This window comes from Deinococcus hopiensis KR-140 (genome assembly GCF_900176165.1).
Lineage (GTDB): Bacteria > Deinococcota > Deinococci > Deinococcales > Deinococcaceae > Deinococcus > Deinococcus hopiensis.
Window position 1 is genome coordinate 2,251,299 of the sequence record NZ_FWWU01000009.1, and the last position, 57,671, is coordinate 2,308,969.

Below are 57,671 nucleotides of genomic sequence, written 5' to 3' on the forward strand. Positions count from 1 at the left end.
TTTTCCCCGTTTGTACTGGCGCGGCTGTGGCCCCGTCTGCTGGGTTCCAGATCGGAACAAACCCGCCACCCCGGGGGTACACCGGCCGCTGCGCTGCTGCGAGCGCCACGCGGGTCAGTCTGATGTGCGCGGCCCTGGCCCTGAGTGAGGCGCATCCCCGCCCCCAGCTTGGCCGTCTCCCTTACCGCCGTACTGCCGTGTCTGCTGCACACCGAATACACGCTGCGCTACTACGCTGACGGCCGCGGCGTTCTGTTGCTGGAGGGGGACGCGGCCCTGACAGGCCCCGACTCTCTGTACCTGGGCCTGACCAACGGCATGACGCATCAGGTCAGCGGCGCGAACACCAACTCGCGCTCCGTGCGCCGCCTCATCCTCACCGGTCCGCCGCCATCAAATAGACCCCCGCGAGCAGCACCACCGCGCCCAACCAGCCGCGCCATCCATGCGGCTCGCGCAGAGCGAGGGCGCTGAACAGAAAGATAAAGGCCAGGCTCAGGCGGTCCAGCGCGGCCACTCCCGCCGTCGGTCCCACCCGCAGCGCCGCGAAATAGGCCAGCCAAGACGTTGCGCCGCTGAGGCCCGCCAGCGTGATAAACAGCCATGCCCGGCCCGTCAGGTGCGCCTTGCCGAACAGGAGCGGCCCCAGTTGCCCAGTGCCCAGCGCCACGCCGAGCATCACGAGCGCCATGATGACCGCGCGCAGGGCCGTGGCGAGGGTGGGGTTCACGCCCTCCAGGCCCAGTTTTCCAAACACGGTGACGCCCGCACCGCCCAGCGCCGCCAGCAGGCCCAGCGCGATCCATCCGAGGGAAGGCATGGCGGCCAGCATAGGCGACGCCTTCGAGAATTTTGTGTTTCGTTTTTTGATGCTTCGGGGGCCCGTCTGCTAGCGTAGGCGGCATGACGGCCACCCGCAGCACCCGCCAGCGCGACGTGATCGCCCGCGTGCTGGGGGAGGCCGAGGGGCCCCTCGCGGTGGTGGACGTGTTGGAACGCGCGCAGGCGGACCTGCCTGGCCTGGGCATCGCCACAGTCTACCGGACCCTCAAGCTCCTGACCGAGCAGGGCCAGATTCACCCCGTCACCCTGGACGGCGAGACGCGCTACGAGCGGGCGGGAGGCGGCCACCACCATCATTTTTCCTGCACGGGCTGCGGGCGGGTCTTTACCCTGCACACCTGCCCCGTCGCCCTGCCGCGTGGCACGGTGTATCCCGGCGGTTTCATCGTCGAGGCGCACGAGGTCACGCTGTACGGCAAATGCCCGGCGTGCGCGGCCTCGGCCTGACATAGGCGGTTTTGCTCCAAGTACCCCGCGCGGCTTCCGTGCCGGCGGCTCGGGAGAAGGGGGCAGGTGTGCACCTCTCCCGCTCGCGGCGGTTGACCCCCCACGCCTCCGCCTGCTACCCTCGGCGGTAGCTCCCGCGTGGAGCCACTCCTTATCCAGAGCGCCCGAGAGACCTGGCTCGCAGACGGCGCGGCAACCGGACCTCATCACGTCACGGTGCCAAGGCCAGCCCACCGCCCCCATCAACGATGATGGCCGGAGCGTGGGACCGATCAGGGAAGGTCACGCGGACGATCATCACCCCCGCCCCTTCTCGATGTCCGAGAGGGGGCACGCCTTTTTGGCTGGCCCCTCACCCCCCCGAGCTTTTTTCTCTGTGAGGAGTCCCCATGTCCACCCCCAAGCACCTCCGTTTTGAAACCCTGCAGGTCCACGCCGGTCAGAAGCCCGATCCCACCACCGGCGCGCAGGCCGTGCCCATCTACGCCACCAACTCCTACGTGTTCGAGTCGCCCGAACATGCGGCGAACCTGTTTGGCCTGCGGGCTTTCGGCAACATCTACAGCCGCATCATGAACCCCACCAACGCCGTGTTCGAGGAGCGCGTGGCGGCGCTGGAAGGCGGCGTGGGAGCCCTGGCCGTGGCGAGCGGGCACGCGGCGCAGTTCCTGGCGATCACCAACGTGGCGCAGGCCGGGGACAACATCGTCTCCACACCCAACCTGTACGGCGGCACCGTCAACCAGTTCCGGGTCACGCTGGCGCGGCTCGGGATAGAGGTGCGCTTTACGGGCAAGGACGAGCGCCCCGAGGAGTTCGCGTCCCTGATCGACGACCGCACGCGGGCAGTGTACCTGGAGACCATCGGCAACCCGGCGCTCAATGTGCCCGACTTCGAGGCCATCGCCGCCGCCGCGCACGCGAAGGGCGTGGCCGTGTTCGTGGACAACACGTTTGGAGCCGGAGGGTACTACTGCCAGCCGCTGAAGCACGGCGCGAACGTGGTGCTGCACTCGGCGAGCAAGTGGATCGGCGGGCACGGCAACGGCATCGGCGGCGTGATCGTGGACGGCGGCAATTTCAACTGGGGCAACGGGCGCTACCCCCTGTTCACCGAGCCCAGCCCCAGCTACCACGGCCTGAACTTCTGGGAGACCTTCGGCGAGGGCAATGGGCTGGGTCTGCCCAACCTGGCCTTTATCCTGCGCGCCCGGACCGAGGGCCTGCGGGATCTGGGCGCGACGCTCGCGCCGCAGCAGGCGTGGCAGTTCATTCAGGGGCTGGAAACGCTGAGCCTCCGCGCCGAGCGCCACGCGCAGAACGCGCTGGCGCTGGCCTCCTGGCTGGGCACCCACCCCGACGTGGCGCGCGTGACCTACCCCGGCTTGAGCAACCACCCGCACTATGACCGGGCGCAGACCTACCTGCCGCGCGGCGCGGGGGCCGTCCTGACCTTCGAGCTGCGCGGGGGGCGCGCGGCGGGCGAGGCGTTTATCCGCTCCACCCAGCTCGCCCAGCACGTCGCCAATGTGGGCGACACGCGCACGCTGGTGATTCACCCGGCCAGTACCACACACTCACAGCTTGACGAGGTGACGCAGGCTGCAGCGGGGGTCACGCCCGGCCTGGTCCGCGTCTCGGTGGGCATCGAGCATATCGACGACATCCGCGAGGACTTCGCGCAGGCGCTCGCCACGGCGCTGGTGGACGCCGAGAGCGTATGACGGCTGTGACGCTCTCCCCTGACCTTTCGCCTCCCCCCCCGCCCGAGCGATGTTTTCGGCAGCAGACGGCGCTGCTGTTCCGGCAGGCACCGCTGCTGCTGGACTGCGGACAGCCCGTCAATGACGTGCGGGTGGCCTACCACACCTACGGCACGCCCTCGGAACACGCGGTGCTCGTGCTGCACGCGCTGACGGGCACGAGCGCCGTGCATGAGTGGTGGCCGGACTTTCTGGGCGAGGGCCGTCCCCTGGACCCCACCCGGGACTACATCGTGTGCGCCAATGTACTGGGCGGCTGTGCGGGCACCACGGGTCCGGCGGAACTGCCCCAGATCGGCAGCGGGGACGCGCCCCTCACCCTGCGTGATATGGCGCGGGTGGGGCGGGCGCTGCTGGAACACCTGGGCGTGCGGCGCGTCTCGGTGGTGGGGGCGAGCATGGGTGGCATGTTGGCCTACGCCTGGCTGCTGGAATGCCCCGATCTGGTGGACCGGGCGCTGATCGTCGGGGCCCCCGCGCGCCACTCGCCCTGGGCGATTGGGCTGAACACGGCCGCCCGGAATGCCATCCAGGCGGCTCCCGGTGGCGAGGGCCTGAAGGTGGCGCGGCAGATCGCCATGCTGAGTTACCGCTCGCCTGAGAGCTTCGCGCTGACGCAGGCGGGGACGAGCCACCGTCGGCCCGGCGCCCCTGCCATCACCACCTACCTCGAACACCAGGGCGAGAAGCTGGCAAACCGCTTCTGCGAGCGCAGCTACCTCGCCCTGACGGGCGCGATGGACCGCTTTCAGCCGAGCGACGCCGAACTGCAGACCGTCCGCGTGCCGGTCCTGGCGGTGGGCATCTCCAGCGACGTGCTGTACCCACCAGGGGAGGTGTGCGGGCACGCCGCCCTGCTGCCGAACAGCCGGTATCTGGAGCTGCAAAGCCCGCACGGGCACGACGCCTTTCTGATGGACCCGGGTCCGCTGCCCGCCTGGGCGGCGGAGTTTCTGACAGGCTGAGCCGGAGGGGCAGAGCCGGCCGGGGCACCGCGCCCAACCGTACCGCGCCCCGGAGTCGGAGGCGTTCTTGCCCGCCGCGCTGCCCCCAGAACGCGGGCGGGAACAGCACGGAACAGTCAGGCGGTGGTGCTCGGCCGTCCGAACGGGCATAGTGGGACCATTTGAGTCGGTCCGCCCCGGACCCGGCCGAGGTAACCCTGTGAAGACGCTTTTTTCCGTTCTGGACCTGATCAGCCTTCTCCTCTTCGTCCTATACGCCACGCAGCAGGTGCTGAGTGCCCTACAGCGGCGTCCCAAACCGCCCGTCGCGGGGGAGGGCGCTCGCCTCACCTTCCTGATTCCAGCGCTCAACGAGGCGGGCGTGATTGGCCCCACGCTGGACAACCTGCGCCGCACCGTTCCCGGCGCCCGGCTGGTGGTGATCGACGACGCCAGCGACGACGGTACCGCCGAGATCGTGGCGGAGCTTGCCGCCCGTGACCCGCAGGTGCTGCTGCTGCGCCGGCACCTGCCAGGAGCCCGGCAGAACAAAAGCCGGGCGATGAAGTGGGCGGTCGAACACCTGCTGACTGCCGGGCCCCTGGCTGGGCGGGACCTGACGCAGGAAGTCCTGGTGGTGCTGGACGCCGACGGGCAGATTGGCCCCGACTTCGCGCCGCAGGTACGGGGCGCTTTTGCAGACCCCGACGTGATGGCGGCCCAGGGCTGGATGCGCTTTCGGCAGACGGGCGCGCCGGGTGGCTGGGCGGGGGTCTGGAGCCGGATGCTCCTGTTTCAGCAGGACCTGGAGACGTTTATCGTCGGCCGGATTCAGCGGTTGCGCGCGCTTGGACACACGGTGGCCCTGACGGGCAACGGCCAGTGCATGCGCGCGAGCTACGTGGCCGCGCAGCTCGCGCGGGGCGTGGACCCCTGGCCGGACGTGCTGCTCGAAGACTTCGCCAGCGCCCTGGAAGTTCGCCTGCATGACCCCCGCTGGAAAATTGCCCTGCTGACCGCCAAGGTCACGCAGCAGGGCATGGTGGCCTCCGGGCCGCTGATTCGCCAGCGGGCCCGCTGGACGCAGGGCGCGATGCAGTGTCTGCCCTACCTGCCCCGGTTGTGGCGTTCGCCGGCTCATCCTGTCACCCGGGTGGAGTTCAGCTACTTCATCCTCGCGCCGTGGCTGAACATGCTGCTGATCCTGTCGGTCCTCAGCCAGCCCGTGCGGCGGGTGCTGGGGGAGCAGGGCCTGGCATGGCCCACCTGGCTGGGCACCGTCTTCACCGTGCTGCCCCTCGCGCTGCAGCTCAACTGGGCGCTGCGATACCGCGCCGAGCGCGGGCTCTCGTGGTGGACGGTGCCCTACACCCTGCTTAGCCTGCCGGTGTACACGGCGGCACTCCTGAGCAGCACGTTCCTGGCCTACCGCAACCACTTCACTGGACGCCAGGGCTGGTACAAGAGCGTACGCCACGACGAGCCGGGAGGCCAGGAACTCTCGCCCCCCGAGGTTTCCTCGATACAACCCGACCCCCACCTGCGGGCCGCGCCGCAACGCTCGCGGACAGTGGCGAGTTCGGGAGACTGAGCGGAGCGCAGCGCAGAGGGCAGAAAGTGGGATCACCCCGGCTCTCTGCCCTCGTCTTTTGCCCCACCGGACCTATTCCACCGGCTCGCCGCGCTGGAGCCGCACCGCCCGCACGAGGTTCTGATACATCAGGGCGCTGGTCAGGGGACCGACGCCTCCGGGCACGGGGGTCTGCGCCCGCACCGGGAGGTCCGGCACCGCGTCGCCGACCACGCCGCCCTCCTCAGTGGCCTGGACGTTGATGCCCGCGTCAATGATCACGTGATGGGCCTGGACATGCTCCGGCCGCAGCAACCCGGCGCGGCCCACCGCCACGACCACCGCGTCCTGCCCGGCCAGCACCACCGCGAGGTCCCGGGTGTGCTCGTTGCACAGCGTAACCGTCACGCCCCGGTTGTTCAGCATGAAGGCGAGGGGACGGCCCACCGTGCGCCCGGGACCGATGATGGCGGCCCGCAGACCGCGCAAGTCGTCGCCCAACGCCTCCCGGAGCAGAAAGCGCACGCTGCGCGGCGTGGGCGGCAGCAGGGCCTCGGGTTCCCGGCCCGCTGCGATGAGGGCGAGGTTGGCGGGCGTGAGGCCCTCCACGTCCTTCCTCGGCGCAATGTGCAGCAGCGCGGCGTCGGCGTCAAGCCCGGCGGCGAGTGGCAATTCCAGCACGATGCCGTGAACATCCTCGTCGGCCGAGAGACGCTGCAACTCGGCGTGGAGCTCGTCTTGCGTCGTCCCGGTGCCCAGGTCCCGCACGGTGAAGCGCACTCCCAGCCGCCGCGCCCGCCGCGCCTTGCTCTCCACATACACGCGCGAGGCCGGGTCATGGGAGGCCAGCACGCTGACGAGATGCGGCTCAAAGCGTGGCTCCAGAGCGCTCCACCCCGTGAGTGCCTCCCGCACGCCGCGCGTCACCCCGTCGGCGAGGGGCTTGCCGGGCAAGGATTGAGGTTGTTGGTCTGCCATAGGTTCTCCAAGGAAAAGCCGGTGGCCGTTGGCTTTCGGCCTTTCAAACCAGCGGCCACCGGCTCCTAGTGCCGGAAGTGCCGTGAGCCCGTGAATACCATGCTCACGCCGAGTTCGTTGGCGGCGGCGATCACCTCGGGATCACGCTTGGCGCCGCCGGGTTGGAGGACGGCCGTCACGCCTGCGCTCGCCGCGAGGCGCACCACGTCATCAAAGGGGAAAAACGCCTCGGAGGTCAGCACCGCGCCGCGTGCCCGTTCGCCCGCATTGCCCACCGCACGCTCGGCGGCCCAGATGCGGCTCACGGCCCCGGCTCCCAGGCCCACAGTCACGCCGTTCCTTGCCAGAACCACCGCGTTGCTGCGGGCATGCTTGACCACCGCCCAGGCGAAGCGCAGGTCCAGCCACTCCTGCTCGGTGGGCTGGCGCTGGGTGACGACTTCTGGGCACAGGTCCTCCCAGGGGCGCGCGTCGCGGCGCTGCACGGCAAAACCGCCCGACAGCGGGCGCACGTCCAGGGTGCCGGTGTTGGCGTCCGGCGCAGCCGCCAGCACCCGTAGGTCCGGCTTCTTCGCCGCAAACCACTCCACCGCTTCGGGGGTTACGTCAGGCGCGATCAGGACTTCGAGGAAGGTCCCGCGCATGCTCTGGGCCGCCGCGAGGTCCACAGTGCGGCTGACCGCCACCACGCCACCGAAGACGCTGAGGGTGTCGGCGTCCCGGGCCTGTTCCCAGGCGGCCTGCACGTTGTCCGCCACCGCCACACCGCAGGGGTTGGCATGCTTGACGGCCACGCAGACGGCACGCGTGCCTGAGGGCTGGTCTTCCTGCATGGCCAGTTCTGAGGCGAGCGCCCAGGCGGCGTCCGCGTCGGCGTAGTTGTTGAAGCTCATGGGCTTTCCCGCCACCACGCGGGCGTCCAGCACCGGTCCGCGCTCTGAACCGAGACGGTACACCGCGCCGGGCTGGTGGGGGTTTTCACCGTAGCGAACAGAAGCCACACGCGAGAGGTTCAGGGTGAGGTGTTCGGGCAGCCCTTCCCCCGTTTCCCGCACGCCCTCCAGATGGGTGGTGATCGCCGCGTCGTACTCGCTGGTGTGGCGGTAGGCCTTTGCGGCGAGGCGGCGGCGGTCCGCCTGTGACACCTCGGGTTGGAGGGCCAGCGGATAGTCAGCGGGGTCCACGAGCACGAGCACGCCCGCGTGGTTCTTCGCCGCGGCGCGGATCATGGCCGGGCCGCCGATGTCGATGTTCTCGATGACTTCGGCAAAGTCCGCGCCGCGCGCCACCGTCTCCCGGAAGGGGTAGAGGTTGACGCACACGAGGTCAATGGTACCCAGGCTGTGCGCCGCGAGTTCGGCGAGGTGTCCCTCGTCGCGCCGGGCGAGGATGCCGCCGTGGATGGCGGGGTGCAGCGTCTTGACGCGCCCATCCAGAATCTCGGGAAAGCCGGTCACGTCGCTGACCGCCGTGGCCGCGATGCCCGCCGCGCGCAGGGTGGCAAGGGTGCCGCCCGTGCTCAGAACTTCCCAGCCCGCGCCCACGAGCGCCCGCGCGAAGTCCCCGATGCCCGCCTTGTCGCTGACCGAGATCAGTGCCCGTTTTGTCATGTCTGTGCCTCCTGCAAATGCGGACGCGCCCCTGCCTCTTCTGGCATGGTGCTCCGACCCAGGCGCGCGATCCGGGATGTGCTGGGGGCTTCCCCGTGGTCCGCTCCACGTTCAGCGCCAGTCGCCCCCGCCGCAGGCCAGCATACAGGGTGGGGCGCGGGACTACGGCCCCACGGCGATCGCCTCCACCTCCACCAGCAGTTCCGGCCGCACCAGCCGCGCCACCTGCACCGCGCTGCTTGCAGGCGGCGCGGCCACATCGACAAACTCGTCGCGCACCGCGCGCAGCTGGGGCAGGTGCGTCATATCGGTCAGGAAAAGGGTGAGCTTGACCACAGCACCGAAGGTCAGGCCCACTTCCGAGAGCGCCGCCCCGATGTTGCGGAAGACCTGCCGGGCCTGTGCGGTGAAGTCGCCCTCGCCCACCACCTGCCCGGCGGGGTCCACCGCGATCTGCCCGGAGAGGTAAATGGTGCGGCCTCCCCGGACCTCGGCGAGGTGGGAATAACCGGCAGCTTTGCCAAGGGCGGGCACGTTGACGAGGCGGATGGAAGGCGTGTCGCTCACGCCCTTATCCTCCGGCAAATCGGTCAGTTGCTGTTCCCCGAGCCGTCTGGCCCCGGATGAAGCAGGGCCGGGTCGGTCACCGGAGCCGTCTCTCCCGCCACCCCGATCACGCGGCGCAGTTCCTCCAGCACCGCGCGTTCCTTGTCGTTGACCTGCTCGCCGCCGAAGCCCAGGAAACCACCCTCTTTGGCGGCCTCGGCGGTGCGCTGCGCCACGGTCAGCAGCAGGCGGCGGTAGGCAGCCGCGTCCTCAGCGCTGGCCTTGCTGCTCACCAGCCACACGGCCTGACGCACGCCCTCCACGCTGCGGTCCCGGGCCTCATCCATGCTGCGCGTCCGCTCCTCTCGGGGCAGGGTTTTGGGATCGGGGGGTGTGCCCATCAGATCGGCGGCCATGGCCTCAAGCAGGGGCGTTCGGCCTGAGGCGCTGACCTGCTCGCGGAGAGCGGTGGCGATGGCCTGGGCCTCGGCCACGAGCCCAGTCACGCCGCTGGGGCTGGCGGCCACCACCGCCGCGCCCGCACGGCCTGGACCAGTCATGACCTTGAACCACTCGTCGGGGGTGAAGTTGTCCTTGACGCTCATGGGGGCACCTTAAGCCGGGCACCACGCCCTCCCCCATCAGCGTCCCTTCACCCTTCACCCTTCCGGGACCCCGCCTCCGTATCGTGAGCGCATGACGGCGGAGGGTGGAGCAGCGGAGGGCGAGAACGAGATCCGGGTGTCGTCGTGGCCCGAACTGCACGAGGTGCTGTACGGCGAGTCGTGGAACGCGCAACTGGGACGCTTTCGCTCGCCGTTCGTGTTCCGGGGGCAGGCGCGGGCGGACGCCAAGCTGACGACCACGTTGCAGCGGCTGGGGGGTGAAATCCGGGAGGTAGAGCGGCACCTCCTGCGCAACTTTCGCAAGTATGCCTACAAGAGCGGCGTGGACCGGGACCTGTCGTGGTACTGGCTGGCGGTGGGGCAGCACCACGGCCTGCCGACGCGGCTGCTCGACTGGACCTCCTCGCCCCTGGTGGCGATGCACTTCGCCACGGCCTCCGAGCGGCAATACGACGTGGACGGCGTGATCTGGATGGTGAACTTCGTGCAAACCAACGACAGCCTGCCCCAGCCGTTACAAGACGTGCTGCGGGCCGAGGGCGCAGACCTCTTTACCGTGGACATGCTCGCCGCGTACTCCCGGCAGTGGCAGCGTGAGGAAGGCGTGCCGCGCTCCACATTCGATCTGGACTGGCTGGAGAACCTGGAGCGGGAAGCCGAGCAGCCCTTCTTGCTGTTTCTGGAGCCGCCTTCCATCGACGAGCGGATCGTGCAGCAAGCGGCGCTGTTCTCACTGCTCTCCAACCCCGACACGGCGCTGGACGACTGGCTGGCGGACCATCCCGAGCGCTACCGCCGGGTGATCCTGCCCGCCGCCCTGAAGTGGGAAATCCGCGACAAGCTCGATCAGTCCAACATCACCGAGCGCACGCTCTTTCCCGGCCTGGAGGGCCTGGGCCAGTCGCTGAGCCGCTACTACCGCATCCGCGAAGGCGCGCTGGTCAACCCGGCCACGGCGGGAGCGCAGGAAGACCCTGAACCAGACCAGCCGCACAGCGACGCGCGCTGAGGCTCCGGGTCAGCGCAGCAGCACCGGCATGACGGCCAGGGTCAGAAGCGGCGTGAGCAGGATCATCAGCGGTATCCAGAGGGCGTCCTCCCGCTGAAGACGCCGCAGAAACCGGCGGGGCCGAACTTTCCGGAAGACCGCGAGGTTGGGGAATGCCGCCCCGTATGGTTCCCGGATCCTCCGGTCCGTCCCCTCCGCTCCGGTGCTTGCACGCCGCTCGGGTTGGTCCGTGACTGCATCACGGATGAACCGGAAGCTTATCAGGACGTTTCTTTGCCCTTTGCGCTCCGCCCGCTGCGCCGTGGGCCTCTCAATACACGTGAAAGTCCCGCAGGCCCGTCGCCTCGCTGTACTGGGTCTGCACCTCCTCGACCCGGGCGTGGGGTGGGCCGCGCTTCAGCCAGTGCAGCAGGCGGTCCAGGTCTTTCTGAGGCCCCTCGGCCACCACCTCCACCCGGCCGTCCAGGAGGTTCTCGGCGGTGCCGCTGAGGTTGAGGTCCCGGGCGTGGCGCTGCACGTAACGGCGGTAGCCCACGCCCTGAACTTTACCGACAACGAGAGCGGTCAGACGCATGGGCGCATGGTAACGGCTGCCTGCCTCGCGCCCTCCATTTCTGATGAACAGGTGAGCGTTTGCTTCGGCGCGTTCATGCGGCTCAGGGTAAAGTGGAGGAAGATGCCCGCCCGGCCCCTCCCATACGTGCTTTTCGCCGCTGTGCGCGTCCTTGCCTTCTCGGTGACGGAATGACCGATCTGCCGCTCACCCCCCCCTCTTCTCTCCCTCCCCGCCCACACCGTCGCCGCTGGCCCTGGGTGCTGCTGGTGCTGGCCGTTTTGCTGGGGCTGGCGACGTGGCTTGCCCCGACGCTGCTGGGCAAGTGGGCGCTGCGGCAGGTCAGCAGCGGGGGCACGCAGGTGACGGCACAGGGCGTGGGCGGCCCCCTGTGGGCCCCCAGCCTACGGGGCGCGCAGGTGCAGCTTCCCGGTCTGGAGGCCAGAGCCGGGCAGGCGGAGGTGCAGATCACCGGCGTGGACCTCAAAAACAAGGTGGTCCGGCTGCGGGCCAGCGTGAAGGACGCGGACATCAACCTGCGCTTGAAAGACCTCCTGGCGGGAAAGAAAGGTCCAGCGAAACCCGTCGGCCCCGGCTGGAAAGTGGTGCTGGACGGGCTGGATGTGGGCAACACGCGGGTAAAGGTGGACGGCTCCGGAGCCAACATTCCCGACGGACAGTTTCAGGTGAAGCCGGGCAAGGATGGAGCGCTGGCCGTGCGGGGCCACACGGGGAACGGGGACCTGAACGCCGACGTGACCGTGCGGCAGACCCCGGCAGGCAACGCCTTCGGCCTGAACCTCAATGCCGACGCGCGGGTGCTGAACCACTACTGGCCTGGCGTGACGGGCGGGCGTATCACGGGGCACTATGACCTGGGCGGCGGCCAGCCCATCCGTGGCGACCTGAAGATTACGGGCGGCGCACTGCGCGTGCCACAGGCCAAATTCGTGATGGTGCAGGACGTCTCGGGTACCGCCACCCACCGGGGCGACAAGATCGCGCTGGCGCTCCGCGGCCAGGGCTGGAACGGCCCGGTCACCACGCGCGGAGGCGTGGACCTGAAGGCGAAGAACTGGACGGTGACGGCGGACGCGGCCCCCGGTATGGCGGGCCTGGCGAAGGCGCTGGGGACGGCGGGCAGCGGCCAGCTGAAGCTGCGCGTCACGGCGGGTGGCTGGAGCACGGTGCGCGCCAAGGCCTACGGCAAGGGGACGGGCAAACTCGCGGGCGTGCCCTTCGAAGACCTGAAGGCCGAATACACCTTCCTCAGCCGCGACGCCCAGGCCAGCGGCGCCGGGCAGACGAATGACCTCGCCTTCAGCGCACGGACGGCCCTGTCGGGCAACCAGAAGCTGAGTGGCCGCTGGGCCCTGGGGCGTGGGGGACTGGCCCGCTGGGAGGGCACCTTCGCCCAGAAGCCGCTGGATGTGCGGGCGAATATTGACGCGGAGAATCGCCTGACCCTGCGGGGTCAGGGCCTGGGCGGACCGCTGGCAGGGACCTTCAACCTCAAGGACCAGCGCCTCGCCGCCACCCTCAACCCCACCTTCGGGGCCGCGAAGGCACGGGTGGCCCTGAGCGGCAAACCCAGTGACCTGCGGGCCACGATCACGAATGGCAGCGCTGGGCCCTTCGCCCTCGCCGGAAACGCGCAGCTGAACAAGGAGGGGCTGAAGGCAGACCTGGGCAACGTGGTGCTGGACCTGGACCGCAACTTCCGGGGCGACTGGGCAGTGCGGAGCCTGACGGGCGCGGGCGTAACGCTGGGCGGGCAGGGCCAGCTGGACCTGACGGGCGGCGACGTGCGCGGTACGGTGACGGCGCGGGTGCCGGGCCTGCCCGAATCCCTTACCGGGCCGCTGACCCTGAATTACCTGCGGCAGCAGGGCACCTTCGCGCCCGGAGATCAGCGCCTGACCTGGCGGGGCGAGAACTTTAGCGTGACCGCCCGAAATCTGGCGGTGGCGGGCGGCGTACGCGTCAGCGGCGACATGACGGTGAACAACCGCCTCAAGGCCACTGGCACGCTGACGGCGCGGGGGAGCGGCTTTGACGTGAGGGCCACCGGCGTGGGCGACGCGCTGCGGTTGCGCGGCGCGGCCAACGGCGTGACGGTGCTGGCTGACACGGCCCTCGCGCCCGGCTTGCGCACCACAGCGCGCGTGCAGGGCGCGGACATCCGGGGCGTACTGCGCGTGGAAGACGGCCTGCGCTTCACCCTGACCACCCGTGGGCAGACGGCCCGGGGTGTCCTGAAGGGCCAGGACTGGGACGCCACGGGGCGCGTCGACCTGGCCGCCCTGCAGCCCCTGCTCGGCGTACAGGACCTGGGCGGGACGGTAGACCTCAACCTCGCCGGACTGGGCGGCACGGCGCGCGTGAATGCCCGCGCGGCAGGCGCGGCCGTGCGCGGGACCCTGACGCGGGCGGCAGGCCAGATTGGCGCAGACCTGACGGGCACCTACGCCGGAGCGCGGGCGGTCCTCGCCGGACGGGTGTATCCCAATGTGCAGGCCCGGGGCCGCGCCTCCTGGCAGGGACAGACGCTGAACGCGGCGCTGAGCGGGGGGTACGGCAACCTGCGGGCCCGCCTGACCGGGCAGACCGGGGACCTCGCCTTTTCGGGCGTCACGGTGCCGGGACAGGCGGTGGACCTGGCCGCCACCCTCACGCCCCAGCTGACGGCGAGCGGCACCTGGGGTGACCTGAAGGTGCGCTACGACGCGGGCACGGAGCTGGCCAGCGTGTCGGGCGCGCAGGCGCTGACCGCCTTTGGGCAGGCCGGGCGGGTGCAGGGCCAGGCGACGTGGGGACCTGGCTTCAGGGGAACGGTCAATGCCCGGGGCGCCCTGGATCAGTACACGGTGGCGCTGCGCGGCCCGTGGCAGGACCTGAACGTGCTCCTCACCGACGCCGAGGGCCTGCGGGCGACAGGCCGGGCAGCGCTCCCCGCCGGACGCTACGACCTGAATGTGCGCGGGCCCGTCGCCGGACTGTTCGTGGACGGACGGGTTCAGGGCAGCGGCCTGTCGCCGCGCGGTACGGTCAACGTGTTTGACGGCGCGGGAGGCAGCGCCCGCGTAACCCTGCGCGGCTTTTCCGACCTCGCCGTGAAGGCGCGCGGATTGACGCTGGCCGGGCAGCGGGTCCAGGGGGACCTCACGGCGCGCGGCGGGCAGCTGAACGGCAACCTGACCGCCGGGCCGCTGCGGCTGACCGCCACGAACGGCCAGGTCCGCACGTCGGGCACCTTCGCGGACCATACGGTCACGGCCACCGGACGCCTGAAACTGCCGGCGACGCTGGAGGACCTGCGGGTCAACGTGGCCGGGCCGTACCTCACCGCGCAGGCGGCGGGCGGCGTGGCGAACCTGCGCGGCACCGTGCGGCTGCGGCCTCAGAACCTCGGCTCGGGTCAGGGCCGCGTGACCGTTCCGGCGCAGACCTTCCCCCTGAGCGCCTCGCTGACGGGCGGACGGGCCCGGGTGGGCGACCTGACCTACGCGGGTGGCCGCTGGAGCGGGGGGCTGAACCTGAACTACGCCCTCGCCGCCCGCCGGGGCACTGTGCGGCTGGTGGGCGAAGGCCGTGGGCTGGCCGCCGTGCCCTTCGGCCCTGTGGCCGGGCGCGTGACGCTGCTGCCTGCGCTGGGCGGCACGCTGAGTACGGACCTCGCCGCCGCCCTGCCGCTGCTGCCTGCCCAGGTTCGGACCCAGGTGGAGCCCGGGCAACTCGTGGCGACGCTGACGCCCAAGGGCGCGGCCCTGACCACGCGGGGCACCCGCTACCTGGGCCAGCCCCTCACCCTGGACGCGCGGGCGAACTGGGCCCGGGGCATAACGGCAACGGGCATCCTGACGCACCCGGACCTGCGCCTGCCCGTGCGGTACGACGGCAAAAACTTGACCCTGCGTGGAGCAAGGCTGGACGCACGCGCCCTGCGGCCCTTCGTGGACGCGAGCGGCACCGTCACGGCGGACCTCACCCTTCCTGGCCTGGACCTGAAGCGGGCGAGTGGACGGGCACGACTTGACCTCGTCGCCGCCGGACAACCCGCACAGGGAACGCTGAGCCTCATCAACGGCCAGTTGAACGGCAAGTTGCGCGCCGGTCCCCTCGGTCTCGCCGTGCAGGAAGGCCGCCTACACGCCAGGGGCGAACTGGCGGGCCACACCCTCGACGCCACCGGACGCCTCACCGGGCTGACCCGGCTCGATCAACTCCTTGTCAACGTGACTGGACCGTACCTCTCCGCCAAGGCCACGGGGGACCTCGCCCGCCTGACCGGGACCCTGCGCGTCAAAGGGCAGACTTTCGGTTCAGGAACCACCCTGACGCGCGTTCCAGCGCGGAGCTTTCTCCTGACGGCAGCCCCCTCACGGGGCGCGGTTCAGGTGGACGATCTGATTTACGCGGGGGGACGCTGGAGCGGAGACCTGCGGCTGCCGTACGCGGTGGCCGGACGCGGTGGCGTCTTGCGCGTGGTGGGTGGCGGCAAGACCCTCTCGGCGCTGCCCTCCGGTCCACTGGGAGGCCGCCTGAACCTGCTGCCCGCGCTGGGCGGCACGCTGACGGCCAACCTGACGCCCCTCCTCACCGCCCTGCCGCAGAACGTGCGGGGCGAACTTGTGCCCGGCCAGCTCACCGCGCAGGTGCGTGAGGGGGGAGCCGTCCTGGGCAACCGGGGCGCCCTCTATCAGGGGCGTCCGCTGAAGCTGACGGGCCGCGTGAACTGGCAGGGCGGGGTCACGGCCGCAGCCGAACTGACGCACCCGGACCTGCGCCTGCCCGTGCGGTACGACGGCAAAAACTTGACCCTGCGTGGAGCAAGGCTGGACGCACGCGCCCTGCGGCCCTTCGTGGACGCGAGCGGCACCGTCACGGCGGACCTCACCCTTCCTGGCCTGGACCTGAAGCGGGCGAGTGGACGGGCACGACTTGACCTCGTCGCCGCCGGACAACCCGCACAGGGAACGCTGAGCCTCATCAACGGCCAGTTGAACGGCAAGTTGCGCGCCGGTCCCCTCGGTCTTGCCGTGCAGGAAGGCCGCCTACACGCCACGGGCGAACTGGCGGGCCACACCCTCGACGCCACCGGACGCCTCACCGGGCTGACCCGGCTCGATCAACTCCTTGTCAACGTGACTGGACCGTACCTCTCCGCGAGTGCGAGTGGAAGTCTGGAGCGGCTCCAGGGGACTGTGCGGGTCAAGGGCCAGACCTTCGGCTCCGGCGATCTGCGCGCCAGCCTTCCCACCCAGACGCTGTCCGTGACCGCCCGGCCCACACGCGGTGAGGTGCGCCTGGGCGGCCTGACCTACAGGGGGGGACGCTGGAACGGCGCGGCAAACTTGCGTTATGCGCTTGGAGAACACAGCGGAACCCTGCGGGTGGCGGGTGGCGGCAAGGCGCTGGCGGCCCTGCCCTCCGGCCCGCTGGACGGGCGCGTGAACCTGCTGCCTGCCCTGGGCGGCACGGTGGCGGGGGAGCTCTCCCCCTTCCTGGGCGCGCTGCCGGGCAGTGTTCATCAGGCGCTGGTCGCCGGACGGTTGAGTGCCCGGGTGGGTGCGGACGGAGCCGCGCTGGAAACCGTGGGGGCCCGTTATCTCGACTCTCCCCTGAGCCTCACCGGGCAGGTGCGCTGGCGCGGGGGCGTGACGGCCTCGGCCCTGCTGACCCACCCGGGCACCCGAATCCCCATCCGGTACGACGGGCGTAACCTGACGGTGGTGGGCGCGGTGGTGGACGCGCGGGCGCTGCGCCCTGTGGTGGAGGCCGCGGGCCGGATTACAGCGGACCTGACCGTGCCGGGGCTGGACTTCGCGCGGGCGCAGGGCCAGGCGGCGGTCAACCTCTCGGCCCCGTCTGGACAACGCGCGGTGGGGCGCGTGACCCTGGCAAGCGGACAACTCAGCGCCAACGTCACGAGTAACCTTGCGGGGCAGGAGGTGGTGGTGCGCGGGCCGCTCTATCCCAGCGCCAACGCGGTACTGACCCTGGGCGACGTGCGGGGTACCCTGACGGGCGACGCGGCGAAGACGCTGACCCTACGGGCCACCGGAACGTACCAGGACCGTGCCCTGGACCTCACGGCCGTGGGACGCGCCCTGACCGGGCCGGACGGAACAGCGGACGTGAGCGGTCAGTACGCGGGGGCGAGGGTGTCCCTGAACCTCAACCGCGTCGGCAGCGACTGGGGGGTGAGCGGCAACGTGAACGCCCCGGACCTCCAGCCGCTCGCGGGCACGGTGGGGAACCTCAGCGCTACGCTCAGCGGGACGCTGCGTGACCTGCGCCTGAACTTGAGCGGTGAGGCGGCGGGCGTGGCCTTTCGCGCTCCGGCCAGCTATGCGAATGGGGTGCTGCGCCTGCGCGACGCCACGGCCACCCTGCCGGGAACCCTGGGCCAGGCGCGGGCGAGCGGCCCGGTCTTCCCCACCCTGAACCTCAGCGCGCGGGCCAGCCTGAACGAAGGCGTGCCGGGCACCTACACCGTGCAGGCGCTCGGTTCTCTGAGCAAGCCTGACGTGCGCGCTCAGGGCAGGCTGACGGGTGCAGCGGGAGGCTTGCAGGTGGCGGGGGCCCGGCTCTCGGCCCGCCTGCTGGGGCGCGACTGGAAGGTCAACCTGACGGGCGAGGCGCTGGCGGGCTTCCTGCGCGGCACATTGAACGCGGGCCCACTCGGCGGCTTGCAAGACAGCCGCCTGACCCTCCACGCACCGCTCGTCTCGGGCAAAACGCGGGTGCGGCTCGACGGGGTGACGGGCTGGAACGTCCGGACGGGCTGGCTTGGGCTGCTGCAGGCCACCGGTAGCGTGCCCGGCGGCGCGCTGGACGCCACCCTGCGCGGTGCGGGTCCCCTCGCTCTCGTGGGCCGCATCGGGCCGGCGCGGGTCACGGGCAACTTCCCCGCCGATCTGCCCCTCAAGCCGGGCGGGACGCTGGACCTCACCGCGCTGGACATGGGGGCGCTGTGGGGCCGGGCGGAACAGCTCCGTGCCACAGGCCGGGCCACGCTGGCCGGGACAAGCTGGAGCAAGCCCGAAGTCGGCTTCGCGGGCCGACTGGACGACACCGGCGGGGACCTGGGCGGCGACATCACGGCGAGTTACCGCGCGGGCGACGTGGCTGTGCGCCTCGCGGGGCAGCAGGTATCTGGCGACGCGGCGCTGCATGCCGGGCGCTTTGACGCCCACCTGCGCGCAAGCAGCGTGCGGGCCGCGCGGCTGCTGCCCCCGGCGTGGAAGGTGGACAGCCTGACCTTCGCGGGCCGCGTTCAGGCCTCGGGCACCCTCACGAGAGGCCTGGAGCGGGTGGAGGCGCGGACCCTCGCCCTGCGCGGACAGCAGGCGGCAGCGGGTCCCTTCAGCCTGTACGGGCAGGCCACCTTCCTACGCAGGGCAGGGCAGCCGGACGTGCTGGAGACGGAGCTCTCGGGCAGCTTGCGCGGCGGGGTGCTGAAGGCGGTGGGCGCATTGCCCTCTGGCGTTCGCATCACCGCCCAGAACGTGGACGCCCGCGCGCTTGGAGCAGGCACCGTGGGCACGGACCTGACCCTGACCGGAGCGCTGGAAAACCTGCTCGTGGCAGGCCACGCCTCGGTGGACGCGCGGGACTTTGGCGCGCGCGTCACCCTCTCTGGCCCGGTCCGCGACGCCCGAGCCAACGCCCGCCTGACCCTCAAGGGCGTGGGCGGCAGCGGTACCCTGTACGCCGAGGCCGAGCGGCTGGACCTGAATGCGGGCACGGTGCAGGCGCACGTGTACGGCACGGCGCAGCAGACAGGCAACAAGGTGGACCTGGACCTGCGCGGCGCGTGGCCCCGGCTCAGCGGTCAGGCCAGCGTGACGCTCCCCTCTGTGCCAAACCCTGTGACGCTGAGCGGCGACGGCGCAGGTGGGTACACCTTGAACGCCGGAACGCTGGGCGGGGGCCAGTTCTCGCTGGCGCGCGGCCAGGGTTTCATTCCCACCCTCGCCGGAGCGCTGCGCCTCACGCCGCTGCCCCTGGCGAAGGGCACGGGCGAGGCGGCGGTGGACGTGGGGCTCTCGGGCACGCTGACCGCACCGCGTCTGAGCGGCACGCTGAGCACCCGAAAGGCTGAAGTGGGTGGAGTGGCGCTCGCGGACACGGCGGGCACCTTCGCCGGAAGCCCGAGCGAACTGCGCGCCACGTTGACCCAGTCGGGCGCAGTGGTGGCGTCTCTGGAAGGCCAGACCCTCACGCTCAACGGCCTGACGACCACGGCGGCGGGCAGCACGGTCCAGGCCTCGGGCAAAGCCAAGTTCAGCGGCCTGAGCGACGTAACCCTCACGGCCAGCGGCGCGGTGGAGGGCACGGTGCGGGCGACCTATCAGGCCGGAGCGCTTACCGCCCGGGGCAACGTCGGGACGCAGGGCGTAAAGGCGGCGCTCGACGTGGCGGCCGATCCCTTCACCGGCTGGCGGGGCACGGCGCGGGTGACGGGCGGACCGTCCGGCGTGCTGACCCAGGCCGCCGATCTGAAGCTCTCGGGCCCCTACGCCCACCCGCTCGTGACGGGCGAGGCGGGCCTGCTGGGCGCGGGCGCGCGGCTGGTGGCAAATGCGGACGGCGCGCAACTGCGGCTGGTGGACGGCCCCGGGGCGAGCGCGGGCGGCGTGCTGGAACTGCGTCCGGCCCTGACAGGAACGGGCGAGAGCGGCTGGCGCTGGTTGGGCACAGCGGCGGTCACCCGGCCGGAGCTCAGCCTCAGCGTCACGCCCACCGGTCCCCTCGCCGACCCCAACCTGACGCTGAGCCTGCGCCGCGGCGAGTGGCGCGCGGCGGGCACGGCTTCCCTGCGCGCGGCGGACCTGGACGTGACCGACGGCCAGGCTGCCGGGCGCCTCACCTGGAACGCGAACACCCTCAGTGTCCGCCTGCCCGGCCTGGACCTCGCCCGTCTGGACCTCGCCAATGTCACCGGCCGGATCGATGCCACGGGCGAGGTAGACACGCGCAGCGGCAACGGCCGCGTCACAGGGCGGGTCACGGACGTGGCCACCGGTTATGAGGTTCCCTACCTGGACCTCGCCGTGAACGGCGACGTAAACGCCGACGTGACGCTGACGGGCGGCAAGGCGCGTGTGCAGGCCACCGCCGCGCTGCCCGCCGGAACAGTCACCCTCAATGCCACCCAGGGCGAGAAGAGCTGGACCGGGAACCTCACCGGAACGCTGACGCGGGAAGGCGGCACGTTGACGGCGAACGTGACTTCGGGTGGGACGGGCCTGACCGGTACGGTAACGGCCGCAAACTACCCCCTGAAGGCGGGTGGGCAAGAGGCACGCCTGGCGGGCACCTTCACCCTGAAGGGCCAGAGCTTCGGCGCGGCCCTGACGGCGGCAAACGGTATGGGCGAGGCCCAGCTAACGGGTGAGGGCGGCCTGGCGGACCTGCTGCCCGCGCTGGCCAATATGACCGCCGTGCGCCCCACCGAGCAGGGCTACCGCCTGCGCGCCCTCATCGACGACTTCGACCTCGCCCGCCTGAAGCTCGCGCCCGGGGTCTCGGGACTCGTGAACGGTGAGGCCACCATCCGGGACGGCGGTGGTACCGTCGTGATCACGAGTCCGGGGCTGCGCGTCGGGCAGGAGCAGCTCGGCGCGCGGGTGGAAGGCACCCTCGTCGGCGGCGACTGGAGGCTGCGCGGCTTCCTGGGCAACTCCGAATTCTTCGCGGCGCTGACGGGAGGCACCCTCAGCGGGCGCGGCACCCTGCAGGCGCTGCCCGTCGGGGCGCTGGCAGGAGCCGTGACCGGCACAGCGGTGGGCGAGGGGGTGGTCACGGGCGTGGCGCGCTTCACCCTGCCGCTTGCCGATCCGCTCGCGGGCAGCGCGACGGTGGTGGCCGAGCGCATCCGCGTGACGGCGACGCCGAGCGTGGCCGGGCCCGGCCCGGCCGGCGGCGCGGGGAGCAACACCGCCGCGAACGCTCCCGAGACGCTGACGGGCACAGGCACCCTGGACTATGCGGGCCGCGAGTTGCGCAACGTGAGCATCCAGCTCGCGGGCGCGGGCACCTGGGATATTCGCGGCGGCTACACGCACAAGCGCGTGGACCTGACTGCCCGGTTTGCAGACACCACGTTCACGCCCGTGCTGCGCCTCATCCCGGGCCTCGCCGAGCTGACCCCCAGCCTGCGCGGCAGCGTGACGCTGACGGCGGCAGGCACCTACGAGCGCCCCCGCGCCCTGCTGCGGGCGCAGAACCTCGTGGGCAGCCTGGCCGGCCTGAGCCTGCAGGTTCCCACATTCTCGGGCGATCTACCGGACACCGGAGCCTTTACTGCGGGCGGACGCATCCTGACGGGCGGCACGGTGGGCAGCGACGGCACCCTGGAGGCGCGCGGGCAGCTGACCCTGGGCAAACTCTCGGGCACCCGCGTGGCCTTTACCGGGCTGCTCGCGCCGCAGGCCCTGGGCGCGCTGCCGAACTCCACCGTCGCCGTCAACCAGTCTGGGAACCGTTGGCTGCTGGACGCCCGCAGCCGAACGGGGACCGGCACCCTGACGGTCACGGGCGCGGTGGTCCCACGGCTTGACCTCACCCTCGCCGCGCGGGGCTACAACCTGCCCCTCGCCGCGATCTACGCCCGCGAGAGCGTCCTGAACGCGGACCTGCGTGCGGTGGACGACGGCACCCTGGTGCGCGTGAGCGGCGGGCTGAACTTCTTGCGCCTGACGCTGGGCCGCACAAACGCCGTTGCCACCATTCCCGCACCCGGCCAGAGCGGCGGCGGGGCCGGGAACGGGGCCGGGCGCACCACCGACGACTTCGCCAGCCCGCTGCCCATGCAGTACACGGCGTTCCCCAAACCGCAGACGGACGGCACGGCGCAAACGCCGGCCCTGCCCTTCCTCCAGCGCGTCGTGTTCGAAGACGTCCCCATCCAGGCCCCTGGCGGCATCCGGGTGGACGAGGCCCTCGCCCGCGCCGAATTCACCGGCAACCTGGTGCTGTCGGGCACCGGGGCCAAGCCCAGCCTGCGCGGCAACGTGACCGCCCAGCGCGGGGCCCTCTTCCTGCGCGAGAACGAGTTCGCCCTGCGGACGGGCCTGGTGGCCTTCTCGGGCGAGGGCGTTCTGCCCACCTTCACGGTGGTGGCGGCGGGCACGGTGCCCTCGGCCACCACTGGGCAGCGCGTGCCCGTGACGGTGGACGTGCGCGGCGTATTTCAGCCGCAACCAACGGGCGAGAACGTGCTGAGCCTCAAGACCACCCTGGGCTGCGGGACGGAGGTGGGCGACGCCTGCACGGACCCCAACACGGGCAACCGCTACACCGAAGCGCAGCTGTACGCCCTCGTTGCCACCGGCGTGCCGGACCTGCAGACCCTGCCCGCCAACCTCACGGCCCTGGGGACCAGCGCGCTGCAAACGGCCCTGAACGTCTTTATCCTCGGTGAGCTGGAGCGCAACGTGGCCCGCGCGCTGGGCCTGGACGTGTTCCGCTTCACGCCCAACCTCGCCACCGGGGACGGCTCTCTGGGCGCGACGCTGACGGTGGGGTCCTACCTGACGCGCGAGCTGTACCTGCAGTACCAGGTGGACCTGACCGGCCAGGGCCTGATCGACGCGACGTACAACACCCCCGATGGCCGCGTGACCTTTAAGGTCAGCACGCCCCTGACGGGACTGAACCTCCAGTCGGTCCGCCCGAGCTTCAGCGCAGCCTACAACTTCGACCGCCGCACCAGCGTCAGTTTGGGCGTGCAGAACGACCCCGAAAGCACGAAGGTCCGGTTCGGGATCACGTACCGGCTGTTTCGGTAGCGGAGAGCGGTCCGCGCCACCGAGGAGCGCCCCGGCCTGTACCGGAGCGCTCTACACTGGATGCATGACCCCTGCGTCCGAACGTCCTCCACGTCTTTTTCTCGGCTGGTGGGTGGTGGGCATCACGGTGCTGGCGCTGCTGATCGCGGCCGGTGCGCGGAGCGCGCCCGGCGTTTTCCTGCTGCCCATGGCGCGGGATCTGGGCCTGAGTCGCAGCGTCTTGTCGCTGTCGGTTAGCCTGGGCCTGGTCATGTTCGGCCTCGCCGCGCCCCTGTCCGGGTGGCTGATGGACCGCCTGGGACCGCGCCGGGTGGGGGCAGCGGGGCTCCTGCTCACCGCCCTGAGCTTCGGCCTGAGCACCCAGGCGCACTCGGCACTGGGCCTGCACCTGAGCTGGGGCCTGCTCAGCGGCTTGGGCACCGGCCTGGTGGGCAGCGTGCTGGGGGCCACCGTGGCGACGCGCTGGTTCGTGCGGCGGCGCGGCCTGGTCACCGGCCTCTTTGGGGCGGCCACAAGCGCGGGGCAACTGATGTTCATCCCGCTGCTCACCGCGTGGGCCGGTCGGATGGGCTGGACCGGAGGCACCTGGATCATCGCCGCCACCGCGCTCGGCCTCGTGCCCGCCGTGTGGCTGTGGCTGCGCGACAGTCCCGCCGAGGTGGGCCAGCACCCCGACGGGGACGCGGCCCCCGCCCACGCCATCACCGCCTCCGTGCCCGAGGCCGACGTGATGGCCCGGGCCGTGCACCACCGCGACTTCTGGCTGCTGTCGGCCACCTTCTTCGTATGCGGCGCGACGAGCAATGGCCTCATCGGCACCCATTTCATCGCCTACTGCGGCGACCTGGGCCTGACGCCGGGCTTCGCGGCGGGCATGCTGGCGGTGATGGGGGCCTTCAATTTCGTGGGCACCCTTGCCAGCGGGTACCTGACGGACCGGGTGGACCCCCGCTTCCTGCTGGGGGCCTATTACGCCTTCCGGGGCGTCAGCCTGGCGCTGCTGCCCTTCGTGCCGCCGGGCTACAGCCTGACCGCGTTTGCCCTGCTGTTTGGCCTGGACTATATCGCCACCGTGCCGCCTACCATCGCCCTGACTGCCGACACCTTCGGGCGGGCGAACGTGGGCACGGTCTACGGCTGGATCTTCTGCGCCCACCAGGTTGGCGCGGCCCTCGCCTCCTGGCTGGGCGGCGTGTCGCGCGACGCTCTGGGCAGCTACAGCGCGGCCTTTCTCGCGGCGGCGGTACTGGCGGGGGCAGGGGCCTTGCTCGCGGCGAACATCACGGCTCCAGTGCGGCGAGCGGCGGCGTAGAGCATCTGTTCAAATGGCGCCGCGCGTGAAAAGGCACCCCCACGGCGCCCCATTCTCCCCCATGCGCATTCCGCTCGCCGTGCCCGGTCAGAAAGAAGTCCGCACGTTGACACATGCTCTCAACCGGATTCCGCGTGTTTCGTTCGCAAACCGCAACCCACCGGTGTGCCGACTCCATGCCCGGAACCGGTTTTTCTCCTGCCCGCTGCGCTTCGCAGCTTTGCAAGTCCGCCTGGACTGAACCGTAAAGATTTCGGCTGATCCGGAATGCAGTCACGGGCCAACCCGAGCGGAGCGAGCAGAAAAACGGTGACGGAGAGGCGCAGAATCACCGGAGCGGAGGGGACGGAAACCGTATCACTTCGTCAACAATGGGGTCGGCCGTATAAGGGTGACCACTCGCCAGCAAACGGAAACGCCCCAGCCGTGGCTGGGGCGTTTCCGTCTGCTGCTGATCTTGCTGGCGAGTGGCCGCTTCCTTACCGGCTGGCGCTCACGCTCGCCCGGGGCTCCAGCGCGTAAAAGGCCACGATGGCGATCAATGTGCCCACCCAGCCGGGTGCAGAGCCCAGGGAGAGGGTAAAGGGACGGCCCAGCACCGTCGAGCCGAGCTGGCCCACGAGCTGCTCGCCCTGCTGCTGCGCCACCACGTTCCAGCCCACAATGGGCTCGCCGAAAAAGCCGGTCACGCGGTCCACGCCGCGCAACACCAGCTTCTGGTTGCCCACGTTGCCGCGCAGCTCGCCCTCTTCCAGTTCCACACGCACGGGTTCGCTGCCAACGGTGCCCTGCACGCCCCGTTCGGTGATTTCCAGGTCGATGTCCTTGCCGTGCAGCCTGCCGCCCGCGCGGCCCGAGATTCTGTCGCCGTCGATGGCGCAGCGGATCATGTATCCGTCTGCCTCGCCCAGACGACCCTTGATGAGATCTTCCATGACCGGGAGTATAGCGGGGAGTGTGGCCCTCAGCACCCTGAAGGCCCACCCCCACCCTCGGTCCCACCTCTCAGAACCGGGTCACCTGCCCGGTCCGCTCGAAATAGGCCCGCCGCCGCAGCACCGGCCCACCCTCGCCCAGCCGCGCCTTCGGGGCATTCCAGCGCTCGAAGAGAACGCGCAGGGCCGCGCCCAGCAGCGCCGCTCCGTACCAATCGGGCACCGGGGCGGAAAAGCGCAACGTTTCGCCGTCCCAGGCCAGATGCGGGCAGGACTCGTCTCGGGCAGGCCAGAACATGCCGCCCCGCTCCCCGAGGCGCTGAGCACGGACGGTGAGGGGCGGCTCGCGCACTTCCTCGTCGAACTGCGCCGCACCGTAGGCTTCGGCGTACAGCCCATACAGATGCTGCCGAAGCTGGTGGGCCTGGGCGCGCAGCCGGGCCTCCTCGCGACCCGTGAGCGTGCCGGGCGCGGCGTCGAGTTCCCGGCGAACCTCGGCCAGTTGCGTTTCCACCGGTACCAGACGCTGCCGGGCGGTGGGCAGCGGCGGTGGCGGTGGGGGATCGCCCGTCAGCGTGCGCGCGGGATCGCTGTACTCGCGTGAGCCCCAGCCCTGCGGCTCGCGCAGCGTCCGGTCCTCAATGACCCACAGCCGGTTGGCGACCTCGCGGGCAAAGCGGCGGTCGTGGGTCACGATCACCACCGCGCCCGCGTAAGCGTGAACCGCCCCCTCCAGCGCCTGCAAGGCCTCCACGTCGAGGTGATTGGTGGGCTCGTCGAGCAGCAGCAGGTCTGCGCGCAGCGCGCTGACGAGGGCCAGCCCTGCCCGCGCCCGCTCACCGCCTGAAAGCACTTCGGGGGTCTTGGGCCAGTCCTGCGCGGTGAAGCCCGCGCGTCCCAGCAGGCCGTTCGTGCGGTTGCCAAACTGCCGCTCGAACTGGGCGTGCAGCCCCTCGCCCGGCGTCAGGCCGTGCCAGGTCTGGTCCAGGCTGGCGACTGTCACGCCGCTCGCCACCCGCAGCACGGGTTCGGGCGGGCCAGGATCGGGGTAGAGTTCTCCGGCCAGCAGCCGCATCAGCGTGGTCTTGCCCGTGCCGTTCGCGCCCATCAGGGCCACCCGGTCGCCTTGCCGCAGCTTGAAGGCCGCGCCTTCCAGCACGGCCCGCTCGCCGTAGGTCTTGGAGAGGTGCTCACCCCAGGCCACCAGCCGCGCCCGAGCGGTTCCGGCCAGCAGGCGCATCCGGATCTGCCGCTCGGGCAGGGGGGCCTCGGTGACGGGCAGGCGGGCGGTGCGGGTCTTCAGGGCGCGGGAGCGGCGGCCCCAGCGGTCCAGTTGCTCCACGCTTCCGGCCAAGCGGGCGGCCTCGCGCGCTGAGACGTGCGCCGCGTGGATCTGGGTACGGCGTTCGAGCTCCCGCTGCGCGGCGGCCCGGGAATAACCGCCCGGGTATTCGGTGCCCCGTCCACCCTCCAGCCAGAGGCTGCGCGTCGCCACGGCGTCCAGAAAATCGCGGTCATGGCTGGTAAGCAGCACGCCGCCAGGAAAGGCGCGCAGCAGGCCCTCCAGCCATTCACGCATGCGGACGTCAAGGTGATTCGTCGGCTCGTCGAGGATCAGCAGGTCCGGCTCACGGGCCAACGCCAGCGCGAGGGCGAGGCGCGTACGCTCGCCGCCTGAGAGCGTGGCGGCCTCGCGGTTCAGGAACCGGGTGAGGTCAAGCATGCCCAGAATGCGGGCGGTGCGGGTGGGCCAGGTGTAGGCTTCGGCGTCCTGCAAACGCGTGTGGAGCGTGCTCCAGGCTGCCAGCGCGTCCGGGTCCCCCAGGTTCGCCTCCAGCGCGAGCAGTTCGGTCTCCAGCTCGCGGTAGGGGTGCGCCGCGTCCACCAGTTCGCGTACCGTCAGGCCCGGCGGATGGGCATGATGCTGCGCCAGGACCGCCACGCGCAGTCCTGGCGCCTGCCAGATGCGGCCCTCCTCGGACCGCAGCTCGCCCGTCAGCACCCGCAGCAGCGTCGTCTTGCCCGCTCCGTTGCGCCCGAGCAGAGCCACGCGCTCGCCCAACGTTACCGTCAACGACACGTCGTCCAGCACGGTCCGCTCCCCAAAGGTGAGCGAGACGAACTCGGCGGCGAGGAGCGTGGGCATTCTGGGGAGGAGGGTAGCAGAGGAGCGCGCCCCTTCTACATGGGAACGTTGGCTTACCCTCCATGCCCGAAAGAGAGATGGGCAGCCTCTCCCCCCGCGGACCCCCGCTATCATCTCCGCTGATGTCCGCTCCATCCCCCGCCGCTCCCTACACCGTCGCTGCCCTCTACCAGTTCCGCCCGCTGGGCAATCCGGCGGGCTTGCGCGAAGCGCTGCTGAACTTGGGCCGACGCCTGGAGCTGTGCGGCACCCTGATCCTCGCGCCCGAGGGCATCAATGGCACGGTGGCGGGCCCGCGCGAGGCAATTACCGAACTGCACGCCTTTTTGCTGGAAGCCGGCTTTGACCGCCTGGAATACAAGGAGTCGCAGAGCGCCGAGAAACCCTTCAAGCGGCTGAAGGTGCGCCTGAAGCGGGAGACCGTGACGCTGGGTGTGCCGACCGAGCCCCTCGCGCAGGTGGGGCGCTACGTGGAGCCGCAAGGCTGGAACGCGCTGCTCGCGGATCCCGACGTGCTGGTGATCGACACGCGCAACCGCTACGAGGTCAAGGCAGGCACTTTTCAGGGTGCAGTCAATCCCGAGATCGGCAGCTTCCGCGAGTTTCCAGCGTGGGTGAACGAGCACCTTCAGGACAGCCGGGGCCGCAAGATCGCCATGTTCTGCACGGGCGGTATCCGCTGCGAGAAGTCCACCAGCTTGCTGCTGGGCATGGGCTTTGCGGACGTGTACCACCTGAGGGGCGGCATCCTGAAGTACCTGGAGGACGTGCCGGTGGAGGAGAGCCGCTGGGAGGGCGAGTGCTTCGTGTTCGACGGCCGGGTGACGGTGGGCCACGGCCTGACGCCGGGAGGGGGCGAGATGTGCCACTCGTGCGGCGGGCCGCTGACGCCGGAAGAAACGCGGCACAGACACTTTGAGCGGGGCGTGAGTTGCGAGCACTGCTTCGCCCAGACCACCGCCGAGCAGAAGGCCAGCTTCCGCGAGCGGCAACGGCTGTATGAGCGGGGGACAGAGCGGGTGGGATAGGGCGGGGCTCCGCGCGCTCCTTTTCGGAGTACCAGAATGTCCGCAGCGATGACCACCAAGTGCCCCAAGCCAGCTCTGAACGGGCGACACCCGGGAGCGCCGTGACCCCACCACCGATTCCCTTTTCGCTGGTGGGCCTGTGGCTGTACCCGGTCAAGTCTCTGGCGGGCGCCGCTGTACAAGAAGCCCGGCCGAATGCCTGGGGCGGCCTGGCCGGAGACCGGGAGTGGGCCATCGTCAATGCGGCGGGCGAGGTGACGTGGCAGGGCGCCCTGCCACGCCTGGCGCTGGTGCAGCCCGTCCTCACGCGGGCGACGCTGACCCTACATTTCCCGGGGTGCTTCCCCCTGACGGTACCGCTCGGCGCTCCCCGTGCCGGATGTTCGGTTCAGATCTGGAACGATGGGCAGAAGGTCAACGAGGTCTTCCCCGCCGAGGACGCGGGCGACGGGGCGGCGGCCTGGCTGACTGGGACGCTGGGTCAGCCCCTCCGCCTGGTCCGCCTCGGGCCGGAAGCCCAGGGGCGGGAAGGTGTTCAGCGCCTGCACGTGCTGTCCACGGGCAGCCTGCAGGCGCTCAACGGCGAACTCCAGGCCCACGGCCACCCCGAGGCTGAAGTAGAGCGGTTTCGCCCCAACCTGCTGATTGAGGCGGCGGGACCAGACACCCTGCCCTTCCTGGAGGAACGCGCCGCGACGCTGACCTGGACGGGAGGCATGCAGGTGAGGCTGGGTCAACCCTGCGTGCGCTGCGTGATGCCCAACATCGATCTGCACGACGCCCGGGTGGGCCGCGAACCGCTCGCCACGCTGGTCCGCATGAGTACGCGCCGGCATCCCGGAGAGCCCGTGCGCTTCGGCGTCTACGGGCACGCGGTGACGGGCGACCACCTGGAGGTGGGGCAGACCGGCCAGGCCGAGCGACCACCTGCGCAAGGGTCTGGAGCGTGCGTCCAATAAAAACACCCCCACCTGATGGGTGGGGAGAGCATCCGGGTGAGGGGCCGGGCCTTAGGCCTGCTGGGCCTGCGTCTGCTGGCCCTGGGCCTGCTCGGCGTCCACGGTCTTGGGAACGCTGAGCTGCCCCCCCGTGCTGGTGCGGACCTGAACGGTGCGCTTCTGGGCGGCTTCGCTGCGAGGCACCTTCAGGGTCAGGGTGCCGTGATCGAAATCGGCCTCCACCTTGGAGAGGTCGTACTTGCTGGGCACGCTGAAGGTGCGGGCAAAGGTGCCGTAGGCCCGCTCGACACGGTGGGCGGTGCGGCCCTCGGTGCGGTTGTACTTGCGCTGCGCCTGCACGCTCAGGGTGTTGTTCTCTGCCTCGATCTGGATGTCCTCCGGGCGCACGCCGGGCAGGTCGAGCGCCAGTTCCAGCCCCTGCTCGTCCTCATGCACGTCGATGGGCGGGGCGAGGCGGGCGGCCTGGCCGTTCACGGCTCCGCCGAAAGCGCGGTCCATACGCTGGGTCAGTTCTTCGATTTCACGAAAAGGATCAAACCGCATCATGGTGAAACCTCCTGAAGTGATTCGGAGCGCCGCGCGCCTCAGGAGTGCATCTTCCTTGAGTGTCGGGCGCTCAACTGCCAAAAGTCTAAAACCTGAGTGTCTTTGTGTCAAGTTTAGTGCGCTTTAAGGAAAGTGGCCCAGGGAGGAGGGCCGACTTCCCCTCCTCCACCCCCGGCAGTCTCCCTTTGCCGTTCGACCTGCCGAGGTGTACACTCCCCCAGGCGTGGAGCGAGTGGCTCCAGCTTTAATCCAACCCTCTCTCAGCGGTCCCGTGAGGCCGCACCCGCCCCGTGAGGCAGGAGAAGGAGCAAGCGATGCAGCGTAATTTTATGGGCCGTCAGCGTGCGCTGAGCGGCGTTTTTTTTATGGCAGAGGACGAAACGCAAAGGGCGGAGCGCGGCAGCACTTCAGGCCCTGTGCGCCCCCAAGTGGGCCTATGACGCCCAAGGCCACCATCCTGACCGCCGACGAAGTGCGCCGCGCCATGACGCGCATCGCGCACGAGATCGTCGAGCGCAACAAGGGCGCGCAGAACCTGGCGCTGATCGGCATTCATACGCGCGGCATTCCGCTCGCGCAGCGGCTGGCCGACAAACTGAGCGAACTCGAAGGCGTGGACGTACCCACCGGCATGCTGGACATTACCCTGTACCGCGACGACCTTTCTGAGGTGGCGCACCAACCCATCATCCGCGAGACGCACGTGCCCTTCGACCTGGCCCGCCGCCGGGTCATTCTGGTGGACGACGTGCTGTACACGGGGCGTACGGTTCGCGCCGCGCTGGACGCCCTGATTGATCTGGGCCGCCCCGAAGGCATTCAACTCGCCGTACTGGTAGACCGGGGCCACCGTGAACTGCCCATTCGTGCCGACTACGTCGGTAAAAACCTCCCTACCGCCCGCAGCGAGATGGTGAAGGTCAAGCTGGCCGAGACGGACGGCGCAGACATCGTGGAGCTGCATGACCTGGAGGTGACCCAGTGACCCCCTCCGCCTCCCGTCCCCGACACCTGCTGGACTTCACGGAATGGACGCCCGAGCGCCTCACCGCCCTGCTGGACAACGCCGAGACCATGGGTCAGGTGCTGGACCGACCAGTGAAAAAAGTCCCGGCCCTGCAGGGCCTCACCGTCTGCACCGCCTTTTTCGAGAACAGCACCCGCACCCGCGTGTCCTTTGAACTCGCCGCCCGGCGCATGAGTGCCGACGTGGTGAGCTTTGCGGCGGGCGCGAGCAGCCTGAGCAAGGGCGAATCGCTGCGCGACACGGTGGAAGTCTTGACTGCCTATAAGGTGGACGCGTACATCGTGCGGCACCCGGCGAGCGGCGCGGCGCATCTGGTGGCCCGCTACAGCGGCAAGCCCGTTATCAACGCGGGGGATGGCCGCCGGGCGCACCCCACCCAGGCCCTGCTGGACGCCTACACCATTCGGCAGGAATACGGCAGTCTGGAGGGCAAAACCGTCGCCATCATCGGCGATATCCGCCACTCGCGTGTGGCCCGTTCCAACGCCGAACTGCTGCCCAAGCTGGGCGCGAAGGTGGTGTTGTGCGGCCCGGCCACCCTCCTTCCGGTGGACCTCGCCGCGTTGCCCGGCGTGACGCTGAGCACCGATCCGAAGGAAGCCGTGCGCGGGGCCCACGCGGTCATGGCCCTGCGGCTCCAGCAGGAGCGCATGAGCGGCGGCTACCTCGCCAGCCTGCAGGAATACGCGGCAACGTACCAGGTCAATGACGCCCTGCTGGCTGAGGCCGAGAGCGGCGCGATTGTCCTGCATCCTGGCCCCATGAACCGCGACCTGGAAATCAGCTCCGACGTGGCCGACGGCGGGCAGAGCCGGATTCTGCGGCAAGTGGAAAACGGTCAGGCCGTGCGGATGAGCGTGCTGTACCACCTGCTGGTGGGACGGGAATAGCTCTGCGCCCTCTTTCCTCAAGGGCAGAGGGCGGGGGTAAGGAGGCGTGTGGCCAATTTGAACGCCTACAGGGGAACTTGCCCTCCTCCGCGGACCACGCCGGAGCTTGGCCTACTTGCCCCCGCCCAGCCTCCCCTTTGCAAGCAGCGCTGCGGGCCAAGGGGAAGGGCCGAAGAGCCAGAGCTTCGGCGGCATTGAAGGGACTGAAATGACACAACTCACCATCACCAACATCAAACGCCCTGGCTCCGACCAACCCGAATCCATCACCGTCGAACACGGCGTCATCAAGGGCTGGAACCTTCCGCACGAGGGCGAAGTCATCGATGGTCAGGGCGGCACCCTCGCCCCCGCCCTGACCGAACTCCACGCGCACCTGCGCGAGCCGGGACAGACGGAAAAAGAAGACCTCGCCTCGGGCCTCGCGGCGGCGGCGGCGGGTGGATACGGCACGGTGGTGTCGATGCCCAACACGTCGCCCGTGGTGGATGACCCGGCCATCGTGCGTGCCCTGATCGAGAAGGCGGAGGGGCTGGGCTTTGCACGCCTAAAGCCTGCTGCGGCCCTCACCAAGGGCCAGAAGGGCGAACAACTCGCCGAACTCGCCTTTCTGAAGGACGCGGGCGCCGCCATGTTCACCGACGACGGGCGCACAAACGAGAACGCGCGCGTGCTGCGGCTGGGTCTGGAATACGCCCACAGCCTGGGCATGGTGATCAGCGTCCACGCCGAGGACGCCACGCTGCGTGCGGACGGCGTGATAAACGAGGGGCCCGTGTCCGAAGCGCTGGGCCTGCCTGGAAACCCGGCGGCAGCGGAAGCGGCCCGGGTGGCCCGCGACATTGAGATCGTGGCGCAGACGGGAGCCAGGCTGCACGTTCAGCACCTCTCCACCGCCCGCGCCCTCGACCTCGTGCGGGAGGCGAAGAAACGCGGCCTGCCCGTCACCTGCGAGGTCTGTCCCCACCACCTCACGCTGACGGACGAGGCGCTGCGGTCCTTCGACGCCATCTATAAAGTCGCGCCGCCCCTGCGCACCCAGGCCGATGCCCAGCACCTGCTTGCCGGCCTGCTCGACGGAACGGTGGACTGCCTCGCCACCGATCACGCCCCACACACCCGCGCGGAGAAGGAACGGGACCTGCTGGACGCGCCCTTCGGCATCGCCTACATCGAGCTGGCCTTTCCGCTGATGTGGACGCGCTTCGGCGAACAGCTCGGGCTGGAGAAACTGCTGGACCTGATGACCCAGGCCCCCGCCCGCGTGATGGGTTGGCCTGAGCCGACGCTGGAGGCGGGCACACCCGCCGATCTGGTGGTGCTGGACCTCCAGACCCAGCGGACGGTCAACCCGGCGGAATTCAAGAGCAAGGCCAGATTCTCCCCCTGGGCGGGCGAGATGCTGCGCGGCTGGCCGACGTTGACCGTGGTCAACGGCAGGGTGGCCTACCGACGCGAGTAGGCGGGCAAGCCAGCGCCCCAGCCCTCCAACAGTGGAGGGCTGGGGCCTTCTGCTGGTCAGGGCTACAGGTCCAGGGGATCAGGCGTTTCCGAAGCCCGCTTGCCCTCGTCCTTGTCGTTGCGGTGCAGGGCCTCTTCGAGCTTTTCCTCGCCCTTGCCGGGGTTGACCCGCTTGGTGTCGGGAAAGTCGCCGCTCTCGTGGGCGTCGGTATTGGCGAGGTCTCCGGGATCGGTCATGCCCTATGCTGGCACGCGGAGCCGGGCGAAGTGCCGGGGGTTGGGGAAGGGTTAAGCGGAGCTGTCCGCTTCCGGGAGAATCGCGAGCCCCTGCCTTCCAGAAAAAATTTGGAGTGGGACGCCTGTCCCCACTTTTCAAGCCCGAGCACCCGGTCCCGCGCCGTTCAGACCGCCTGGTCCAAGGCTTTCCGGCCCGTAGAGCTGCGGAGCAGAGCCAAAAGCTCCCTCTGTCCCCGGCGCAGCAGGGGGCTGGGGAGGGGGCACCCCGAACGAGCGCGCCCCCTTCAACTCAGGCGAAATTCGGCCGCCGCCCCAGGGCACGCAGCCGGAGCATGCTCGCCACAAACACCAGCGTGCTGAAGGCCGATACCGTCAGCAGCACGGTAAACGCCGCCTGTGCCCCCAGCGTAGGCTTCATCGCCGCAAAGACCAGCGGGAGGAAAAAGCCGCCCAGGCCCCCCAGCATGCCCACCAGACCGCCCACCACACCCATCTGCCCGGGGTACCACTGTGCCACCAGCGTATAGGTGCTCGCCTTGCCCACACCCATGCCGACGCCCACCACGGTGCTGAGCATCAGGAAGGTGCTGAGGGGCAACTCGCGCGTCAGGGGCAGCAGGCCCAGCAACATCACCGCAAAGGAGGCGACAGTCACGCTCCGGGGGCCGAACTGGTCACTCAGGTAACCGCCCAGCGGCCGCAGCAGGCTGGCGGGAAAGATAAAGAGCGCCGTGAGCAGCCCCGCTTCCGCGAGGGGCACGCCGTAGTGGTCCACGTAATACTTGGGCAGAAAGAGGCTCAGCGCGACGTAGGCTCCGAAAAACACCAGGTAGTACAGTCCGAACCGCCATACCTGCGCCTGGGTCAGGGGCCGCAGCCACTCGGTAAGCGGGCGCGGTGTGACGTTCCCCTGGTCCGTGGGGGTCAAAAGGTGCAGTCCCAGCGCGTAGGCCAGCAGCAGTACCCCGAACAGGAAGGGCACGAAGTGCCAGCCCCCCGGGACCAGCAGTCCGGCGGGCACCAGCGTGATCAGCAGCGGCGCGATCAGCTTGGTGATGCTCGCCCCGGCATTGCCCGCGCCAAAGGTGCCCAGGGCCAGGCCCTGCCGCGCAGTGGGGACCCATTGGGCGATCCAGGCGTTGCCGGCGGCGAAGCTAACCCCGGCCAGCCCCACCCCCAGCGCGAGCGTCAGCAGGGCCGGGTAGGTGTTCACGAAGGCCAGCGCCAGCGAGAAGGCGGCGGTCAGCAGCGTCACCACCGTAAACGTGGCCTTGCCACCGAAGCGCGCGGCCAGGATGCCGGTGGGCAGCCGCAGCAGCGAGCCGGTCAGCACCGGAATGGCCGTCAGCAGCGTGAACTGCGCGTCGCTGAGCCCGAGCTGCTTGCGAATGGGCAGTCCCACGATGGCGAACATCACCCACACGGCGAACATCAGGGTGAACCCCAGGGTGCTGGCGGTCACGACGCGGCGGGCTTCCGGCGTGAGGGACGCGGAGCTGGCGGGCACGGGAGCGGAGGTGTGCGTCATGGGGAAACCTCTTCAGGAAGGAGCGGGAGGAAGCCGGACAACAGGCAGGCGCAGGGGAAGCCGCTACACGGGGACCACCTGCCTGTGGGCTCCCACGCGGGAGGCGGGCACCGTCACAGGCACGGGATGCAGCGTGACGGGCGTGGCCTTGAAAGCGGGCATGTGCGAGTGGGGATCCACTGTGTCTGGATCGGTCAGCAGGTTGGCGGTTTCCGGCCAGTGGAAGGGCAGGAACACGGTGTCGGGCCGCAGCCCTGGCGTCAAGACCACGGGCAAGGTGGTCTCACCGTGCGCCGTTCGCAAGGTCACCGGCTCGCCCGCCCGCAGGCCGTGCTCGGCGGCGGTGTCGGGGTGCATCTGGGCAGTGGCCTCCGCGCGCAGGGCCGCGTTGCGCCGGGTCTGGGTGCCGCTCTGATACTGGTTGCCCAGCCGCCCGGTGGTCAGGGTCAGTGTGCGGGAGGAGGCGCTGACGGCGGGAAGGCGCGGCAGATGCAGGGTGGCGAGGCCATCTGCCGTCGGGTAGGTGGGCGCGTAGGCGTAGGGCGTATCGGGGCCGTCAGCGTGGCGCACGGGCCACTGCGCTGAGGCCCGGTCCAGCCGCTCGGCGCTCAGGCCGCTGTAGTCGGCTTTGCCGCCCTTTGTGGCGCGGAAGAATTCGTCCTGCAACTCCCGGAAGGTGGCGTAGGTGAAGCCCTGGGGGCGGCCCACGGCTGCGGCGAGGTCACACAGAATGCGCCAGTCCTCGCGTGACGCACCGGGCGCAGTGATGGCCTTGCGGCGACGCTGAACCCGCCCTTCGAGGTTGGTGGTGGTGCCTTCCTCCTCGCACCACATGGAACCGGGCAGCACGAGGGTGGCGATCTGGGCGGTTTCGCTCGGCAGAAAATCGATGACGATGAGGTGCTTTAGGGCTTTGAGGCGCTCCGTGATCTGCCCTGCTCCCGCCGCACTGACCACCGGGTTGGACCCCAGCACGATCAGGGCTTCGATCTCGCCACCGCAGGCGTTCAGCAGGTTCTGGGCGCTGTGACCGGGCTGGGGCAGATCGCCTTCTGAACAGCCCCAGAGCGCCGCCATCTCCACGCGGTGGCGGGGATCGCGCAGGCTGCGGGCCCCAGGAAGCTGGTCATTCTTCTGCCCATGCTCGCGTCCACCCTGGCCGTTGCCCTGGCCGGTCAGGGTACCGTAGCCGCCTCCGGGTTTGCCGAAGTGCCCGGTCAGAAAGGCCAGATTGAGGAAGGCCTGCACGGTGTCCGTGCCGTGCGCGTGCTGCTCTGCCCCGCGGCCAGTCAGAATCAGGGGCTTGTGCGCCTCGGCGTAAGCGCGGGCCAGGGCCAGCAGCTCGGCCTCGGGAATGCCGCACTCGTGGGCCACGCGGGTGGGTGGGTAGGCGTCCGCCTGGGCCAGCGCCTCCAGCATGCCGTGAGACGGCGCGGTGGGGCGCACCTTGCCCCAGACCTTCATCAGGTGTAGCAGGCCCAGCGCCAGCACGCCGTCGGTGCCGGGGCGCAGGCCGAGGTGCCGGCCAGCCACCTTGGTGGTGGTGGTGGCGCGCGGATCAATCGCGTACACCACGCCGCCCCGGTCCTTGGCCGCCTTGAGGTACTGCATGATGGGCGGCAACGTCTCGGCAATATTGGCGCCGACGAGCAGGATCAGGTCACTCGTGCCCATCTCGGCCAGGGGAAAGCCGAGGCCCCGGTCATAGCCCACGCTGCGGTTGAGCGCCGTGCTGGCCGAGGCCATGCAGTAGCGCCCGTTGTAGTCGATGTGCGGCGTCTTTAGCGCCAGTCGGGCGAATTTGCCCAGCAGGTACGTCTTCTCGTTGGTCAGGCTGCCGCTGCCAAAAACGCCGACGGCTTGCGGGCGCGTCTGCACCAACGGTCCCAGCACCCCGCGGACATAAGCCAGTGCCTCAGACCAGCCCACGGGCACGAGCTCACCATTCTTCCGCAGCAGGGGATGGGTCAATCGGTCCGGATGGCGCAGGTCCGAGAGGGCGGCGAGGCCCTTTTTGCATACCGTTCCCCGTGCGACCGGACAGTCCTTGGTCGGCGTGACCTTGACAGGCAGGCCATTTTCCAGATGCAGATCGAAATTGCACTGGACCGCGCAGTACGGGCAAGTCGTCCGGACAGTGGGCAGGAGGGAGGGCGCAGTCATGCGGTCACCTTGCGCGAGAAAGATCAGGGCGTCAAGGCCAACTCTGCTTTTTGTTCTCGATTTGTCTAACGGTTTGCGCTCCTTTGCATCTAGCTTCAAACTCTTCTAGGTTTTTCTGCTTTTCGTTTCAAAAAGATTTGACAAACGGCAGAAGATCGGGCTCAATGGGGCCAGAGCCGGGCCATCCCCAGCCGCGCCCGGCACCAGAAGGACACCCGTTTCCCGGAGGACCCATGACCCCAGAGCTTGTTCCCACCTCTCTCCCTCACATCGTCATCGTCGGAAGCGGCATGGTCGGTCACCGCCTCGTGGAGAACCTGCGCGCCGGAGCCGACGCCACTGCCCTGCGGCTCACCGTGATCAGCGAGGAGTCCCGACTCGCCTATGACCGCGTTCACCTCAGCAGCCACTTTGATGATCCCGCCCCGGACCTCTCGCTCGCCCGCCCCGAGAGCTACGCCGGGCAGGGCGTGAACGTGGTGTTCGGCCGGGCCAGCGCGGTTGACCGCGAGGCGAGAACGGTGACCGTGGGCGAGCAGCACCTGGCCTACGACGCACTGGTGCTCGCGACGGGAAGCTTTCCCTTCGTGCCGCCCATTGAAGGCCGGGACGCGGCGGGGTGCTTCGTGTACCGCACGCTGGAAGATCTGGAAGCCATTCGCGCGGCGGCGGGGACGGCCCGCTCCGGCGTGGTCATCGGCGGCGGTCTGCTGGGCCTGGAAGCCGCCGGCGCACTGCGTAAACTCGGCCTGGACACCCACGTCGTCGAGTTCGCTCCCCACCTGATGCCCGCGCAACTGGACGCCGAAGGTGGCGCGGCCCTCGCCCGGGTGATCGGGGAGATGGGCATCGGCGTGCATACGGGCAAGGCCACCTCCCAGGTCATGACGGACACGGTAGGGCGCGTAACTGGCCTCGCCTACGCGGATGGGGGCACCCTCGAAACCGACATGGTGGTGTTCTCCGCGGGGATTCGCCCCCGGGATGACCTCGCCCGTGCCTGTGGCCTGACGGTGGGCGAGCGCGGCGGCGTCGCCGTGGATGACAGTTGCCTGACCAGCGATCCACACATTTACGCCGTGGGGGAGTGTGCGCTGCATCACGGGCGGGTCTACGGTCTGGTGGCCCCCGGCTACGCGATGGCGAAAGTCGCGGCGGCGCACCTGCTGGCCGACGTGGCCCTCGGTGGAAACCGCGGGGCCCGCTTCAGCGGCGCAGACCTCAGCACCAAACTCAAGCTGCTGGGCGTGGAGGTGGGCAGCTTCGGGGACGCGAAGGGCACCACGCCGGGCGCGCGGACGGTGAGCCTCAGCGACAACGTGCGCGGCACGTACTCCAAACTGGTCCTCTCGCCCGACGGAACGAAGGTGCTCGGCGGCCTGCTCGTGGGCGACACCTCGCGCTACAGCGATCTGCTGGACCTCGCCATGTCGGGCACCCCGCTGAACGTGCCGCCCGAGACCTTGATCGTGCCGCCGCTGCCGGGAGGAGCCGCCCTCCCCACAAGCACAAACGCGCTGATCTGCTCGTGCGAGAACGTCCGCACCGATGCCGTCTGCTCGGCCATCGGCGCGGGGGCGCGCGATGTGGCGAGCCTCAAGAAATGCACCGGGGCCGGAACGGGCTGCGGCGGCTGCGTGCCCAGCCTGCACGGCCTGCTTCAGAGCGAACTCAGGAGGCTGGGCGAGACGGTGACCAACCACCTGTGCGAACACTTCGCGTACTCGCGGCAGGAACTGTTCGGTATCGTCCGCGTCAAGGACCTGCGGACCTGGGCGGAGGTGCTGGAAGAGCACGGCAAAGGTCACGGCTGCGAGGTCTGCAAGCCCGCCGTGGCGAGTATCCTCGCCAGCCTGCATAACGAGCATGTGCTGAAGCCCGAACACGCGCCCATGCAGGACACGAACGACGCCTACCTGGCCAACATCCAGAAAAACGGCACCTACTCGGTGGTGCCGCGCGTGCCGGGCGGCGAGATCACCGCCGAGGGACTGATCGCCATCGGCAGCGTGGCCCGCAAATTCGGCCTGTACTGCAAGATTACGGGCGGACAGCGCATCGACCTGCTGGGCGCGCAGCGCGATGACCTCCCCGCCATCTGGGCAGACCTGATCGCCGCCGGCTTCGAAAGCGGGCACGCCTACGGCAAGAGCCTGCGAACGGTCAAGAGCTGCGTCGGTTCCACGTGGTGCCGCTACGGGGTACAGGACTCTACCGGGCTGGCCGTGCGGCTGGAACTGCGCTACCGGGGCCTGCGGAGTCCGCACAAGCTCAAGTCAGGCGTGTCCGGGTGCACCCGCGAATGCGCCGAGGCGCGCGGAAAGGACTTCGGCATCATCGCCACCGAGAAGGGCTGGAACCTGTATGTGGGCGGCAATGGCGGCGTCACGCCCAAGCACGCCGTCCTGCTGGCCGCCGACCTGGACGAACAGACGCTGATCCGCACCATTGACCGCTTCCTGATGTTCTACATCCGCACGGCGGACCGCCTCCAGCGTACGAGCACCTGGCTGGAGAACCTGGACGGCGGCGTGGACTACCTGCGCTCGGTGATTCTGGACGACGCCCTGGGCCTCTGCGCGGACCTCGACGCCGCGATGGAGCGCCACGTGGGCACCTACTTCGACGAGTGGGCGGCGGCCCTCGCGGACGGGGCGAACCTGCCCCGTTTCCGCACCTTCATCAACAGTGACGCCCGCGACAGCGCCATCGAGTGGGTGAACGAGCGCGGCCAGATTCGCCCGGCCGACCTGCCGGGGCTGGACGGCCTGAGCCCTCTGCCTATGGCGGGCGGGGACGACTAGGGCTGCGCGCCCCAAGCACCGGACCCGCTGCCCTTTCCCCTCTGCTCTCTACCTCCTGAAAGGAGCCTCCATGACCCCGACCCTTTCCACTCCGACGACTTCCTGGGTCCGCGTGTGCGCCGCCGAAGAGATCCTGCCCGGCACCGGTGTGTGCGCCCTGGTGCAGGGCGAGCAGGTGGCGGTGTTTCGCGTGGCGGGGCGCGTGTACGCCTTGGGCAACCGCGATCCCTTCACTGGGGCGAACGTCCTGTCACGCGGACTGACGGGCGACAGCGGGGGTACCCTGAAAGTCACCTCGCCGCTGCTCAAGCACGCCTTCAGCCTGGAAACGGGGGTGTGCCTGGACGATCCGAAGGTGCGCGTGCCCGTTTACGCCGCACGCGTGGAGGGAGGTGACGTATGGATTGGTTCGGCGGATTGAGCGTACTGAGCCTGGAGTCACGCCGCTCTGAGGAAATGGCGAGCCTGATCGACAAATACGGGGGCCGCGCCACCGTCGCGCCGAGCATGCGCGAGCAGAAGCTGGATCTCAGCGCGCCGCTTGCCCAGTTCGAGCGTGACCTGGCCGCCGGGAACCTGCACGCCGTGGCCTGCATGACGGGCGTGGGGACCCGGCTGTTCCTGCGTGATCTGGTGGCCCGCGATCCCCGGCATCTGGACGCCCTGAAAGACATGGCGTTTCTGACCCGGGGCAGCAAGCCCATGCAGGCCCTAAAAAGCTTTGGCCTGACCGGCACCAGCGTGCCGCGCCCACACACCTGGCACGAGGTGCAAGACCAGTTGCTCGCCACCCTCCAACCGGGGCAGCACGCGGTTTTGCTGGAATACGGCGATCCACCCCCCGTACCGATGCTCCGGACCCTGCACGCGGCGGACCTCCAGATCACCAGCGTGCCCGTCTACCGCTGCATGTTTCCGCAAGACACCCTGCCGCTGGCCCGCGCGGTCCGCGAGACGGCCCTGGGTACCCATGACCTCCTGCTGCTGTCGAGCGGCACCCAGCTGCTGCACTTCTTGAAGTTCGCCCAGCGCCTGCGCCTGGAAGACGAGGTGCGCGCAGCCATCCGCCGCATGGTGGTGGTCAGCATCGGGCCCGCGTGCAGCGAGAGCGCCTCGGACCTGGGCATCCGCATCGACCTGGAGGCCAATCCGCACAAGATGGGCATCCTCGTCCGCACCGCAGCGGAGCACGGCCCGGCGCTCTTGCGCTCCAGGCTGGAACGGGCCCGGCTGGAAAAGGCGGGGTAACGGAAGGCGCGTCCTCCTGCTGTGTTGCTGGACTGTTCTGCGCCCTCTCTCCTCGTGGGACCCGCAAAGCTGTGGAGCAAGGGCCTGGCAAAGCCAGGGGGAAGGGGGATGTGTCAGAGACGCCGCCCCCCTCCAGGCGCAAGGTCACCAAAATGTACCGGTTGAGCCCAAGGCCGTTCTCAAGCCTCCACGCCCACCACATCCGCCACGCTCCGCACCCCGTCACGCTCGAGCAACCGCGCCAGCCCCCGGTTCAACTGGCCCGGTAGGCCCGGCCCCTCGTAGATCAGGGCGGTATAGACCTCCACGAGGTTGGCCCCCGCGCGGATGCGGGCGTAGGCGTCCTCGGCGGTGAAGATTCCTCCCACCCCCACCACAGGCACCCGGCCCCGCGTCAGGCGGTAGGCCGCCCGCACCAGTTCCAGGCTGCGGGCGGTGAGGGGACGGCCGCTCAACCCGCCCGCCTCACCCCGGTGGGCGTGGGTCAGGCCGTCCCGGCTGAGGGTGGTGTTGTTGACGATCAGGCCCGCCGCTCCAGCGTCTACCACCGCACCGACGCTGGCCTCGAAGTCGGCGGGATGCAGATCGGGCGCGAGCTTGACCAGAACGGGCGGCGCCAAGCGGACGGTGCGGACGCGGGCGCGCTCCACCTCACCCAGCACGGCGCGCACCAGGGCCGCGAGGTCTCCCGCCGCCTGCAGGGCCCGCAACCCCGGCGTGTTGGGGCTGCTCACGTTGACCACGAAGGCGTCGGCCACCCCGTACAGGGCCGCCACGCACCGGCGGTAATCCTCCACCGCTTCCTCATTTGGCGTGGCCTTGTTCTTGCCGATGTTGACCCACACCGGCGCGTGACGTTCGCGCAGGGCCGCGAGGCGGGTGCGCATGGCCTCCGTGCCGGCGTTGTTGAAGCCCATGCGGTTGATAAGCGCTTCGTCGCTCGGCAAGCGAAACAACCGGGGGCGGTCATTGCCCGGCTGTGGCTGTGGCGTCACCGTGCCCACCTCCACAAAGCCAAAGCCCAGCGCAGTGAAGGCGGGCACCGCCTGCGCGTTCTTATCCAACCCCGCCGCCAGCCCCACGGGCGAGGCGAAGGCCTGGCCCCACAGGGTCTGGCCCAGACGTGCGTCGGCAGGCGCGGTGAGGGCACGAACAGCGGCGGGCCAGGCTGGAACGCGCGACGCCATACCCAACCCCTGCAGGGTCAGGTGGTGGGCGTCTTCGGCGTCCAGTCGAAACAGGGCAGGTTTGATGCGGCGGTACACGAGGTGCAGGATAGACGCACGGAGCAGAGGACCCAAGGCAGAGGGTCAGAAGAGGTCCTTTGTCAACCCTCTGCCACCGGCCTTCTGACCTCGGCCCCCAGCACCAGCGGTTCCAACTGCACCAGCCGCGCGTGGTCCTGCTGCTCGCTCTCCAGGATCAGGTCCGCCAGGGTGGTGCCTCCCAGCACGTCACGCAGGGCGGTATCCACCCGCTGCCACAGGTTCTGGGTGCCGCATACCGACTGGCTGCCGCACACATGGTCTTCTTCCACGCAAGACACCGGCGCGATGCTGCCTTCCATCGCCGTCACCACGTCGTAGGCGTTGATGGCCGACGCGGCGCGGGCGAGGCGGTAGCCTCCGCGTGCGCCGCGCACGCTCTTGATAAAGCCGGCCCGCCGCAGGTTGCTGGCGATTTGCTCCAGGTAATGCTGACTGATGCCCTGCCGCTCGGACACGTCCTTGAGGGGCACGGCGTCTCCCCCCCGCCGCCCGATCTCAATCAGGGCGCGGAGGCCGTACTGCGCTTTGGTTGAAACCCACATGCGGGCAGTTTATCCCGGAATTCAGGGTAGAAAGGGGGGATTTGGGGACAATAGGGGCCCTTTTACCCACAGCCCGCCACCGCGGCGAACCCGGCCTCCTCCCCTTTTCCGGTCTCCCGCTCCCCTACAATCCGGCGCGTGAAGGTCCCGCTGCGCTCCCCCCTGCCCGCACCATGCGCCGCGCTCTCCCCCGCCGACGTGCTCTTGCGGTTGCGGGCGGCGGGGGCACCGGGGGTGGCGCTGCTGGAATCGCTGGGACCGGCCTTGCCCTACGGCCGCTTCAGCTTTCTGAGCGCGTGGCCGGTGCAGGTGCAGGCGGATCTGCCCGAGAGGCCTGTGGTCGAGGCCCTCTTTCCCGCCTGGTTGGGCGGCCTGAAATATGAGGCCGCCAGAGCGTTTGGCCTGGAGGCACACGGAGCGAGCGGTCCGGCGATGTGGTGGGGCCTCTACCCCAGCGGCCTGGTCTGGGACCGTGAGGCGGGGACGCTGGAGGTGGTGGGTGAGGCCGGGCACGCGAACTGGCTGGAGGTGCTGTCGCGTGATCCGGCCCCCATCCCCACCCTCACCGTGGGCGAATTCGGTGCGGACGATGTGGACTACCCGGCGGGCGTGCGGGCCGTGCAGGAGCTTATCCGGGCGGGCGAGGTGTACCAGGTCAACCTCTCCCGAGGGGTGCGGGCGCAGGCGGTGGGCGATCCCTTGGCCGCGTACCTCCGCCTGCGGGAGGTCAACCCCAGCCCCTTCATGGCCTTTTTGGATACAGGCGCGGAGGTGGTGGTGTCGTGCAGCCCCGAGCGGCTGGTGTTGTGGGAAGGGGACGTGATTTCAGCACGCCCCATCGCCGGTACCCGGCGGCGCGGCGAGACGCCGGAGGAAGACGCCGCCCTGGAAGCCGAGCTGCGCTCCAGCCCAAAGGAAGCCAGCGAGCACACCATGCTGGTGGACCTCGTGCGGCATGACCTGGGGCGGGTGGCCGCGGCAGGCACGGTGCGGGTCCCCGACTTCGGTCTGGTGGAGCGCTACAGCCACGTAATGCACCTCGTCTCGGAGGTGACGGCGGAGGCCAAGACGGGCCTGACCGTTCGCGAACTGCTCACCGCCACCTTTCCCGGCGGTACGATCACGGGGGCCCCCAAAGCGCGGGTCATGACGGCCATTCAGGAGCTGGAGCCCGGCCCACGCGGCTGGTACACGGGTGGGGTGGGGATCGTGAGCGGGGCGCGCGTGGACGTGAACATTTTGATTCGAACGGCGGGATTCAGCCGCGAGCAAGGCGGTCTTCCTCCTGGCGACGGGTGCCCGCTGACTGGCGCCCCCCTTTGGACCGCCTCCGTCCGCGCGGGTGGTGGCACCGTCATTGACGCCGATCCTACGCGAGAGGCGCAGGAGACGGTGCACAAGGCCCAGGCGCTGCTCGCCGTGCTGTCGGGGAAACCAGGGAGGCCAGCGCAGCCGCCCGCACCCCCGGTACCGGGACGGCCCTGGGCCCCACCGCCCGCCCGCTCGCATACGGGGCTGAAGGTGCTGCTGCTGGACAACCGCGACTCGTTCACCATGAACCTGGCCCACGACCTGCTGAGCCTGGGGGCGACGGTGGACGTACGCGCACAGGACGAAGATGCGGAGGTGCTGCTGGCCTCCGCCCCCGACGCGGTGCTGATCGGGCCGGGGCCCGGCACGCCGGGGAGCAGCGGCGCAACGCTGCCCCTGACCCGGCTGTGCCTGGAACGCGGCGTGCCGCTGCTCGGGGTGTGCCTGGGGCATCAGGCGCTGGGCGAGGTGCTGGGCGGACGGGTCGAACGCGCAGAGCCGGTGCACGGACGCCCCGAAGGCGTAGTGCACGGCGGAGACGGGCTGTTTGCGGATATTGAGCGCGGCGCTCCCTTCGGCCGCTATCACTCGTTGGTGGTACGCGGCTTGCCGGAAAGGTACGTCACGGCCCGCAGCGCCGGCGGCGAAGTGATGGCCCTGGAGGTACCGGGACGCGCCGCCTGGGGCGTGCAGTTTCATCCCGAAAGCGTGCTGAGCCCAGCGGGCCGGGTGCTACTGGGCAACTGGCTGAGGCTCAGCCGGGAGCGGTCAGCGATCATTGATCAGGACTGGGCGTGAAGCCGCTCCCCCCGGCGCTGGAGCATTCGGCGGGGCTGCACGGGGCCACCGCCTTTACCACCCTCCGGACACACTGGGGGGAGCCGCTGCACGCAAAAGCGCACCTGGCCCGGCTCTCGGACACCTGCACCTTTCTGGACCTGCCCGCTCCAGAAGGCGACTGGCCCCGGCTTGAGACCTGGCGCTGGGGCCTCCTGCGGCTGACGGTGGCGGCGGAAGGCACCTTCTGGTCCCACCGGCCCCTTCAACCCGGGCGGCGTCCGGAGGAGGGCGTGCGCGTCCACCTCACTTCAGGACAGGTTCATCCTCAACTCGCTGGGCACAAAACCGGCAATTACCTTCCCTACCTGCTGGCCGGACGGGAAGCGGCGCGGGCGCGGGCGTTCGAGGGCTGGCTGACCGACAGCGCGGGACGACTCGTGGACGGCGGGCGGACTTCGCCGCTGCTGGAGGTGGGGGGACGGTTGATCGTGCCGCAGGGCGGGTTGCCGGGGATCACCCGCGCTGCCTTTCTGGCAGGCAGACCGTTTGAGCAGCGCTCCGTCGCCGTGGAAGAACTGCTTCACCTCACCCGGGCCTGGATTTGCGGCAGCGGGGTGGGCGTGGTGCCGGTGCGGGAAATCTCGGGGCCAGGGGGGAAACTCACCCTCACCGCGCGGTGGCCTGATCCGGTGGACCCAGCGCTCGGGTGGCCGGAAGAACCCAGGTCAGCGGGCGGCGAGGTTTCCCCCACCGCCCGCTGACTTGAATCCTCGCCTCAGTGGCCGTCGTTGCCGCGGCGCTCGCTCTGGAGACGGCCGCCGCCGAGGGCGTCCTCCAGCCGCAGGGCTCCGTGCCGGCGCATCAACGTCAGGGCCTCGTCAGCGCGGGTGCCGTCGGGGTCACGGGCGATCACCAGCACGTTGCCCGAGCGGATGCCCCCGGCAAAGCGATCGGCCTGCGCGGCGGGCACGCCCATGCGGCGCAGCAGCTTCACGTAGTCGCCGTGGTCCCCGCCCGTCAAGGCCCCAAACAGGCCACCGAGACCCGCTCCACCAATCAATCCGAACAGGCAGGCGAGCAGGCCGCCTTCCTGATAGATGCGGGTGGCGGGAAAGGCCAGAAACAGCAGCCAGATGGGGACGGTCAGGCTCAGGCCCGACAGCGCACCCACGATGATGCCGCGAATAACGTTGGTCACGCCCCCAGGCGCGCCGAGTTCAGGGCTGACGCCGGTGGCCTGCGCCAGATCATCCTCAGCCACCACGTCGGCCAGGGCAAAACCCAGATGGTCACGGTCAAAGCCGCGTGCCTGCAGGTCCGCCAGGACCCCCTGGGCCTGCTGCGGTTCACGAAAGAGGGCAACGACACTTTCCATTTCCCCGGTTGTATCACGCTTCCGAAGGCCAGCGCGAGGGACAAATCGGGGAGAAACGCCTCATCTTTCGCCCACCCGGGCGGGCGAGCCTAACGGCCCGGCCGCCATCCTGTTCGCTCCCTGGCCGCTCAACGCTTGGACCGCCGGACCGTAGCCCCCCCGCAGGGGGCGGTACTTTCGGCCCGCCCTCCGTTTTCTATACTGCGCGCATGACGGGTGTGGCGGGGCTGATCCTTCCCGGCGTGGCCTTCGAGGCACGTCTGCGCGAGGTGCTGCGCTCCCGGGTGGAATTCATCGAGCTGATCGGCGAGGACCTCGTGGCGGCGGGGGGCAAGCGGGCGCGGCCCGCCGTGACCTTTTTGGCAGCGCAGGCGCTGGGCGCGCAGCCCGGACACCCCGCGTGGGCGTCCGTCACGGACCTTGGGGTGTGCGTGGAACTGCTGCACTCGGCCTCGCTGCTGCACGACGACCTGATCGACGACGCCGACACCCGCCGGGGTCAGCAGGCGGCCTTTCGCCGCTTCGGCAACGTGGTCAGCGTGATGAGCGGCGACTTCATGCTTTCGCGGCTGCTGATGCTGCTCGCGGGCATGCCGCAGGGCGCAGCGCTGACCCGGGCCTTTGGGGAAGCCGCCTCGCTGATCTGCGAGGGCGAGGTGCTGCAGTTTCAGGTGGCGGCCTACGCGGAATATAACCTCCAGACCTACCTGGACGTGATTCACGGCAAGACGGCGGCGCTGGTGGAACTCGCCGCGGGTGCTCCCGCCCTGCTGCTGGGCGCGCCTGAGGCGCAGCGGACAGCCCTGGAGAGCTTTGGGCGCGAGTACGGCTTGGCCTTTCAGATGCAAGACGACCTGCTGGACCTCACCGCCGACGAGGAGACGCTGGGCAAGCCTGTCGGCGGCGACCTGCGCGAGGGCAAGGCCACCCTGCCCGTCTTGTACCTGCTGGACGGGCCGCACGGGCCTGAGGTCCGCGAGGTGCTGGAACGCCGCGCTGCAGGGCCGAGTGACGTGACCCGCATTCGTCAACTCGCCCTGAGCGAGGGTGCAGCCGCACGCACCCGCGAGGAGATTCGCCGCCGCGCCCGCCTCGCCGCCGACGCCCTGAACGCGCTGCCCGACTCCGAGGCGCGGCAGGCACTCGCCCGGCTGGCCCAGAGAGAGATCGAACGCACGCGCTGAGGCGGGACAGGGAACAAACCGAGCGCCCCAAATGCCGTTTTTCCCAATGCCTCCTCTTTTGCATCGCGCCACTGCCCCCTTCTTCACCTTCAGCCACTGCCTCTCCACGTCGCGGTGACTGCGGCCCTCCCTGTTTCGCCCCTGGCCCTGCGGGACGTCCAAAAATTCGGGACGAAAAAATGGTCAGCGCGGCCCTCTCTCGCCGTTTGGCCTCGCATCTGGAAGGTCAGCGTCAGCCACACGGCGCCCTCGTGAACCTGGAAGCGATTCCTGTTTTTCGCGTGCCCGCCGCACTCCACGGCGCAGGTGATTTGGGATGACGGGGGTTCCGGCGCGGCAGAAGGCAGCGTATGCTGCCCCGGGCGACGCGACTGTCTAGGCGTGTATGCTCGGGACATAGACAACCCCCAAAGGAGACCGCGATGAGGGCATCAGGACTCAACTGGCAGGGCCTCATGGAGCAGCTCCAGCAGGCACTGCCGCACGGCGAGGTCAGCGACCAATCCCTCGCCTATTTCAAATACCCCAAACGCACGCTGAGCGTGAATCTGCCCGTTCGCATGGACGACGGTTCGGTGCGGGTCTTCAAGGGCTACCGCACGGTGCATTCCGCGGCGCGCGGCCCCAGCATCGGCGGCGTGCGCTACCGCGAAGGCGTCAGCGCCCACGAGTGCGAGGTCCTCGCGGCCCTGATGACCCTCAAGGCCGCCGTGTGCGACCTGCCCCTCGGCGGCGCGAAGGGCGGCGTGGACGTAGACCCGGCCACCCTTAGTCCCCACGAGCTGGAGGGCCTGACGCGGCGCTTTACCAGTGAGCTCGTCGAGCTGATCGGCGCGAACGAGGACATTCTCGCGCCTGACGTCGGCACGGACCAACAGGTCATGGCCTGGATTCTGGACGCCTACGGCGAGAACACGGGCACGACCCACGGCGGCGTGGTGGTGGGCAAGCCGCTGCCCCTGGGCGGCACCTACGGCAGCAAGGACGCCCGGGGCCGCAGCGCCGCCCTGGTCACGGCCCGCGTGCTGGAAGAGCGGGGCGAGAGCTTGCGCAGCGCCCGGGTGGCCGTGTACGGCTTCGGCGATGTGGGCCGCAAAGCTGCGCAGACCCTCGCCGCGCAGGGAGCGCTCGTCATCGCGGTCAGCGACCAGAACGGCGCGACGTTCGCCAGCAGCGGCCTGGACCTCGCGGCCCTCTCCGCGCACCGCGAACAGTACGGCAGCGTGCAGGGCTTCGCCACCGACATCACCCCGGACGAGGTGGTGGAACTCGACGTGGACGTGCTGATGCTCGCCTACGACTTCGGCGCGATCAACGCCGGAAATGCCCATGCCGTGCGCGCCCGCTACGTGGTGGAGGCCACCAACCGTGCGGTGCTTCCCGAGGCCGAGCGCTTCCTGACCGGTCAGGGCGTAACCATTCTGCCGGACCTCGTGGCGAGCACGGGCGGCCTGATCGTCAACTACCTCGAATGGGTGCAGGACGCCTCCAACTTCTTCTGGACGGAAGAGGAGATCGAGGCGGCCATCGATGTACGCGTGAACGCCTCCGTCGATTCCGTGGTGGCCTTTATGCGCGCCCGCCAGGTGGACATGCGCACCGCCGCCTACGCCGTCGCCCTCACGCGGCTCAACGAGGCGGCGCTGATGCGGGGCGTGTATCCGTGAAGCTCTTCGGCGATCCGCTTTCAGCCTCCAAACACTTTGGCTGATCGCCGACAGCCCCTGACTCACCGCCCTTCCCACGCCCACCCGGAGGCCCAAGATGACCGCCACGCAGGACCCCCAGAACACCGCCCCCCGCGCCGGGCAGCACAACCTGCCCAGCTACCTCGATCCCAACAACATCGGCCCCTACGAGATCTTTCTGGAACAGGTGGAGCGCGTCACGCCGTACCTGGGCAAACTCGCGTACTGGGTCGAAACCCTGAAGCGGCCCAAGCGCATCCTCGTGGTGGACGTCCCCATTCACCTCGACGACGGCACAGTCGCCCACTTCGAGGGCTACCGCGTGCAGCACAACACCTCGCGCGGTCCAGCCAAGGGCGGCGTCCGCTACCACCAAGACGTGACCCTCAGCGAAGTGATGGCGCTTTCGGCCTGGATGACCGTCAAGAACGCCGCCGTGAACCTGCCCTACGGTGGGGGCAAGGGCGGCATCCGCATCGATCCGCGCAAGTACTCGGTGGGCGAACTCGAACGTCTCACCCGGCGCTACACCACCGAGATCGGCCTCATCATCGGGCCCGACAAGGACATTCCCGCCCCCGACGTGAACACCAACCCGCAGACGATGGCGTGGATGATGGACACCTACTCCATGAACGTGGGCCGCACGGCGACGGGCGTGGTAACGGGCAAGCCCGTGAGCCTGGGTGGGTCGCTCGGACGCGGCGACGCCACCGGACGCGGCGTATTCGTGACGGGCGCCGAAGCCCTGAAGAAGATGGGCCTGCCGCTCGAAGGCGCGCGCGTGGCCGTGCAGGGCTTCGGCAACGTGGGCAACGCCGCCGCGCGCATCTTCCACGATCACGGCGCGAAGATCGTGGCGATTCAGGACGTGACGGGTACGGTGTACAGCAGCGCAGGCATCGACCCCTACAAGGCCGCCGAACACTTGGGGCGCACGGGCCGCATCACCGACCTGGAAGGCACCGAGGCAATCGCCCGTGACTCGTTCTGGGACGTGGACTGCGACGTACTCATCCCCGCTGCGCTCGAAAAGCAGATCACCCTCGACAACGCCAGCCGCATCAAGGCCAAGCTTATCGTGGAGGGCGCGAACGGCCCCACCATTCCGGCAGCGGATGACCTGCTCGCCGAGCGCGGCGTCGTGGTGGTCCCCGACGTACTCGCCAATGCGGGCGGCGTGACCGTGAGCTACTTCGAGTGGGTTCAGGACTTCTCGTCGTTCTTCTGGACGGAAGACGAGATCAACAACCGCCTGGACCGCATCATGCGGGAAGCGTTCCTGAGCCTGTGGGACGTGAAGGAGCGCCACGGCGTCACCCTGCGCACCGCGGTGTATATCGTGGCGTGCACGCGGGTGCTGGAGGCGCGGGCGCTTCGGGGCCTGTATCCCTGAGGGCCTTTGGCCTTGAGCTGTTCGCCGTTTGGAAAAGCCCCAGCACACGCTGAGGCTTTTCTTTTTGCTTCTGCTCAAGGCCTCGGGCCACGGGCCAAAGGCTCCCCTACAATGCCCCCATGACCGATCTCCTCCGTGACTGGCAACCCGCCCCCGCAGGCTTTAAGCATGTGGTGAGCGTGTCGCTGGGCAACAGCAAGCGCAACGCCCGCGAGGAACTGACGGTGCTGGGGCAGCCGTTCGTGCTGGAGCGCATCGGAACCGACGGCGACGCGAAAAAGGCCGCCGAGCTGTTTCAGGCCCTCGATGGACGGGTGGACGCCTTCGGGCTGGGCGGCGCAGATCTGTATGTGGTGGCCGCAGGCAAGCGCTACACCTTCGGCAACGTCCGCAAACTCGTTTCGCACGCCAAGATCACCCCCGTGCTGGACGGCAGCGGCGTCAAGAACACGCTGGAGCGCGACGCCGTGATGCAGCTCGACCCCATCCTGAACTGGAGCCGGCAGCGCGTGCTGATGGTCAGTGCCGTGGACCGCTTCGGGATGGCAGAAGCGATTGCGGAGGCGGGGGCAAATGTCGTGTACGGCGACATCGTGTTTGGCCTGAACATGAACGTTCCGCTGCGCAGCCTCCCCGCCCTGCGCCGTGTGGCCCACCTCGTCTTGCCCGTTGTCACCAAGCTGCCGCAAGACTGGTTCTATCCCACCGGCGATAAGCAGGAAACGAGCGTGGAGGGTAAGGGCACCCGCTACTACGCCTGGGCCGATGTGATCGCCGGAGATACCCACTACGTCAAGCGGTATGCCCCGCGTGACCTGCTGAGCAAAACAGTCCTCACCCAGACCATCACGGAAGCGGACCGCCTTTGGATGAAGGACCGGGGCGTCGCCCGCCTGATTACCACCACGCCCCGCATGGGCAGCCGCAACTTCGCCACCAATGTGCTCGAGGCCTTTTTTGTGGCCCTGAGCGGCAAGCGCGAGGCCCTGAGCCAGGAGGAATACCTGCGCTACATCCGCGAGGTGGGCTTCAAGCCGGAGGTGAACGAGCTGTAAGCCTGGGAGGCGGTAAGGAAGCAGGCGCTGGGGAGTGTCGTCCCACCCCAGCGCCTGCTTCCGCTTCCCTCCTGGTTCACCACCTGGCCCCCACCGCCGCCGGATCACCCTTGATGACGCCTTCGGGCACCCTCTCCCACTGCAGTGCCTGAACCAGTGGACCGGTATCGTCGCGCCAGGCGTGAATAACATGGTCGTCGGCTCCCCGGGCAAACACGTCTACCCGGTTGCCCCCCCCAGCTCGTCGCCTCGGGGCTGCCCGCGAGCGTGCCTCCCCAGGGCATCCAGGCAATCGTCTGTCCATTGCGGTCTTCACGCACCCACAGGCCATTGTCCGTGCCCCGGGCGAACAGCAGGATGCCGCCGTTTCCCCAGGCCACAGCCGTGGGATCGGCAGTCACCTTGCGCCCTCCCAATGAGCCGAAGGGTTGCCACTGCCCATTCGCGTCGGTCACGCGTCACCAGATGTCATCGGCCATCCCCCGCACGAAAACGGCCTGACGGAGGGTATTGGCGCCACCCAAGATGACCCCATCCGGCGCGCCCTTGATCTGACCACCCAGCGGCCATCCACCCAGAAAGAATTCGGGGCCAGACTTGAAGAATAACCGACTGGTCACGGCCTTCTGCGCCCCGTCCCACAAGTGCCTGTTGACTGTCCGGGTTCCTCCCAGGGCGGTCAGGACGTTCCCGATCATGGAGTGGTCGTTGTTGGCCTGATCCACGATGTACTGGTTGGCCCGCGCTCCACCGTCGGCCGTGGTCGTGAATAGGGCCGCTTGGGCCTGGTCGTACCCGCGTACGAAAAGACCCATCCGGCCTCCGGCTGCGCAGGCCACGCCGAGGTCGGAACCCACGACGGTGCGGTAGGCCGTAAATTGGCCCATCCCGTTGAGCGTGTTGTGAACGGTGGCGTTCAGCAGCCCCATCTTGCTGCGAAGCATCACGACGTTGCCCCCCGGTTCCGGCGAGCAGGCGCCCAGGCCGCCCTTCACCTCACCGCCGATCCGTTGCCATCCACCCCACTGCCCCTGGGTCTTTTTCACCGTCCACAGGGCACTGTCCTGCCCCAGGGCGTACACGTACAGGTTGCCGTTTTCCGCTGCCTGCCCTGCGGAGGCCAGCGCCAGCAGACCGAGAACCGAAACCACCGTTTTGTTCAGGGTTGTCTTCCTTCAGGGTCGGGAACCGGCCGACTTCCTTGTCCTGCCGCTACCGTAGGGGGGCCAGCGTCAACAGGGCGTCAAAGGCCCGTGGGGCGGGTACACTCGCCCTCATGCAATCCCTCGTGCAAGCCATCCGCGAGCAGGGCCTCATCCTCCCCGGCGGCATCCTCAAGGTGGACGGCCTGGTCAACCACCAGTTGCTGCCCAGCCTGACGCGCGAGATGGGCGAGCAGTTCGCGGCCAGCTTTGCCTCCCTCAACCCCACCAAGATCGTGACCATCGAGGTGAGCGGCATCGCGCCCGCCCTCGCCACGGCCCTCGTGCTGAACGTACCCCTGGTCTACGCCCGCAAGAAAAAGCCCCTCACCATGAGCGAGGTGGCGTACACCGCCCAGTCAATCAGCCGTACCAAGGGGGGCGTGGTGGACCTCTTCGTCAGCAGCGAGTACCTGGGGCATGGAGACCGGGTGATCGTGATCGACGATTTCCTGGCCTCGGGCGGTACGCTGCGGGCACTGGCCGGAATCATTGCCCAGAGCGGCGCGGAGCTCTTGGGCCTCGGCTGCGTGATCGAGAAGGGCTTTGAGGAAGGCCGGACCAAACTGGCGGACCTGAACGTGCCCATCCGCACGCTCGCCAACATCGTGCGGATGAACGAGGCGGAGGGCATTCTGGTGGAAGCGGGCAGGTAGAAGCGCAGGCAGGTTTTCACTCCTCTCGACTGGAGAAACCCGTAAAGCTGCGCAGCAGACCTCAAAAGCGCCGAAGGTAGAGAGGGGTTGGCGAAGCCGCAGGTGAGGGCCAAACTTCATTGACCCCTTTCCCCATCCTCCCTAACGCCCGTTTGGATACCATGGCCCCCATGACCCAACCCGGAATCGAACTGCAAGAGCTCATCGCCGCCATGGAGCAGCGCCGCGCCAAGGTGGAGGCGGGCGGTGGACCTGAGCGGCAGAAAAAGCAGCGCGAGGGCGGCAAGCTCACGGCCCGCGAGCGCATCGAGAAACTGCTGGACCCCGGCTCCTTCATGGAACTCTCCACCTTCGTGGAACACGGAGCCAACCGGCTGATGACGGGGGTTGAAGCGCCGGGCGAGGGCGTGGTCACGGGCCGCGGCACCATCGCGGGGCGGCAGGTGTTCGTCTTCTCGCAGGACTTTACGGTGCTGGGCGGCTCGCTGGGCAAGATGAACGCCGCCAAGGTCACCAAGGTGATGGACCTCGCCGCCAAGACCGGCTGCCCGGTCATCGGCCTGAACGACTCGGCGGGAGCGCGCATTCAGGAGGGTGTGGACAGCCTCTCGGGCTACGGCGAGATCTTTTACCGCAACGCTGTCTACTCGGGCAGCGTGCCGCAGATCAGCGCCATCCTCGGGCCGTGTGCGGGCGGCGCGGTGTACTCGCCCGCGCTGACCGACTTCATTCTGATGAGCCGGGGAAGCTCGTACATGTTCATCACGGGGCCGGAAGTCATCAAGTCGGTCACGCGAGAGGACGTGACCTTTGATCAGCTCGGGGGCGCGGACGTGCATACCCGCAAGAGCGGCGTGGCCCATCTGGAATACGAAGGCGACGAGGCGGTGCTGCAGGGCGTCCGGGACCTGCTGTCGTACCTGCCCCAGAATGCCCGCGAGGAAGCCCCCGCCCAGCCCTGCACCGATCCTGTGGACCGCACCAACGAGCGCCTGCTGGAGATCGTGACGCCGGACCAGCGCAGGCCCTACGCCATGCACGACGTGATCCACGAACTCGTGGACGGCGGAACGTTCCTCGAAATCCAGCCGGGCTGGGCGAAGAACATCCTCTGCGGTTTCGCGCGGCTGGGGGGGCGCAGCGTGGGCATCGTGGCGAACAATCCCAAGGTGATGGCGGGAACGCTGAACATCGACGCCTCAGACAAGGCCGCGCGCTTTATCCGCACCTGCGACTGCTACAACATCCCCGTGCTGACGTTGGTGGACGTGACGGGATTTTTGCCTGGCGTGGCCCAGGAACACGCGGGTATCATCCGCCACGGCGCGAAGATGCTCTACGCCTACGCCGAGGCCACCGTCCCCAAGATCACCCTGATCACCCGCAAGAGCTACGGCGGCGCGTACCTCGCCATGAACAGCCGCGATATGGGCGCGGACGTGGTGTACGCCTGGCCCACGGCCGCCGTCGCCGTGATGGGTGCGGAGGGGGCGGCCAACATCGTCTACCGCCGTGAAATCCTGAACTCGGAAAACCCCGAGGCGACGCGCGCCGAGAAGATCGCGCAGTACAAGGAAGCGTTCGACAACCCCTACGTGGCCGCCGCCAAAGGCTACGTGGACGACATCCTGCCCATGGAAGACACGCGCCGCCGACTCATCCAGACCTTCGAGATGCTGCGCGGCAAGGAGGAGGCGCGGCCCTACAAGAAGCATGGCAATATTCCCTTGTGACCCTCTCTGCGGCTGCCCTCACGCTGATCCGCTGGTACGGGCAGGAAGTGTCGCCGTACAAAGGCTACCGATGCGCCCACGCGCGGTACTACGGTGCAGCCTCGTGTTCGGCGGTGGTGGAGGGGATCATCACGGCGCGGGGTGTGGTAGGCGGGTGGCGAGAAGTGCGCGCGCAATTCGCGGCGTGTGGACTGGCGGCGGAGTTGCTTTCCCAGCAAGCCACGCCGATCAACCACCTTCCCTGTTCGGGCCCAGTCAACCCGGAATGCGAACCGGCATGCTGCGGGGCTTGCGGGCCCATTGACGATGTCTGCCACGCCTGCCCACTCGGCAGCAGCTCCGTTTCTTCCAAGCTTCAGATGGCGGTGGGGCAGGAGCCAGCGCATTTGTCCGAATGGCTCGGCGCGTGGAAGGGCAAGGGCACCCCTCACGGCGCCATTCTCCCCCATGCGCATTCCGGTTCGCTCGCCGGGCCCGGTCAAAAAGAAGTCCGCACGTGGATCCCTGCCCTGAACGAACGCAGGCGGCATGGACGGACCTCACGCCGCTGTCCCGGCACCAGGGACCTTTCGTGCGACGCGAACTGCTGCGACGCCTGCGAAGTGGCCGATCTTGCCTGTCCGTGGGTGAGCGTGCGGAGTGGGCTCCTACGGGCCCTGCTGCGTGCGCTGGCGCGAAGCGGCCTCGCGTGGTGGCGTGCCCGCAAAAGAACCTGACGCGCGCCGCTGGAAAGCAGCCCGGGCTCGCGCTACTCCTGTCCGGACAGCTCCAACGGCAAGCGGTGGCCAGAGTACTCCGGCCACCGCCTCAGCCAACCAACCTCTCAGCTGCGCCGTCCGAAATCCTGCACACAGCAGTGGCCCGGAATGGGGTTGCGCCTTTGGGATCTTCACGCCGTGCGCGTAGCCCACGCCCAGCTCGCGGAAGTCGGAGCGCATCAGGTTGGCGCAGTGGCCGGAGCTGTTCAGCCATTGCTGCACGAGAAGAAGCTGGAGCAGAAGCCCGTGAGGTGGCCCGCCGTCTTCATCCGGTCCCCGAACGTGCGCCCGTCCTGGCTGTCATGCGGGAGGTGCTCCTTGGCCGCCCTATTCGGAGCGTGGCGCTGGGCCGCCTGCTCCTTGCGTTGGAGGCCAGCGGCGGAACGGCGGCGTAGCCAGCGAGCGCCTGCGCAAGCGCTGGGGAAGGGCGTCGTCCCGGGGATGTTGACCGTCAGGGTCCGCGTCTGGGCGCAGCGCCCCACGTTCCCCGCCGCGCCGTAGGCCCGCGCTGTGATGGCGTACTGGCCTGGCCGTTGTCAGCGCCCGTAAGGTCAAAGGCCCCACTGTACGGGCTGGCGGTGTCGGTGCCGATCAGCGTACGGCCCCTGTAGAATTCCACCTTCGTCACGCCTACGCCGTTGAAGTTCACACCGCTCAGATCGGCCGTCTTGGCGGTGAGCTGATGGACCCTGACCCGCAGTTCCCGCCGCGCAAGAGTTCCGCCTGTGTGCCCTCCAGCACCCACACCGACGAGACCCGGTCATTCCAGGTGGTGCCGACATAGCTGCTCTGCCCGCCGCAGCGCAAAACGGACGCGCCGCCAAGCAGGAAAAGTCACCCGGGGACGTACGGCCCCGCCTGCAGCCTGCGGCGCGGGCATCTGCAACTGGATATGACAGGCGGCGAGGGGCAGCATGGCAAGCAGCCGCACTGGACGCACGGCTTTTGGCGCGTACCCCAGCGAGCTCGGTACGGGCGATGTCCAGGATGAAGTAAAAGTCCTCACGCCTCATCTTCGGAACGTCTGGGCTGCGGCGCAAAAGACGGCGAATGCCCCATTTTTCTTTGCATGCAGTTCCCCTCATTCGCGGCGCTGGCGTGCTCTTCGAGCAGGGTAAAGAAGACGGTTTGCTCGTCCACCACCTGGAGGGGGCTGCCGCTGGGCAGGCTGACCCGCAGTGTGCTGCCCAGCGCGTGGGCCGTATTGAGGAGCGGCGCGTCGGCGGCGGGGTCCAGGGTGCCCCAGAGGTGAGCGGCCCCCTCCCCCTTCGATTCACGCCGCAGCAGGGCCCCCACAGGCTCGCCCCCCGCATACGCCATCAGCAGGGTGAAGTGTCGGTCTCCTTCCAGACGGGGAGCCAGATGCCGCGAGAGCGCCCCCGCCCATTCCGGGGTGCCGTGCGCCCCGGTCAAGAGGGTGGCCCAGACGGGAAGACCCAGGCGCGAGACTTGCTCCACCACAATGACGCCGGGCTCAGGCGTGGGGTGATAGGTCCCCACGCGCAACGACGCCACCTCCTCGCCCGGCAGGGGCACCACCGCAGCCATGAGGGCGGGCACCCCGCGTGCGCGGTGCCACGCAGCGGCGGGCGGCAGGCGGGCCAGGTCTGCGTCCGGCACAAAGGTGGCGTTCGAGGCGAACACGTTCACACCGGGAGTGTGCAGGGTCACGGCGCCCCGAAAGTCGCGCCGCAGGGTAGAGAGCGGCTCGAAATACGTGACGAGTTCGGCCAGCACCGGGGGCAGTGACAT

The 57,671-nt window shown here is 69.3% G+C and carries 45 protein-coding genes and 2 riboswitches; of the genes, 25 read left to right on the top strand and 20 right to left on the bottom strand.

Going from position 1 to position 57,671, the window contains the following annotated elements; translation table 11 throughout:
* Positions 1–376: 376 nt before the first annotated feature.
* Entirely contained in the window at positions 377–820 is a 444-nt protein-coding gene (locus B9A95_RS24360) for an EamA family transporter (protein ID WP_084050949.1), read from the bottom strand.
* 83 nt (positions 821–903) lie between these two features.
* Between B9A95_RS24360 and B9A95_RS24365 the strand changes: the two genes are divergently transcribed.
* The 4 genes from B9A95_RS24365 (at position 904) to B9A95_RS24380 (ending at position 5,588) form a co-directional block, all read left to right on the top strand.
* Complete coding sequence (locus tag B9A95_RS24365; RefSeq protein WP_084049633.1) at positions 904–1,290, top strand: Fur family transcriptional regulator; 387 nt, start codon at positions 904–906, stop codon at positions 1,288–1,290.
* A 148-nt stretch (positions 1,291–1,438) separates the two neighbouring features.
* Positions 1,439–1,545, top strand: a riboswitch (SAM riboswitch).
* A 134-nt stretch (positions 1,546–1,679) separates the two neighbouring features.
* The gene (locus tag B9A95_RS24370; protein WP_084049634.1) at positions 1,680–3,014 is read left to right on the top strand and encodes an O-acetylhomoserine aminocarboxypropyltransferase/cysteine synthase family protein; all 1,335 of its coding nucleotides are present in this window, start codon (positions 1,680–1,682) and stop codon (positions 3,012–3,014) included.
* Positions 3,011–4,018: a homoserine O-acetyltransferase family protein gene (locus B9A95_RS24375; RefSeq protein ID WP_084049635.1), complete on the top strand. Its 1,008-nt coding sequence runs from the start codon at positions 3,011–3,013 to the stop codon at positions 4,016–4,018. Before B9A95_RS24370 ends, B9A95_RS24375 begins: the two co-directional genes overlap by 4 nt.
* 199 nt (positions 4,019–4,217) lie before the next feature.
* Positions 4,218–5,588 (top strand): glycosyltransferase family 2 protein, encoded by a 1,371-nt coding sequence (locus B9A95_RS24380; protein ID WP_084049636.1) that lies wholly within the window; start codon positions 4,218–4,220, stop codon positions 5,586–5,588.
* Positions 5,589–5,660: 72 nt separating this feature from the next.
* Here B9A95_RS24380 and B9A95_RS24385 read toward each other — a convergent pair whose 3' ends face one another.
* The 4 genes from B9A95_RS24385 to B9A95_RS24400 all read right to left on the bottom strand — a co-directional run bounded on the left by B9A95_RS24385 (position 5,661) and on the right by B9A95_RS24400 (position 9,306).
* Positions 5,661–6,545, bottom strand: coding sequence for a bifunctional 5,10-methylenetetrahydrofolate dehydrogenase/5,10-methenyltetrahydrofolate cyclohydrolase (locus B9A95_RS24385; RefSeq protein WP_084049637.1), 885 nt, complete (start codon positions 6,543–6,545; stop codon positions 5,661–5,663).
* A gap of 65 nt (positions 6,546–6,610) precedes the next feature.
* A complete protein-coding gene (gene purH / locus B9A95_RS24390; RefSeq protein ID WP_084049638.1) occupies positions 6,611–8,155 on the bottom strand; it encodes a bifunctional phosphoribosylaminoimidazolecarboxamide formyltransferase/IMP cyclohydrolase in 1,545 nt (514 codons plus the stop codon).
* Positions 8,156–8,204: 49 nt separating this feature from the next.
* A riboswitch (ZMP/ZTP riboswitch) is annotated at positions 8,205–8,290 on the bottom strand.
* Positions 8,291–8,317: 27 nt separating this feature from the next.
* Positions 8,318–8,722 (bottom strand): RidA family protein, encoded by a 405-nt coding sequence (locus B9A95_RS24395; RefSeq protein WP_084049639.1) that lies wholly within the window; start codon positions 8,720–8,722, stop codon positions 8,318–8,320.
* A gap of 23 nt (positions 8,723–8,745) precedes the next feature.
* Complete coding sequence (locus B9A95_RS24400; RefSeq protein WP_084049640.1) at positions 8,746–9,306, bottom strand: hypothetical protein; 561 nt, start codon at positions 9,304–9,306, stop codon at positions 8,746–8,748.
* A gap of 91 nt (positions 9,307–9,397) precedes the next feature.
* Here B9A95_RS24400 and B9A95_RS24405 point away from each other — a divergent pair, with 91 nt between their 5' ends.
* Complete coding sequence (locus B9A95_RS24405) at positions 9,398–10,336, top strand: FRG domain-containing protein (protein WP_084049641.1); 939 nt, start codon at positions 9,398–9,400, stop codon at positions 10,334–10,336.
* A 310-nt stretch (positions 10,337–10,646) separates the two neighbouring features.
* Here B9A95_RS24405 and B9A95_RS24410 read toward each other — a convergent pair whose 3' ends face one another.
* Positions 10,647–10,910: an acylphosphatase gene (locus B9A95_RS24410; protein ID WP_084049642.1), complete on the bottom strand. Its 264-nt coding sequence runs from the start codon at positions 10,908–10,910 to the stop codon at positions 10,647–10,649.
* 170 nt (positions 10,911–11,080) lie between these two features.
* Between B9A95_RS24410 and B9A95_RS24415 the strand changes: the two genes are divergently transcribed.
* Both B9A95_RS24415 and B9A95_RS24420 read left to right on the top strand, forming a co-directional pair.
* Positions 11,081–22,687, top strand: a complete 11,607-nt coding sequence (locus B9A95_RS24415; RefSeq protein WP_084049643.1) for a translocation/assembly module TamB domain-containing protein — start codon at positions 11,081–11,083, stop codon at positions 22,685–22,687.
* Positions 22,688–22,751: 64 nt separating this feature from the next.
* Entirely contained in the window at positions 22,752–23,999 is a 1,248-nt protein-coding gene (locus tag B9A95_RS24420) for an MFS transporter (protein ID WP_084049644.1), read from the top strand.
* A gap of 479 nt (positions 24,000–24,478) precedes the next feature.
* On the opposite strand, the gene B9A95_RS24425 is transcribed toward B9A95_RS24420, so the two are convergent.
* Positions 24,479–24,934, bottom strand: a complete 456-nt coding sequence (locus B9A95_RS24425) for a hypothetical protein (RefSeq protein WP_084049645.1) — start codon at positions 24,932–24,934, stop codon at positions 24,479–24,481.
* 70 nt (positions 24,935–25,004) lie between these two features.
* Entirely contained in the window at positions 25,005–27,080 is a 2,076-nt protein-coding gene (locus B9A95_RS24430; protein WP_084049646.1) for an ABC-F family ATP-binding cassette domain-containing protein, read from the bottom strand.
* Positions 27,081–27,202: 122 nt separating this feature from the next.
* Between B9A95_RS24430 and trhO the strand changes: the two genes are divergently transcribed.
* Both trhO and B9A95_RS24440 read left to right on the top strand, forming a co-directional pair.
* Entirely contained in the window at positions 27,203–28,108 is a 906-nt protein-coding gene (gene trhO, locus B9A95_RS24435) for an oxygen-dependent tRNA uridine(34) hydroxylase TrhO (protein ID WP_084049647.1), read from the top strand.
* A 101-nt stretch (positions 28,109–28,209) separates the two neighbouring features.
* On the top strand, positions 28,210–29,067 hold the full coding sequence (locus B9A95_RS24440) for an MOSC domain-containing protein (RefSeq protein ID WP_139806970.1): 858 nt from the start codon (positions 28,210–28,212) through the stop codon (positions 29,065–29,067).
* Between the two features lie 51 nt (positions 29,068–29,118).
* Here B9A95_RS24440 and B9A95_RS24445 read toward each other — a convergent pair whose 3' ends face one another.
* Positions 29,119–29,613 carry an Hsp20/alpha crystallin family protein gene (locus tag B9A95_RS24445; protein ID WP_084049649.1) on the bottom strand — a complete coding sequence of 165 codons (495 nt, stop codon included), beginning with the start codon at positions 29,611–29,613 and terminating at the stop codon, positions 29,119–29,121.
* Between the two features lie 436 nt (positions 29,614–30,049).
* On the opposite strand from B9A95_RS24445, the gene pyrR reads away from it, so the two are divergent.
* The 3 genes from pyrR to B9A95_RS24460 all read left to right on the top strand — a co-directional run bounded on the left by pyrR (position 30,050) and on the right by B9A95_RS24460 (position 32,992).
* Complete coding sequence (pyrR, locus tag B9A95_RS24450; RefSeq protein ID WP_084049650.1) at positions 30,050–30,598, top strand: bifunctional pyr operon transcriptional regulator/uracil phosphoribosyltransferase PyrR; 549 nt, start codon at positions 30,050–30,052, stop codon at positions 30,596–30,598.
* A complete protein-coding gene (locus B9A95_RS24455) occupies positions 30,595–31,530 on the top strand; it encodes an aspartate carbamoyltransferase catalytic subunit (protein WP_084049651.1) in 936 nt (311 codons plus the stop codon). The genes pyrR and B9A95_RS24455 overlap by 4 nt, the downstream gene beginning before the upstream one ends.
* A 208-nt stretch (positions 31,531–31,738) precedes the next feature.
* A complete protein-coding gene (locus B9A95_RS24460) occupies positions 31,739–32,992 on the top strand; it encodes a dihydroorotase (protein ID WP_084049652.1) in 1,254 nt (417 codons plus the stop codon).
* 62 nt (positions 32,993–33,054) lie between these two features.
* Here the strand turns inward: B9A95_RS24460 and B9A95_RS34125 are convergent, their stop codons facing one another.
* From B9A95_RS34125 to B9A95_RS24470, 3 genes are all read right to left on the bottom strand, one after another.
* Positions 33,055–33,228, bottom strand: a complete 174-nt coding sequence (locus B9A95_RS34125) for a hypothetical protein (protein WP_170928765.1) — start codon at positions 33,226–33,228, stop codon at positions 33,055–33,057.
* A gap of 289 nt (positions 33,229–33,517) precedes the next feature.
* Positions 33,518–34,756 (bottom strand): MFS transporter, encoded by a 1,239-nt coding sequence (locus B9A95_RS24465; protein ID WP_084049653.1) that lies wholly within the window; start codon positions 34,754–34,756, stop codon positions 33,518–33,520.
* A gap of 63 nt (positions 34,757–34,819) precedes the next feature.
* Positions 34,820–36,919: a molybdopterin oxidoreductase family protein gene (locus tag B9A95_RS24470; RefSeq protein ID WP_084049654.1), complete on the bottom strand. Its 2,100-nt coding sequence runs from the start codon at positions 36,917–36,919 to the stop codon at positions 34,820–34,822.
* Positions 36,920–37,152: 233 nt separating this feature from the next.
* On the opposite strand from B9A95_RS24470, the gene nirB reads away from it, so the two are divergent.
* From nirB to B9A95_RS24485, 3 genes are all read left to right on the top strand, one after another.
* Entirely contained in the window at positions 37,153–39,723 is a 2,571-nt protein-coding gene (nirB, locus tag B9A95_RS24475; protein ID WP_084049655.1) for a nitrite reductase large subunit NirB, read from the top strand.
* 70 nt (positions 39,724–39,793) lie between these two features.
* Positions 39,794–40,144, top strand: a complete 351-nt coding sequence (gene nirD / locus B9A95_RS24480) for a nitrite reductase small subunit NirD (protein WP_084049656.1) — start codon at positions 39,794–39,796, stop codon at positions 40,142–40,144.
* A complete protein-coding gene (locus B9A95_RS24485; protein ID WP_084049657.1) occupies positions 40,123–40,971 on the top strand; it encodes a uroporphyrinogen-III synthase in 849 nt (282 codons plus the stop codon). Before nirD ends, B9A95_RS24485 begins: the two co-directional genes overlap by 22 nt.
* Positions 40,972–41,150: 179 nt before the next feature.
* On the opposite strand, the gene B9A95_RS24490 is transcribed toward B9A95_RS24485, so the two are convergent.
* Both B9A95_RS24490 and B9A95_RS24495 read right to left on the bottom strand, forming a co-directional pair.
* Positions 41,151–42,236 (bottom strand): quinone-dependent dihydroorotate dehydrogenase, encoded by a 1,086-nt coding sequence (locus B9A95_RS24490; RefSeq protein WP_084050950.1) that lies wholly within the window; start codon positions 42,234–42,236, stop codon positions 41,151–41,153.
* Positions 42,237–42,298: 62 nt separating this feature from the next.
* Positions 42,299–42,781 (bottom strand): RrF2 family transcriptional regulator, encoded by a 483-nt coding sequence (locus B9A95_RS24495; protein WP_084049658.1) that lies wholly within the window; start codon positions 42,779–42,781, stop codon positions 42,299–42,301.
* A 138-nt stretch (positions 42,782–42,919) separates the two neighbouring features.
* Between B9A95_RS24495 and B9A95_RS24500 the strand changes: the two genes are divergently transcribed.
* Positions 42,920–44,890, top strand: a complete 1,971-nt coding sequence (locus B9A95_RS24500) for a chorismate-binding protein (RefSeq protein ID WP_245808468.1) — start codon at positions 42,920–42,922, stop codon at positions 44,888–44,890.
* Entirely contained in the window at positions 44,887–45,633 is a 747-nt protein-coding gene (locus tag B9A95_RS24505; RefSeq protein WP_084049659.1) for an aminotransferase class IV, read from the top strand. The genes B9A95_RS24500 and B9A95_RS24505 overlap by 4 nt, the downstream gene beginning before the upstream one ends.
* Before the next feature lie 14 nt (positions 45,634–45,647).
* Here the strand turns inward: B9A95_RS24505 and B9A95_RS24510 are convergent, their stop codons facing one another.
* Entirely contained in the window at positions 45,648–46,247 is a 600-nt protein-coding gene (locus B9A95_RS24510; RefSeq protein WP_084049660.1) for a hypothetical protein, read from the bottom strand.
* Positions 46,248–46,456: 209 nt separating this feature from the next.
* Between B9A95_RS24510 and B9A95_RS24515 the strand changes: the two genes are divergently transcribed.
* The 4 genes from B9A95_RS24515 to B9A95_RS24530 all read left to right on the top strand — a co-directional run bounded on the left by B9A95_RS24515 (position 46,457) and on the right by B9A95_RS24530 (position 51,570).
* Complete coding sequence (locus tag B9A95_RS24515; RefSeq protein ID WP_084049661.1) at positions 46,457–47,431, top strand: polyprenyl synthetase family protein; 975 nt, start codon at positions 46,457–46,459, stop codon at positions 47,429–47,431.
* 422 nt (positions 47,432–47,853) lie between these two features.
* Positions 47,854–49,098, top strand: a complete 1,245-nt coding sequence (locus B9A95_RS24520; protein WP_084049662.1) for a Glu/Leu/Phe/Val family dehydrogenase — start codon at positions 47,854–47,856, stop codon at positions 49,096–49,098.
* 97 nt (positions 49,099–49,195) lie between these two features.
* Positions 49,196–50,515, top strand: a complete 1,320-nt coding sequence (locus tag B9A95_RS24525) for a Glu/Leu/Phe/Val family dehydrogenase (protein WP_084049663.1) — start codon at positions 49,196–49,198, stop codon at positions 50,513–50,515.
* A 119-nt stretch (positions 50,516–50,634) separates the two neighbouring features.
* Positions 50,635–51,570 (top strand): quinate 5-dehydrogenase, encoded by a 936-nt coding sequence (locus tag B9A95_RS24530; protein ID WP_084049664.1) that lies wholly within the window; start codon positions 50,635–50,637, stop codon positions 51,568–51,570.
* A gap of 76 nt (positions 51,571–51,646) precedes the next feature.
* On the opposite strand, the gene B9A95_RS32680 is transcribed toward B9A95_RS24530, so the two are convergent.
* Entirely contained in the window at positions 51,647–51,874 is a 228-nt protein-coding gene (locus tag B9A95_RS32680; RefSeq protein WP_139806971.1) for a hypothetical protein, read from the bottom strand.
* 154 nt (positions 51,875–52,028) lie between these two features.
* Entirely contained in the window at positions 52,029–52,721 is a 693-nt protein-coding gene (locus B9A95_RS24535) for a DUF8189 domain-containing protein (protein WP_084049665.1), read from the bottom strand.
* A gap of 125 nt (positions 52,722–52,846) precedes the next feature.
* Between B9A95_RS24535 and xpt the strand changes: the two genes are divergently transcribed.
* From xpt to B9A95_RS34130, 4 genes are all read left to right on the top strand, one after another.
* The gene (xpt, locus tag B9A95_RS24540) at positions 52,847–53,428 is read left to right on the top strand and encodes a xanthine phosphoribosyltransferase (RefSeq protein WP_084049666.1); all 582 of its coding nucleotides are present in this window, start codon (positions 52,847–52,849) and stop codon (positions 53,426–53,428) included.
* A 170-nt stretch (positions 53,429–53,598) separates the two neighbouring features.
* The gene (locus B9A95_RS24545; protein WP_084050952.1) at positions 53,599–55,161 is read left to right on the top strand and encodes an acyl-CoA carboxylase subunit beta; all 1,563 of its coding nucleotides are present in this window, start codon (positions 53,599–53,601) and stop codon (positions 55,159–55,161) included.
* Positions 55,158–55,877 carry a membrane protein insertion efficiency factor YidD gene (gene yidD / locus B9A95_RS37285; protein ID WP_212648377.1) on the top strand — a complete coding sequence of 240 codons (720 nt, stop codon included), beginning with the start codon at positions 55,158–55,160 and terminating at the stop codon, positions 55,875–55,877. The genes B9A95_RS24545 and yidD overlap by 4 nt, the downstream gene beginning before the upstream one ends.
* A gap of 293 nt (positions 55,878–56,170) precedes the next feature.
* Positions 56,171–56,314, top strand: coding sequence for a hypothetical protein (locus B9A95_RS34130; protein ID WP_170928766.1), 144 nt, complete (start codon positions 56,171–56,173; stop codon positions 56,312–56,314).
* Between the two features lie 56 nt (positions 56,315–56,370).
* On the opposite strand, the gene B9A95_RS24555 is transcribed toward B9A95_RS34130, so the two are convergent.
* The 3 genes from B9A95_RS24555 to B9A95_RS24560 all read right to left on the bottom strand — a co-directional run bounded on the left by B9A95_RS24555 (position 56,371) and on the right by B9A95_RS24560 (position 57,671).
* On the bottom strand, positions 56,371–56,568 hold the full coding sequence (locus B9A95_RS24555) for an Ig-like domain-containing protein (RefSeq protein WP_425429968.1): 198 nt from the start codon (positions 56,566–56,568) through the stop codon (positions 56,371–56,373).
* Positions 56,569–56,573: 5 nt separating this feature from the next.
* Positions 56,574–56,666 (bottom strand): hypothetical protein, encoded by a 93-nt coding sequence (locus B9A95_RS37290; protein WP_425429979.1) that lies wholly within the window; start codon positions 56,664–56,666, stop codon positions 56,574–56,576.
* Between the two features lie 255 nt (positions 56,667–56,921).
* The gene (locus B9A95_RS24560) at positions 56,922–57,671 is read right to left on the bottom strand and encodes a hypothetical protein (protein WP_245808469.1); all 750 of its coding nucleotides are present in this window, start codon (positions 57,669–57,671) and stop codon (positions 56,922–56,924) included.

Bases quoted from the DNA above. Each gene is read 5' to 3' on its own strand.
- B9A95_RS24375 (WP_084049635.1), top strand. From the start codon at position 3,011: ATGACGGCTGTGACGCTCTCCCCTGACCTTTCGCCTCCCCCCCCGCCC.
- B9A95_RS24445 (WP_084049649.1), bottom strand. From the start codon at position 29,613: ATGATGCGGTTTGATCCTTTTCGTGAAATCGAAGAACTGACCCAGCGT.
- B9A95_RS24470 (WP_084049654.1), bottom strand. From the start codon at position 36,919: ATGACTGCGCCCTCCCTCCTGCCCACTGTCCGGACGACTTGCCCGTAC.
- B9A95_RS32680 (WP_139806971.1), bottom strand. From the start codon at position 51,874: ATGGACAGACGATTGCCTGGATGCCCTGGGGAGGCACGCTCGCGGGCA.
- nirD (WP_084049656.1), top strand. From the start codon at position 39,794: ATGACCCCGACCCTTTCCACTCCGACGACTTCCTGGGTCCGCGTGTGC.
- B9A95_RS24430 (WP_084049646.1), bottom strand. From the start codon at position 27,080: ATGCCCACGCTCCTCGCCGCCGAGTTCGTCTCGCTCACCTTTGGGGAG.
- B9A95_RS24560 (WP_245808469.1), bottom strand. From the start codon at position 57,671: ATGTCACTGCCCCCGGTGCTGGCCGAACTCGTCACGTATTTCGAGCCG.
- B9A95_RS24420 (WP_084049644.1), top strand. From the start codon at position 22,752: ATGACCCCTGCGTCCGAACGTCCTCCACGTCTTTTTCTCGGCTGGTGG.
- B9A95_RS24510 (WP_084049660.1), bottom strand. From the start codon at position 46,247: ATGGAAAGTGTCGTTGCCCTCTTTCGTGAACCGCAGCAGGCCCAGGGG.
- purH (WP_084049638.1), bottom strand. From the start codon at position 8,155: ATGACAAAACGGGCACTGATCTCGGTCAGCGACAAGGCGGGCATCGGG.
- pyrR (WP_084049650.1), top strand. From the start codon at position 30,050: ATGACGCCCAAGGCCACCATCCTGACCGCCGACGAAGTGCGCCGCGCC.
- B9A95_RS24360 (WP_084050949.1), bottom strand. From the start codon at position 820: ATGCCTTCCCTCGGATGGATCGCGCTGGGCCTGCTGGCGGCGCTGGGC.
- B9A95_RS24370 (WP_084049634.1), top strand. From the start codon at position 1,680: ATGTCCACCCCCAAGCACCTCCGTTTTGAAACCCTGCAGGTCCACGCC.
- nirB (WP_084049655.1), top strand. From the start codon at position 37,153: ATGACCCCAGAGCTTGTTCCCACCTCTCTCCCTCACATCGTCATCGTC.
- B9A95_RS24410 (WP_084049642.1), bottom strand. From the start codon at position 10,910: ATGCGTCTGACCGCTCTCGTTGTCGGTAAAGTTCAGGGCGTGGGCTAC.
- B9A95_RS24405 (WP_084049641.1), top strand. From the start codon at position 9,398: ATGACGGCGGAGGGTGGAGCAGCGGAGGGCGAGAACGAGATCCGGGTG.
- B9A95_RS24530 (WP_084049664.1), top strand. From the start codon at position 50,635: ATGACCGATCTCCTCCGTGACTGGCAACCCGCCCCCGCAGGCTTTAAG.
- trhO (WP_084049647.1), top strand. From the start codon at position 27,203: ATGTCCGCTCCATCCCCCGCCGCTCCCTACACCGTCGCTGCCCTCTAC.
- B9A95_RS24385 (WP_084049637.1), bottom strand. From the start codon at position 6,545: ATGGCAGACCAACAACCTCAATCCTTGCCCGGCAAGCCCCTCGCCGAC.
- B9A95_RS24515 (WP_084049661.1), top strand. From the start codon at position 46,457: ATGACGGGTGTGGCGGGGCTGATCCTTCCCGGCGTGGCCTTCGAGGCA.
- B9A95_RS24400 (WP_084049640.1), bottom strand. From the start codon at position 9,306: ATGAGCGTCAAGGACAACTTCACCCCCGACGAGTGGTTCAAGGTCATG.
- B9A95_RS24525 (WP_084049663.1), top strand. From the start codon at position 49,196: ATGACCGCCACGCAGGACCCCCAGAACACCGCCCCCCGCGCCGGGCAG.
- B9A95_RS24485 (WP_084049657.1), top strand. From the start codon at position 40,123: ATGGATTGGTTCGGCGGATTGAGCGTACTGAGCCTGGAGTCACGCCGC.
- B9A95_RS24365 (WP_084049633.1), top strand. From the start codon at position 904: ATGACGGCCACCCGCAGCACCCGCCAGCGCGACGTGATCGCCCGCGTG.
- B9A95_RS24415 (WP_084049643.1), top strand. From the start codon at position 11,081: ATGACCGATCTGCCGCTCACCCCCCCCTCTTCTCTCCCTCCCCGCCCA.
- B9A95_RS24520 (WP_084049662.1), top strand. From the start codon at position 47,854: ATGAGGGCATCAGGACTCAACTGGCAGGGCCTCATGGAGCAGCTCCAG.
- B9A95_RS24425 (WP_084049645.1), bottom strand. From the start codon at position 24,934: ATGGAAGATCTCATCAAGGGTCGTCTGGGCGAGGCAGACGGATACATG.
- B9A95_RS24460 (WP_084049652.1), top strand. From the start codon at position 31,739: ATGACACAACTCACCATCACCAACATCAAACGCCCTGGCTCCGACCAA.
- B9A95_RS24545 (WP_084050952.1), top strand. From the start codon at position 53,599: ATGACCCAACCCGGAATCGAACTGCAAGAGCTCATCGCCGCCATGGAG.
- B9A95_RS24465 (WP_084049653.1), bottom strand. From the start codon at position 34,756: ATGACGCACACCTCCGCTCCCGTGCCCGCCAGCTCCGCGTCCCTCACG.
- xpt (WP_084049666.1), top strand. From the start codon at position 52,847: ATGCAATCCCTCGTGCAAGCCATCCGCGAGCAGGGCCTCATCCTCCCC.
- B9A95_RS24495 (WP_084049658.1), bottom strand. From the start codon at position 42,781: ATGTGGGTTTCAACCAAAGCGCAGTACGGCCTCCGCGCCCTGATTGAG.
- B9A95_RS34125 (WP_170928765.1), bottom strand. From the start codon at position 33,228: ATGACCGATCCCGGAGACCTCGCCAATACCGACGCCCACGAGAGCGGC.